The sequence below is a fragment of the Zafaria cholistanensis genome (assembly GCF_008580665.1).
Classification (GTDB): domain Bacteria; phylum Actinomycetota; class Actinomycetes; order Actinomycetales; family Micrococcaceae; genus Zafaria; species Zafaria cholistanensis.
Window position 1 is genome coordinate 108,316 of record NZ_BKDJ01000005.1, and the last position, 57,439, is coordinate 165,754.

Genomic DNA, 57,439 nt, shown 5'->3' on the forward strand with positions numbered 1-57,439 from the left:
GGGGGGTCCTTTCAACACACCCGGGGTTGGGGGGGGCCGGTCTAATGGCCGCCCCCCCCCTTCCGCGTGCTCTGCGGCTGATGCCGGCAGGTCCGGCCTCCTGCCCGCGCCGGCCTCCTGCCCGCCACCGGGTCTGCCCTCCTAGGCCCGCCCACCTCTGATGCCCGGGCGCGGGGCAAGTTCCTCCAGCGGAACATCCAGCATCCAGGCCAGGACGTGCCCGTCGGCTTCACCCCGGCCCACCGCCTCCAGCTGTGCCTCCAGCAGTTTTTGCGGGACCCGGATCCCGCGGTAGACGTTGGCGCGGGACTGCCCGGAGAAGCCTTCGATGTGGTTCGCGACGAGGGCCAGCGTGGTGTGCCAGCCAAGCGCAGCCTCTGCGCGGGACCCTGGAGCGACGGCGGCGATCCGCCGGCGCAGGACCTCCGCGGAGACGCCCGTGTCCCACAGGAGCGCGCCGAGTGCGGCCGTGTCCGCCTCGCCGATGGCCGGTCCGAGGAGGTCGTCCGGGACCAGGAAGTGGTCAGCGAAGTCGTCGGCCCATCCTCGGGTGGCGGAGGTGCGCGCGTCGATCGGCGGGAACTCCCCATGCAGGAGATGGCCGAGTTCGCGGGCCAAGGCGTAATTGGCGGCAAACCACATTCCCGTGCCGCGGACTGCCACGTAGGCCGAATGGTCCAGATGGACGGCACGGGCGTCGAATTCGGGGCCGCCCTGCAGGATGAAGATGTCCAGCCCGAACGCCGCGGCCAGGGCTGCCGGCAGGTCCTCGATGAAGCGTTCGCCCGCCGCCGCAACCGCCAGGGAACGGGCGCTGGCGGCGGCCTCGGCGGGGGCGCTGCGCATGGACGTACTCGTGTTCAGCGTCCACGGGGGAACCAGGCGCACCTGCCGGTACGCGGCTGCCGGATACGCCACGGTGGCTGTCACGGGATCGGGGATGGAGTCCCCGGGAGCCAACGCGGGCTGCGGGTCCCCGGTCACGAGCCAATGCAGCGACACGCCCAAGGTACGGGAAATCCGCCCGAGCTCCACCGGCGCAAAGGTCCGCTGGCCGTTGACGGAACGGTTGAACGCGTCCCGGCTCATGCCCACGCGCCGGGCCACCTCGGACTGCGTGACGGTCCCGAGAGTCTCGATGGCCATTTTGACGCGAGTCCCGATTCCAGTGTTCATTCCAAAATTCTAGCCAGTGTTGGCAATTTCCCAACCCGGCTGGGGGCAGCCATGGCTGCCCCCAGCCGGAGTTTTAGGGGTTTCCTCAGGGCCCCGGGTCCAGCAGTTGGGCCAGGTGCCGGCCCGGCCGTCCGGGATCCAGTTGGGCGGCCTGCCGCGAGCAGGAGAACCCGTCGGTGAGCACCGGCGTTCCCGTGCCGGTTTCCCGCAGGGCCGGGGCGAAAGACTGCTCGGCGACCTGCATGCTCAGCGCGAAGTGCTCGGATTCGAAACCGAAGTTCCCGGCGACGCCGCAGCAGCCGCTGGCCTCGCGCACCGAGACCCCCGCGGCCTCGAGGACCTTCCGCTGCACGCCGGCCCCGAACGTGGCGTATTCGTGGCAGTGGGTTTGCAGCACCACCTGCGCAGGCAGCGGCGCGGCGGGTTCGGGCAGCCGCCCCGCAGCCGCCAGATCCCCCGCGTGGGCCGCGAAGCTGCGCACCCGGGCGGCCACCCGCCTGGCCTGGTCGGTGGGCACCAGTTCCGGGAGGTCCTTGCGCAGCGCCGCGGCGCAGGAGGGCTCCACCACCACGATGGGCCGCTGCGTGCCGTCGTCCAGTGCCGCGGCGGCGCCGGCGAGTTTTCTCTTCGCGGTGCCCAGCTGCCCGGTGGTGATCCAGGTCAGTCCGCAGCAGGCGTCGGGGGCACATTCGACCGGGCCGCCGGCGGCGAGCACCCGTGCCGCGGCACCGGCCACTTCCGGCCGGAAACCGCGCGTGAAGGTGTCCACGAACAGCACGGCGCCGGTCCCCTCCGCTGCCCCTTCGGTGGCGTCCGGGGCAGCGGACCGGGCAGGCCGCGCCCCCGCGTCGTGCACCCCGGCGTCGTGCACCCCGGCGTCGTGCACCGCCGCGCGCCAGGCCGAGGCGGGCGCAAAATCCGGCAGCGGGCGGGCCGCCGTGACGCCGGCCAGCGGCGCCAGCCTGCGCAGCGGGGTCGCCAGTGCCGCATTGACCAGCGGGGCGATCGGCCCGGCGAGCCGGAGCCAGCGGGGCAGCCAGCCCAGCGAGTAGTGCGAGGCCGGACGCAGCCGGCCGCTGTAGTGGTGGGACAGGAACTCAGCCTTATAGGTGGCCATGTCCACGCCGACGGGGCAGTCGGTGGAGCAGGCCTTGCAGCTCAGGCACAGGTCCAGCGACTCCAGGACTTCCGGCGAGCGCCATCCCTCCGCCACGGTGCGGGCGCCACGGACCATCTCCTGCAGGACCCGGGCGCGGCCGCGGGTCGAGTCCTTCTCGTTCCGGGTGGCGCGGTAGCTGGGGCACATGAACCCGCCGGCGTCGGATCGGCACCGGCCCACGCCGATGCAGCCCTGCACCGCGTGCGTCCAGTCGTCGAGCCCGGCCGGGGCGCTGCCCGGGTCATGGCCCGTGGGAACCCGCTGGCCCGCGCCGCGCGGGTGCAGCTCGAAGTGCGTGCGCCATTCCCGGTCCGGGACGCCGGCCAGGGCCAGGTCCGCATCAATGGGTGGCGGGTCGGTCGGGGCGCCGGGGTTCAGCAGCCCCGTCGGGTCCCAGATGCGGCGGAAACGGGCGAACAGTTCCAGCATCCGCGGCGAGTACATCACCGGGAGGAATTCGGAGCGGGCCCGGCCGTCGCCGTGCTCGCCGGAGAGCGAGCCGCCGTGTGCCACGACCAGGTCGGCGGCGTCGCGGCTGAAGGCCCGGAACACCGCGCGGCCGGCCTCGCTGCGCAGGTCGTAGGTGATGCGGATGTGCATGCAGCCGGCGCCGAAATGCCCGTACATGACCCCCTGCAGCCCGTGCCGCTCCAGCAGGAGGCGGAAGTCGGACAGGTAGTCGGCCAGGTTTTGGGGGGCGACGGCTGAATCCTCCCAGCCCGGCCAGGACTCCCCGCCGGTGTGCAGGCGGGAGGAGAGCCCCGCGCCGTCCTCGCGCACCCGCCACAGCGAGGCGCGTTCGGCCGGGTCCGGCACGGCGCACCCGTCCACGAGCCGTCCGGCCGTGCGGAGCCGGCTCAGCAGCGCGGCGGCCTGGGCCCGCACCTGCTCCGGGTCCTCCCCGTCCAGGTCCACATACAGCCAGGCCTTGCCGTTGGGCAGTCCGGTTACGGAGTCGGCCCCGCGGCGGAAGCGCATGGTCTGCACGATCGCATCGTCGATCCCTTCCACCGCCGCCGGGTTGAAGGTAAGGATCTCGGGGACGTCGCGGGCCGCCTCCACCACGTCGGCGTAGCCCAGGCATACCAGCAGCGCGCTGGCCGGCTTCTCCACCAGCCGCATCCGCGCCCCGACCACCACGGCGCAGGTGCCCTCGGAACCGACCAGCGCGCGCGCCACGTCGAACCCGTGCTCGGGCAGCAGCGCCGCAAGGTGGTAGCCGGAGACCTGGCGCGGGATGCGTTCCAGTTCGGTGCGCAGCGGGGCGAGGTTCTCGCGGACCAGTGCCTGCAGCTCCCGGGCAAGCTGGTCCGCGCGGGCCGCGGCGGCGCCGTCGTCCGGGTCGGTGGCGCGCAGGAAGCCGCGCCCGGCGGTGAGCCGGAAACCGTCCGCGGTGACCAGGTCCAGTTCGGCGACGTGGTCTGAGGTGCGCCCGTGGCGGACCGAGTGGTTGCCGCAGGCGTCGTTGCCCAGCGCCCCGCCGACGGTGGCCCGGGTACGCGAGGACGGGTCCGGGGCGAAGGTGAGCCGGCCTCCCGTGGCCCGTTCGACGTGCCCGGTGAGCCGGGAGAGCACGGCGCCGGCGCCGGCCTGCACGGTGCCGGCCGCCTCGTCCACCGGGCCCAGCGCGTCCAGGTGCCGGGAGAAGTCCAGGACGACGCCGGTACCGATCGCGTTGCCGGCCATCCCCGTGCCGCCGCCGCGGGCGGTCAGGGGGGTGCCGGTGGCGCGGCAGGCTGCCAGGACCTCCAGGACGTCTCCGGCGCTGCGGGGAAAGACGACGGCGGACGGCGGCACGCGGTAGTTGGAGGCGTCGTATGAGTACTCGGCCAGCCGGCGGGCCGAGGTGTCGGCATCCAGGCCGGCGGCGGCCAGCAGGTCGGTGAATGAGGGCATGGTTCGGGTCTACCACACCTCCGCGGCGGGCCCGGTCAGGGAACCCTGACTGTGTGGGTCGTGCTGGTGGTTCCGGAGACTTTCCGCGCCGTGGTCCGGTAGAGGTCCCGGGGGGCTTTCAGGGTGTGCCTGAAGGTGGTGCCGACCTTGGCGTTGTAGAGGCTGAAGGACGCCGGGCCGTCTTCCAGGTGGAAGACGAAGTCGCGGTCCGCGTGGGCTTCGGACGCGCCGCTGGTGTCCGGGAAGTAGTATCCGTTCCCGGCCAGGGTGCCGTCGAACCCGCCGGTGCAGGTCCACGCAATTTCCCGGTGGTTGCCCTCGACGTAGTTTTCGACGCTGCCGTAGCGCAGGGTTCCCAGGCCGGCGACCCGGCACGTGGCGCCGATCCCGGTGCCGGCGGACGCGGCTGGCGCCGTGGAAGTGGCGGTGAACCGGTACTTGGCCGTGGTCTTCACCCTGTAGGTGCCCTTGGGCAGCGTTGCGGAGGCAACGCTGCGCTTGATCGTCTTGCCGTTGCGGGTGACCGTGATCCTTCGGGAGGTGACCTTGGCGCCCGGGGCGGCGGTTACCGCGGGCCGGACCGTATTGCCGGAGACCCTGGGTGCCGCGACCCGGAGGGCCGGGCGGACCGTAAGTTTCTGCGTCGAGGCGTAGGAGTAGGCCTTGCCGTCCAGGCGGCTGCGCACCTTGGCCGTGGTGGTGACCGAGTAGGTTCCCGCCCGCACCGCCACCGAGGCCCTGTCCGCGGCTCCGGGGAGGCCCTTGACCGTCACCCGCCGTGAAACCAGCTCGCCCGCGGCGGCATCGACGGTGACCGTCGCGGGCCGGACCGTGCCCGTGCCGCCCACCTTGACGAGCGGGTCGGGGATCTTGCCGAACTTCAGCCCGAGCTCGGCGGCGGCGGGCGCCGTCGCCGCGAGGCTGGCGGCCCCTGGAGCGCCGGCGGGGACGGCGGAGGCGAAGGCTGCCCGGGCCACGGGCGCCTGGGCTGGTGCGGCAGCGAATTCGGCAGCGGATTCGGCGGCGGCACGGGGCGCCGGGGTCCCGCAGGCGGCCGTGCCCAGAAGCAGCGCGACGCCGGCCAGGACGGCCGCTGCCGGACGGATAAAGGCGCAGCGCAATGTGGATCCCCCCATGTTCCCCCTGCGCGGCCCTATGGATCCCCTGGCCGCATCGCCCGGACGGTGCGATTATCCGGATCCTACTGCCGGGAACCTGGGGCTTGGCAAGGGGTTTTCGGAGAGACGGCAGGTTAGGGGCCCTGGGGGTCCGGCTTCCCGGCGTAGTAGGCCGACAGGGTCCGCTCCTTGAGTTCGAAGAAGGTGCCGTTCCCGATAGCCTCGCGCGCGTTGTCCACCATGCGCACGACGAAGCGCTCGTTGTGGATGGAGATCAGCGTGTGGGAGAGCATTTCCTTGGCCTTGTACAGGTGGTGGATGTACGCGCGGGTGTAGTTGGCGCAGGTGTAGCAGTCGCACCCTTCCTGCAGCGGCGTGAAGTCCCTCTTGTACCGTTGCCCGGCGAGGTTGAAGCGCCCGTGGGGAGTGTAGAAGGCGGAGTTGCGGGCCACCCGGGTGGGGGAGACGCAGTCGAAGGTGTCAGCGCCGTTCTCGATCGCGGTGAAGAGGTCGTCCGGCTCGGAAATGCCCAGCAGATGCCGCGGCTTGTCCTCCGGAAGGGCCGCGGAGCACCACCCCACGATGGTCCCAAGGTTCTCCTTCTCCAGCGCCCCGCCGATCCCGAACCCGTCGAAGGGCAGGGCGCCCAAGTCCAGGCAGGCCTTGCGGCGCAGGTCCCGGTACTGGGCTCCCTGGATGACCCCGAAGAGTGCCTGGTACGGCTTGTGCGCACGCTCGTCAGTCAGCCGGAAATGTTCGGCGATGCAGCGTTCGGCCCAACGCCGGGTGCGCTCCAACGACTCCACCTGGTAGCTGCGCGAGTTGTGCAGGGTAGTCAGCTCGTCAAACGCGAACATGATGTCAGCACCGATGCGGTGCTGCACCCCCATGGAGATCTCCGGGGAGAAACGGTGCATATCCCCGTTGAGGTGGGACTTGAACCAGACTCCGTCCTCGTCCACATTGGCCAGCCGCTCCTTGCCCGGAGCGACGGCATCGTCCGCGCCGGAGGTTTCCACGGCCGTCATGTCGATGACCTTTTTGAACCCGGAGCCCAGGCTCATCACCTGGAAGCCGCCTGAGTCGGTGAAAGTGGGCCCGTCCCAGTTCATGAAGGCGCCCAGGCCCCCGGCCTCGTCCAGCACGTCCGCACCCGGCTGCAGGTAGAGGTGGTAGGCATTGGCCAGCACTGCCTGGGCGCCGAGTTCCCTCACGGATTCGGGCAGCACGGTCTTGACGGTGGCCTTGGTGCCAACGGTGACGAACGCCGGGGTGCGGATCCTGCCGTGCGGGGTGGTGATGGTGCCGGTGCGGCCCAGGGCCGGGGAGCCGTCGGGACGGCACAGGCGCGTGCCCACCGTGAAACCGAACTCCCCCTGGCGCGGATGCGGCCGGACAGCAGGGTCCGCTGCGGCTCCCGGCGGCGCGTGTCCGGCCAGGGACGCGTCCAGGGGCGGCGCCTTCAGGGGTGGCACGTCCCGAGGCGCCGCGTGGGGCGAGGGAATACCTTGGGGCGGAGTGGCGAGGAAATCGGCGTGTGAAGGCATCCCCTTCATTTTGCCCCATGCCCCGGGGTGGATGGGGTGCGTCACAGCCGCCCGACGGCTTGGTCACAGCTCCCGGACAGATCCGTCACACCTGCCGGGTTCCGGCGGCGCCACGGACACGGCGGGACGTAGCGTTTGGTGGATGAACGTCCCCGAGTCCTTCCCTGCCCGCCCCGGCTTGAGGCACCGCCATTCCACCGGTAAGCAGGTTCCGGGCGGCAGGCCGGGACAGCCCGGCGGGGAGCGGGCCGGCGGGGAGCGGGCCGCGCCGTCCTTCGCCTGGCGGGCCATGTTCCGGCTGGCCCCCGCCGACGAGGACCACTTCATTGCCCTGCGCGTGGCACTGGGGGTGTTCCTGCCGCTGGCCTTCCTGGTGGTGACCGGCCGGATGGACCTGGCGGTGTTCGTGGTCTTTGGGGCCTTCACTGGCGTGTACGGGCGGGTCAAGGGGCACCGGGACCGGCTGAACGCCCAGCTGCGCGCCGGCGCCCTGTTCTGGGTGGTGGTCCTGGCGGCGTGGCTCAGCTCTGCCCTGCTGGTGGAACACGGCACCCCTTCCGGACCCTGGACGCTGGTGGGCCTGACCACGGTGGTGGCCGGAGCCTGCGCGCTGGCGGCGGCGCATCTGCGCATCCGTCCCGGCGGGTCCCTTTTCCACATCTTCGCCTTTGCGGCGATCGCCTCCCTGCCGGCCCTGCCTCCGTTGGGCGAATCCCTCGCGGCGGTGGCGCTGGCCGTGCTGCTCTCCGTCGCGATCGGCCTGGCGGGCTGGCTGCTGCCGGGGCGCCGTACCCCCTGGGTCCGGACACCGCAGGCCCCACTGACCCCATTGGTGCGCCGGGCCCTCCGGACCGAGTCGTTCGAACACCTGCTCGCCGCCGGCCTGGCCGGTTCCCTGGCCACCGCGCTGGCCCCGGTGCTCTCCACCAGCCACAACTACTGGGCGATGGTGGCCGCAGTGGTTCCCCTGGTCGGCCAGACCACCCGCCACCAGGTGGTTCGGGGGGTCCACCGGGTGCTGGGCACGCTCGCCGGCCTGCTGCTGATGGGCGCGGTTATCCTCGTGGACCCCGATCCGTGGGCGGCGGTGCTGCTCATGGGGCTGATGCAGTTCGCCACCGAGATGCTGATCACCCGCAACTACTTCTGGGCGCAGGTGTTCGTGACTCCGCTGGCCCTGGTGGGCACGTCCCTGGGGGCGGGGCTTTCCGTGGGCCTTCTCCACGACCGGATGCTGGAAACGGTGATTGGCGCCACCGTCGGCATCGGCGTGGTGCTGGCCGGCGCAGCCTATGCCCGCCGGGTACGGCGCCGGCTGGGCCTGGACAGCGCCTAGCCGGCGCCCGGGCAACGCCTGGCCGCGCCCGCCGGGCAGGGCCGTCGGATCAGGCGCGCAGCGCGTCCAGCTCGAGCTGGACCAGGCGGCCCAGCTCGTCCGCGTCCAGCGTCCGGGAACCGCCGTGGGCGCGCAGGAAGAGCAGCGTGCGCAGGCGCCGGTTGCGCCACACGTGCTCGGCGTCGGTGTTCCCGGCCGCGGCCGCGCGGCGGATCTCGCGGTCGAACAGGTCGGGATTGTCCAACCGGCGCTGGAGCACCTCGGCCTCCAGCCGGGCGCGGGCCGGGTCCTCCGCCGTGTCGGCCGCGCGCAGCAGGGACCCGAAGTGGGCCGCGGCGGCCGCATCCCCGTCCTGGTCGGAGAGGAACGCGGCCAGGGCGAGCGCCGACTGCACGTGCTTCCAGCGTCCCAGGTTCCCGTCGAATTCCAGCCCGGTCAGCAGGCCCAGGACGCACCAGGCGCTTTCCCGGTCGTCCAGTTCAACGAACAGCAGGTGGGCCAGTTCGGCCACATCGTGCAGGTGGGCGCCCGACTTCACGTTCAGGCCGCGGCTGAGCCGCGCCACCGCGGCCACCACGCGGGGATCCTCCGGGTGTTCGCGTGCGGCCGCCACCAGCACCGCCTCGGGGGAGCCGTCAGCCGCGTGCGCGGGCAGGTCCTCCAGGGTGGGCTCCGGGGCAGGTTCGTTGGTGTGCACGCGGATGGTCGAGCCGTACGCGATACGCACCGCCCGTCCGCCCTCCAGCCTGGCCTCCACCATGGCCGGGGTGCCGAAGCTGTCGTGGATCGTGCGGACGGACACCACCGGGGGGCTGGGCGTGCCGGTGCGGGTGATGAAACGGTTGCCCGCCACCACCTTCTCGGCACGGACGCCGCGGACAAAGGACTGCGCAGCCATGGGGAACCCCTAGTGGTACCAGCCCATGTGGGCCAGGGCCTGGCGGACCAGGTTACCGCGCCCGCCTGCGAATTCTTCCTGCACCGTCGGGCTCAGCGCCTCCTCCGGAGTCAGCCAGGTCAGTTCCAGGGCATCCTGGCGGGGGCTGCATTCGCCGCGCATCGGAATGATGTAGGCCAGCGACACGGCGTGCTGCCGGTCATCCGTCAGGCCCGTCTCCGAGGGCGAGGGGAAGTACTCGGCAACCGTGAACGGCACCGGGCTGGGCGGCAGCTGCGGCATGGCCATCGGCCCCAAGTCCTTCTCGATGTGCCGGACCAGGGCCGCGCGGATCGTCTCCCGGTAGTGCACCCGGCCGGAGACGAAGGTGCGCATCATCTGCCCGGAGTCGGTGGCCTGGTACAGCAGCCCGATCTCGGACACGTATCCGAGCGGGTCCAGCCGCACCGGCAACGCCTCCACGTAAACCATGGGCAAGCGGCGGCGGGCCTCGTAGAGGTCCTCGGAGGAAAGCCAGCCGGGATTGGGGTCCGGTGTGCGCACGTTCATACCCTATGTTTACCATCTGGGCCGGGCAGGGGCGGATACCATGTAAGGGACCCCCTCCCCCCACGGGCAGCCCGACCGGCCCGCCCGGAACAGGATGGCCCGTGCCCTCATCCCAGATCCCCGACCGCCTCTCCCCGCGGGAAGTCGCCACAATCGGGGTCCTGCTGTTGTCCTCGTTCGTGGTGATCCTCAATGAAACGATCATGAACGTGGCCCTGCCGCGCCTGATGGTGGAGTTCTCCGTCTCCGCGGAAGCCGTGCAGTGGCTGGCCACGGCATTCATGCTGACGATGGCCGTGGTCATCCCGGCCACCGGTTTCCTGCTGCGCCGGTTCTCCACGCGCAGTGCCTTCCTGCTGGCCATGGGGCTGTTCAGCGCCGGCACGCTGCTGGCCGCGCTGGCCCCCGGTTTCGCGGTCCTGTTGGCCGCGCGGGTAGTCCAGGCCAGCGGCACGGCGATCATGATGCCGCTGCTGATGACCACGATCCTGGATTTGGTCCCGGTGTCCCGGCGCGGCGTCGTCATGGGTAACGTAAGCATCGTGATTTCCGTCGCCCCGGCGATCGGCCCCACGCTGTCCGGCCTGGTGCTGCACTTCCTCACCTGGCGGTTCATGTTCCTGCTGGTGCTCCCGATCGCGCTGGCGGCGCTGTTCATCGGGGCCCCGCGCCTGCCCGGCACCAACGCGGAGCCGGCCGGCCGGTTGTCCATCGGCTCGGTGCTGCTGTCGGTGCCCGGCTTCGGCGGGCTGGTGTTCGGGCTGTCCAAGCTGGGCGGCGGGCACGGGTCCGGCACGGCGGCACCGGTCTCTCCGGACCCGGCTGCGCTGGTTGCCCTCGCCGCCTCCGTCGTGTCACTGGCGGGGTTCGTGGCCCTGCAGTTGCGCCTGCAGAGGCGCAACGCGGCGCTGCTGGACCTGCGCCCGTTCACCTACCGCCCGTTTACGCTGAGCCTGCTCCTGATGGTGCTGACGATGGTTTCCCTCTTCGGCGCCATCATCCTGATGCCGATGTACCTGCAGAACGTGCGCGGCCTGGACACCTTGGCCACGGGGCTGTTGCTGCTTCCGGGCGGGCTGCTCATGGGTGTCCTGGCCCCGTTCGTGGGCCGTCTCTACGACCGCTTCGGGCCGCGGCCGCTGGTGGTGCCCGGAGCGCTGGTGCTGGTGGTGGTGCTCACCCAGTACGCGCGCCTGGACGGTTCCACCCCGATCGGGTGGGTGCTGGCGCTCAACGTGCTGATGTCCGCCAGTTTCGCGTTCATTTTCACTCCGGCGTTCACCACCGGCCTGAACCCGCTGCCGCATCGGCTGCACTCGCACGGCAGCGCGCTGCTCAGCACGCTGCAGCAGCTGGGCGGGGCCGCCGGCACCGCGCTGCTGGTGGCCCTGATGGTGGCCGGTGCAGCCACGGCCGCCGCGGGGGGAGCGGAGGCCCCCGCCGCCCAGGTGGCGGGGCTGCAGCTCGGCTTCGCGGCCGCGGCGGTTGGGTCCGCGGGCGTTCTCCTGCTGGGCGTCTTCCTGAAGAAGTCCGCGGCGGAGCCGCAGCCCCACGTGGGGCAGGCGGCCCCGGCCGCCCACTGACTCCGGCCTCCGGCCGAGGCCGCGGCCACTACCAGGCCGCGCGCCAATACTGCGGCGCCCGGGGGACCAGGTCGCCGGCGACCCCCAGCTCGGCAGCGGCAACGGCGGCCCAGTTCGGCTGCACCAGCGCGGCGCGTCCGATGCTCACGCCGTCGGCCTGGCCGCTGACCAGCACGTGCTCGGCCTGGGCCGGGGCGGTGATCAGCCCCACCGCCGTCACGAACGAATCCGTTCCCGCCAGGGCGGACTTCACCGCGGCCGCCAGCGGAACCTGGAATCCGGGACCGGTGGGGCCGTGGAAGGGTCCAATGCCGGCACTGGAAAGGTCAAAGAGCGTCACCCCGAGTTCGCGCAGCTCGCGCGCCAGCAGCACCGTGTCGGAAACCCTCCAGCCTCCCTCCACCCAGTCGTCGCCGGAGAGGCGCACGGCCAGGGGCTTGTGCGCCGGCCATACGGCCCGCACGGCGGCCACGACCTCGCGCACGTAGCGGGTGCGGTTCGCGTAGCTGCCGCCGTACGCGTCGGTGCGGTGGTTGGTCAGCGGGGACAGGAACTGGTGGATCAGGTAGCCGTGGGCGGCGTGGATCTGCACGACGTCGAAGCCGGCCGCGTCCGCCCGCGCGGCCGCGGCGGCCCAAGCCTGCACGGAGGCCTCGATCTCCGCAACCGTCATTTCCCGGGGGGACGCCAGCCCGAAGATGTCCGTTTCGGAGGGACCCAGCGTCTGCCAGCCGCCCTCGTCGTAGGGCATGGTGCCGCGGGACCCGCTCGCCGCATGCGCCGGCAGCCAGGGGTAGGTGGAGGCCTTGCCCCCGGCATGCGCCAGCTGGATACCGGCAGCCGCCCCCTGGGAATGGATAAAGCCCACCACCGGGCCCCACGCCTGGCGCTGCAGGTCGTTCCAGATGCCGGTGTCCTGGTCGGAGATCCGCCCCTCCGGGACCACCGCGGTCGCCTCGGTGAACACCAGCCCAAACCCGCCGGCGGCGCGCGCGCCCAAATGCACCAGGTGCCAGTCGTGCGGCAGCCCGTCCCGGGCGGTGACCGAATACTGGCACATGGGGGCCAGCATGGCACGGTTGCGCAGGGTCAGGCCGTGACCGGCGGGTGCGGTAAGAGTGGCGGGTTCGAAGAGAAGACTCATGTCAGGTGCCAACCCGCCGTGGGTAGGGGCTATTCCCGGCAGCCACGTTCCCGGGCAGGACGGGCCTCGGGCGGGAAGGCCACGTCTCCGCCCAGGAACCCGGCGCCCTGCAGGCGAGCCGGCCGGGTGTGCACCACTTTCCAGGGCCCGCAGGGCGATGGCGGCAGGGCGCGGGCCGCACTAGACTGCCGCGTAACGCCTGCCGCGGCCAACCGGCCGACGGCCGGTGCCGACCCGCGGGGAGGGCGAGGATGCTGATCGATGGAGCCAGTGCGATCGTGACCGGAGCAGCCTCCGGCCTGGGGGCGGCCACCGCCCGAAGACTGCACGATGCCGGGGCCCACGTGGTGCTGGTCGACCTGCCTTCCGCCGCGGGAGCCAAGGCGGCGTACGCCCTGGGCCCCCGCGCGCGCTTCGTCCCCGCCGACGTGACGGACGAGGACCAAATACGGGCCGCCGTCGTGCTGGCCTCCTCGCTGGGACCCCTGCGCGTGGCCGTGAACTGCGCCGGCATTGCCACCCCCGGCAAGGTGCTGGGCCGGAACGGCCCGCTGCCGCTGGAGGACTTCGACCGCGTGGTGCGCATCAACCTGACCGGCACGTTCAACGTCCTGCGCCTGGCCGCGGAGGCAATGGCCGCCACCGACCCGTGGACGGACCCGGCGACCGGCACCGCCGAACGCGGGGTGGTGGTCAACACCGCCTCCGTGGCCGCGTTCGAAGGCCAGATCGGCCAGCCGGCCTATGCGGCGTCCAAGGGGGCGGTGGCGTCACTGACCCTGCCGGCCGCCCGCGAACTGGCACACCACCTGATCCGCGTGGTCGCGATCGCGCCGGGCCTGTTCAAGACCCCGATGCTGGCCGGGCTGCCGGCGGAGGTGACGGGCGCGCTGGCGGCGACGGTCCCCCACCCCTCCCGGCTGGGCCGGCCGGAGGAGTTTGCCGCGCTGGTGGCCCACATCGTGGAGAACCAGATGCTCAACGGGGAGACGATCCGGCTCGACGGCGCGATCCGGATGGCACCCCGGTAGGCGGAGGCGGGAAACGCGATGGGGGAGCGGTTGCCGGCGGCGGATTTCCTGGACGTCGAGTCCGGGCTGGTCCCGCACGAGCGGCGGAAGCTGGAACAGGTGCGGGCCTTCCTGGCCGAGCATGTGCTCCCCTACGCGCCGGGCTGGTGGGACCGCGAGGAGTTCCCGACCCACCTGTTGGGCCCATTTGGGGACCTGGCGGTCGGCACGCCGACGCGGCGGGGGTACTCCCACCTGTTCCACGGACTGGTGATTGCCGAGCTGGCCCGGGCCGACGCGTCGCTCGCGACGTTCTTCATGATCCACCACGACCTCTTCGTCGAGTCGCTGCACGCCTTCGGCACCGACGGGCAGCGCGAACGGTACCTGGCCGACGCGGCGGCGCTGCGCACCACCGGCGCGTTTGCGCTCACCGAGCCGGGCCACGGCTCCGACGTGGCCCGCGGGCTCGGAACCACGGCCCGCCGGGAGGGGGAGCACTGGATCCTCAACGGGAGCAAGCGCTGGATCGGGAACGGGACCTTCTGCAACCACATGCTGCTTTGGGCCGCCGACGAGCACACCCGGCAGGTACGCGGCTTCATCCTGGACACCACCCTGCCGGGATTCACCGCCACCCGCATTGAGCACAAGGCGGCGCTGCGGATCGTGCAGAACGCTGACATCGTGCTGGAGGACGTGCGGGTGGCCGAGGCGGACCGGTTCCCGGGCATCGACTCCTTCGCGGACACCAACGAGCTGCTGCGCTCCAGCCGGATCATGGTGGGATGGGAGGCCGTGGGGCAGCAGCTGGCCGCGTTCGAGGTCGCCCGCGCGTACGCGTTGGAGCGGACGCAGTTCGGCCGGCCCATCGCCGCCTTCCAGCTGGTCCAGCAACAGCTGGTGCAGATGCTCGGCAACGCGACCGCCTCGATGGCGATGATGGCCAGGATGGCACAGCTGCAGGAGCGGGGTGCGGCGGACATGGCGCAGGCGGCGCTGGCCAAGGCGTACTGCAGCGCGCGCATGCGCGAGTCCGTAGCCCTCGGGCGGGCGATGCTGGGCGGCAACGGGATCCTCACCGACCGCCGCATGGCCAAGGTCTTCGCCGATGCCGAAGCGATCTACACCTACGAGGGCACCTACGAGATCAACTCGCTGATCGTTGGCCGCGCGGTCACCGGCATCTCGGCGTTCTCCTGAACCGGACGCCTCCGGCGCCGGAGCCCGGCCCTCCGGAAACACCCGGGGGCCCTGGGGTCAGGGGAGCGGCTGCTGTGGGGATTTCTCTCCGGCAGTGACCGCGAAATCCAGCCGATTGCCCTCCGGCGGGGCCGGGCACACGGCATACCCGGTGAACGCGAACGGGTAGTCGAGCGCACGGTTGAAATCCAGGTCCACGCTCCACCCGCCCGCCGGGTCGGGCGCCGGCGGCTGCAGCGGCAGGAAGCGCCACGCCGGGGTGTCCACCCCGTTGGTGGTGTCATGGAAGGCCACCGTCAGCCCGCCGTTGGCCGCTTCCGCCGCCGCCAGCCGGTACTCCCGTCCTCCGGATTCGAACACCACCTCGCCGGCCAGCAGCACCGTGAGCCTGGTGTCCGCCCGGAACGAAGCCACGTCGACCTCGCGCTCCGTCGGGTAGGGCTCGAACCTCCCGCGCAGCACCCATTCCGGAGCGTAGGCGAACGTCGGGATCCCGCGGAACGCCGCCCGGGCCGCCGAATCGCGTTCGCGGGTGCGCACCATGTACCGCCCGCCGCGCAGCCCCAGCTCCACCAGCGTGGAGCCGTGGCGCACCCAGTGAACGGACTCGCCCTCCCCGACCGCCCGAACCAGCGTGCCCACCACCGGGGCTCCCGGACCGTCCCCGTCCACCAGCCCGTCCGCCGCGGCGGCGGTGAGCCTGGCGACGGGGATTCCGGCGTCGTACTTCCCGTCCCCCGGTCCGGCCGGTCCCGCGCTCCACAGTCCAGGCAGTCCCTCCAGCGGCCCCGGGGACTCCGGCAGCCATTGGTAGGAGGTCACCGTCAGCCAGCCGTGCTCAGCCGCGAGGCCCTCCTCGCGGAGCCGGCGCCAACGCTTCCAGGAATCCTCATCGCCCATGCCCTCCAGTGTGCCAGTAGGCTGGTCGGCATGCCCTCTTTCCGTGCCCAACTCAACATCGTCGGGCTGCGCCCCGGGCAGCGGCCCGAGGCCGTGATGGAGACCGCGGTCGCCGCGATCTCCGCGCGCCACCACGTGGAGGCGAACCAGGTGGACATCGTGGCCGGGATCCCCCGCATCACCCTGCGGTTCACCGTCGAGGAGCCGAAGCGGGATGCCGAGAACCGCACGGCCCGCGAATCGGCTGCCCTGATGCGGGCAGCCGTGGAGGCGGTCGCTGCCACGGAGCGGTTGGCCGTGCTGCGGCGGGTACGGGGCCGGTGGGTCCCGGTCTAGGGTCCGGCAGGAGCAGGAGCAGGAGCAGGAGCAGGGTCCGGAACGCAGGCTACGGCCACTGGCCCAGGGCAGCTGCCCGGCGGCGGGCAGCCACCCGTTCGGCATGGGCGATTTGGTAGCGGCGGCTCTCCGCGCTCAGCAGCACCACAAAGGCGCACATGCTGGCGGTGATCGCGACCACCGCGGATTGCTGCTCTCCGAGCAGGCGCTGGCCCATAATCCAAAACAGGCCCCACGCGAAACCGGCCGCGACCGCCATGCGGCTGCGCTCGCTCAGCGCGAAAGTCAGCGCCGCCCATGCCGAGGCCACCAGGGTCAGGGCCGCCCAACCCGAACCGCCCAGCACCGCCGGCAGTCCCAGGTGCGTGGCCCAAACCCCCAGTGTGGCCGGCAACACCGTGAGCATCCACCCCAAGTAGAGGGCAATGGGAGCGTCCAGGCACAGCCGTTCCCGGGGCGTGCGGGCGGTGCGGTCGTTGAGCCGGCGCAGGCAGTAGCCCAGCGCGCCGGTCGCCGCGGCCGCGGCCAGCAGGGCCAAAAACACGAAGCCGGCGCGGGCGGAAACCAGCCAGACGCCGCCCAGCAGGGCGGCCGCCGCGGCGGGGTACCCGACCGAGCGCTGGCGCACGGAGGAGCGCTGTCCGAGCTGCCACTGGAACCACGCCAGGACGCCCATTCCCAGGAACACCAGCGGCCAGATGAGCAGCGCCCCGCGGGCTGGGGAGAGCAGGGAAAAATCGGGGTCGAACGCACCCTCCGGGACGGTATGGGGACCGCCGCCGCCGAAGGCGCCCAGCCCAAGCAGCCCCAGCAGGAACGCCAGGGCCACTGAAAGGGCGACCACCTTGCGGCGGCGCCCGTCCGGCGGGATCTCCTCCGGGTCCGGTTCGTTCGAGGGAAGGTTGTAGGGCGGGATGTAGACCGGATTGGACTGTTCCTCCACCCACACGGGGCGGGGTTCCTCCGGCTGCGGCGCGGGAACGGGGGCCTGGTCCGCCTGCGCGGCCACGATCGCTTCCCGGGCCCGCTCGACCAGCACCCCCAGCGGCTCCGCATCCGCCGGTCCCGCGGCGCGGTCCGGGAGTCCGGCGCCGGCCTGCCGGGCATGTTCTGCCTGTCGGGCATGCTCTGTCTGCCGGGCGCGGACAGCGGCGAGCGCAGCCTTCTCGGCCGCGGCCAAGCGGGCCTCCTGCCGCCGGGCGGCCAAGGCCCTGGCCTGGGTTTGGGGCTGGAAGGGGGTGGCCCCCGCATTGCGGGCCGGGGCCCGCGACGGAGCGGACGGGCTTGGGGTGGAAGGGGCCGGACTGGAGGAGGCCGGACTGGAGGAGGCTGGACTGGCGGGGGCTGGGCTGGCGGGGGCTGGGCCGGAGGGGGCTGGGCTGGCGGGGGCTGGGCCGGAAGGGCGGGGGGCGGGCAGGGCCGAATGGTGATGCAGTACCCGGTCCTGCAGCACATGCTCCTGCAGGGCCCGCACCTGCAGGGCGCGGGTGGTGGCCCGGTCCCGGGCCTTCAGGTCGGCGGTGTCCTCCAGGTCCGCGGTTTCCTGGAGGGCGTCTTCCTGCAGGGCCGTTTCCTGGCCGGCCGCACCGTGGTGGTCCCGGGCGGCGGCACGCTCGGCCGCCTTCCGGCGTCGTTGCGCAGCCGCTGCGCCCACGCGCCGGCCCATCCGGCCGGGCAGGGCCAGCAGCCGGTCGCTGACCCTGTGCCAGTCCGGTTCGGGGAGGTGGTCCAGCCAGTCGCTGATGCGGCTGGCGTCCCGCTCGCCGGAGGGCTCATGCGGGCCGTGCCGCGCCGCCAGGTGCCGGAATCCCGCAGCCGATGCCCCGTCCGGCGTGGCCGGGCCCTGCCTCCGGGACTGGTGGAACCGCGGCATCCGCGTGGACGGCCGCTGCGGGTCGCGGGATGAATTTGGGGATGAGTCGCGGGAGGCTTCGGGGGCGGGGCGCCCGGCCCTCAGCCGCTCCAGCGCCGCGGCAGCGGCCGACGGTTCATCCGACGTGTCAGTCATGTGAAAGGACCCCTTTCCTGCGCACCCGGAGGGCCATGACCCCCGTGAGAACCAACCCGGCCAGCGTACCCAACCCCATTCCGGGCAGGGCCGGGACCCACGGGGGAAAGACCCGCAGTGTTACCAGTTACATACCCCAGGGCCGCCCTCCGTGTCGACCACAGGAGCGCACCGGCTCGGGGCAGGGTGCCTCCGGGCAAGTAGCCTCCAGGCAGGGCACCTCCGGACAGGGCGCCTCCGGATTCAACGGAGGGCCGTGGCAGCCGGTTCGTCGCGAGCTGGTTCGCTGACGGAGGGTCCGGCGCCGGGGCGTTCCCGGAGCTCGAGCCGGGACCGGAAGGTGCGCTCGGTTCCGGTGAGCGGGTCGGTGAAGGCGACAGAGCGGGCCAGCAGCTGCAGCGGCCGCGCATGGTCGTCCGGTGCCTTGTCCCAGAGCACCGGATAAAAGGGGTCGTTGAGGATGCCCAGTCCCAGCGCCGCCATATGCACGCGCAGCTGGTGGGTCTTCCCGGTGCGCGGGCGCAGCAGGAAATGACCCACGGCGGTGCCGGCATGGGTGCCTGCGCTCGTCCCGGTGCGGACCAGGTCAATGCCGCTTTCCGCGTTCGGCTCCCCGTCCTCGACGATCGCCAGCAGGTGGCCTTTGCGCTTGGTCATCCGGTTGCCGTAGGTGAGGGGGAACTCCAGGCCCTCCGGCACCACGCCGTGAGGGAGTGCGCTGACGCACTCGTATTCCTTGCGGATGGCGCGGCGCTCGAACAGCGTCTGGTACGCGCCGCGCGTTTGCGGGTTGGTGGAGAACAGGATCACCCCGGCGGTGGCGCGGTCCAGCCGGTGCATCGGGATCAGGTCCGGCAGCCCCAACCGGTTGCGGAGCCTGACCAGCGCCGATTCCTGCACAAAGCGCCCGCCCGGGGTGGTGGGCAGGAAGTGCGGCTTGTCCACCACCAGCAGGTCCCCGTCCTGGAAGAGGATGTCCTCGGTGAACGGGACCGGCTCCTCAACGGGCAGGTTGCGGTAATACCAAAGGAACTCGTGGCCGCCCAGCGGGGTGGCGGCATTCAGCGGCTCGCCGCCTAGGCCCACGACTTCGCCGGTCTCGAAGCGGCGCACGATTCCGTCCGGGTCCACGTGCCCGAAGCGGTGGAGCACATAGTCCATTACGGTTCCCCACGGGCCCTCTTGGGGAAGGCGCAGGCGGGTCGCGTTGACGCCGTCGCGCACGGGAAGGGGGGATTGCATGGCCATGGGTTCCAGTGTCCCACGGGCCGGGGCGCGCTTGCCCACCCGTGCTGTCACCGGCCCGTGCGGTCGGTGACCCGTACTGTTCCCCGGCCTTGCTGTTCCGGGCGCCCGCCGTGCCGGATCCGCGCTGTCCACGGTCCCGGCACGGCGCCGGCTACTCCTCCGTCTGGCAGCGCGGGCAGAAATAGATGTCCCGCTCGCCGGCGGCCGGGCCGAGCGCGGGGTCACCCAGCTTCTGCTTGGAGACCGGGGTCCCGCAGCGCTGGCAGGGCTCGCCCGCCCGCCCGTACACCCAATACGGGTCCCTGCTGGCCGAACCGGTGGTCACGCGCCGGGCGCGGTCCTTGTTGGCGTGCAGCAGCTTGTGCGCCAGCTCCACCATGTGGGGCAGGTCCTCCACCTCGCCCACCGGGGTCAACGGGTGGGTCCTGGTGAGGAACAGCAGTTCGCACCGGTAGATGTTGCCCAGCCCGGACATGAGCTTCTGGTCCAGCAGGGCCAGCCCAATCGGCCGCTGGGGGTCCGAACCCAGCCGCCGCTCGGCCTCGGCCGGGTCCCAGGAATGCCCCAGCGGGTCCGGCCCCAGGTGCCCGACCGCCTCGGGCTCATCCGCGGTGCGGATCACCCGCAAAAAGCCCAGCTCGAACCCGACCGCCTGGAAGTCGGCGTTCTTGAGGACGCAGCGGGCCTTCACCGAGGGGGCCCGCCAACGCTCGCCGGGTGCGTAGACGTCCCAGTGGCCCTCCATCATCAGGTGCGTGTGGATGCTCAGGTCCCCGGCCCGGATCAGCAGGTGCTTGCCGCGGGACACCACTGACTTCACCACGGCACCGGAGAGATCCAGTGTGGCGTATTGCGGTACGCGGAAGTCGCTGGACAGCAGGGGCCGGCCGCTGAGCGCGGCGTCGAGGCGGCGGGCCGCCCGGTAGACGGTATCTCCCTCAGGCATGGGTAATCACCTCGGTGACTTTGGACAACGTGTTCGGATCATGCACGGAATTTCACTCCGTTCGGTGACGAATAGAACCCCGCGTCCAGCAGGGCGGTGGCAACGCCTGAATCCAGAATGGACCCCCCGTTGACCTTCTCCACTGTCATCTTAGTCACATTCGCGGTGCGCAGGGCGGAAACCAGCGAAATCGCGGCGGCCGCGAGTTCGGCGGGTTCCTCGGTGAACGCCAAAAGCGTCTTGCCGCCGCGTTCCATGTACAGTGCCAGCGCGCCGTCCACGAGGACGACGACGGCCCCGGCCTTGCGTCCGGGCCGGTGCCCGGTGGGGGTCGCCCCGCCGGCGCCCGCCTCCGGTCCGGCTTCCGGGGAAGGCCAGGGCAGTGCCGCGCCGTACGGGTTGGCCGGATCGGTCGCAGCCAGTGCCAGCGCCTCGGGCCGGCGCGCCGCGGCATCCAGGTCCGCGTCCCGCACCTGCCCGCGGAGCCGGTCCACGGTGGCCGGCACCGAGAACTGGGCGGCGCCGAGGCGTTCGATGAAGTAGCCCCGGCGGGCCCGCCCGGCCTCCTCCAGCCGTGCCAGCACCTTGTACATCAGGGCAAAGCCGCCGGGCACGTTCTCCGCCACCACGGACCCACGGGTCAGGACACCGTACCGGTCCAGCAGGTACTCGGCAGCGGCGTGGGCGCGCACCGTGGGATCCGGCTCCGGCGCCGGCAGCAGGCTCCACCGGCCCGCCGCCCGCGCCGCCAGCGGCGCGCCGCCACCCAGCCGTCCGGCGTCGTTCCCCAAACCCGATCCCAGACCCAGCCCTGAGCCCGGACGCAGGCCCGCCCCGATGCCCGCCCCCGTGCCGGAGCCGCCCCGCAGGCCGCCGGAGAGCCCCCGCAGCCGTCCCGCCCGCGCCGGCCGGGCGCGCGGGGTGCCCGGGCGCTGCCGGTGGGCCGTATGCCCGCCGCCGAGCAGCCCGCGCACCGGGGCGAAGGTGTCGTTGCCGAGGCGCCCGGCCCAGGCCAGCTCCCACAGGGCATCGAGCAGGGCCTCCTCGGAGGGCAGCTCCGGCCCGGGACCGCCGTGGTCCCGGGCCCACGGCCCGCCCACCTGCTCCCGCAGCTGCCGGAAGAAGAACGCTCCGCCGCCGGCCAAAGCGTCCAGGATCCGCTGCTGCAGCGGGTTGGGCTCGAAGTCGGACTGCGGGGCCAGGGTCAGCGGGGCGGTCTCGGCCAGGTGCAGGGCGATCCACCCGTCGTTCCCGGAAAGCGCTCCCGTCCCGGACCAAAGGACCTCCCCGGTGGCCATCAATTCGTCCAGCATCGCCGGGCGGTAGTCGTGCACCCGCGCCGGCAGCACCCAGGACTCCCACGCGCTCGCCGGCACCGGCACCCCGGAGAGCTGGTCCACCACGGTGGCCACGCCGTCGAGCCCGCGCAGGTTCTCCCCGACGTACTGCCAGCCGGGCAGGAAACGCCCGTAGGTGGCCGCGTCCACCGGTTCCACTTCGGCGCGCAGCGCCGCCAGCGAGCGGCGGCGGATCCGGCGCAGCACCTCGGCGTCGCACCACTCCTCGCCGGCGGTGCCCCCGCCTTCGCCCGGCCGGAACTCTCCTTCCAGGACGCGTCCCTCGGTGGCGAGCCGGCGCAGCACGGCAAGCACGACGGCGGGTCCCAGCCCCAGCCGCGCCGCGGCCTCCGGCGCGGTGAACGGCCCGTGGGTCCGCGCATAGCGGCCCACCAGGTCCCCGAGCGGGTCCGCGACCGGTTCGACGAAGGCCAGCGGCACCCCCATCGGCAGCGGCACCCCCAGCGCGTCGCGCAGCCGGGAGGCGTCCTCGATCGCGGCATGGACTTCGCGGCCGGCAATGTGGACCTTCAGGGCGCGGTTGCTGCGCACGAGCTCGCCGGCATAGTGCCGCGCCGTGGCCTCGGCAGTTTCGGCGGCCCCGTCAACGCCGGCCACCCCGGACGCGTCCCCGGCGGTGGTGCCGGCCTCCGGGACCAGGCGCTGGGCGATTTCCCCGACGGTGAGCGGGCCCAGCAGGCGCAGCAGGTCCGCGGTCCCCTCCAGGCCCTTGAGCTGGCGGTCGGGGGTCAGGCGCTGGAGCTGGGCCTCGGTGTCCGCGATGACTTGGGGATCGAGCAGTTCGCGCAGCTCCGTGCGGCCCAACAGGTCACCCAGCAGTCCCGGGTCCAGGGACAGCGCGGCGGCGCGGCGCTCAGCCAGCGGGGAGTCGCCCTCGTAGAGGAACTGGGCCACGTAGCCGAACAGCAGCGACTGGGCGAACGGCGAGGGCTGGGCGGTGGTGGTCTCCACCATGCGCAGCTTCCGCGCCTCGATCTCCGCGGCGATCCCGCGCAGCGCAGGCAGGTCGTAGACATCCTGCAGGCACTCACGCACCGTCTCGAGAATGATCGGGAAGCTGGGATATTTGCGGGCTACGTCCAGCAGTTGGGCCGACCGCTGGCGCTGCTGCCACAGGGGACTGCGCTTGGCGGGGTTCTGCCGCGGCAGCAGCAGGGCCCGCGCCGCGCACTCGCGGAAGCGGGAGGCGAACAGGGCGGAGCCGCCCACCTCGTTGGTGACGATCGCATCCAGCTCGTCCGCGTCGAAGAGGAACATCTCCGCCCCGGGCGGCTCGTCCTCCATCATCGGCACGCGCAGCACGATTCCGTCGTCCGAGGCCATCGCGGACCCGTCCAGCCCGTAGCGCGCGTGCAGCCGGGCCCCGACGGCCAGTGCCCATGGTGCGTGCACCGGCATCCCGAAGGGCGAGTGCAGCACTACCCGCCAGTCGCCGAGTTCGTCCCGGAACCGCTCCACCACCAGGGTCCGGTCGCTGGGCACCACGGAGGTGGCCTCCTGCTGCTCGCGCAGGTAGGACAGCAGGTTGGCTGCCGCCCACGGGTCCAGGCCGGCGGCCTTCAACCGGGCGCCGGCGTCGTCCGCGGCGGCCAGCTCGCGCCGGAAGGCGCCCAGCGCACGGCCCAGCTCCACCGGGCGGCCCAGGCCGTCACCCTTCCAAAACGGCAGCTTGCCGGGCTGGCCGAAGGCGGGGGACACCAGCACCCGGTCGTGGGTGATGTCCTCGATCCTCCAGCTGGTGGCCCCGAGCGCGAAGACATCGCCCACCCGTGACTCGTAGACCATTTCCTCGTCGAGTTCGCCGACCCGGCGCCCGCCCTTGGCGGTGTCCTCGGAACCGACCAGGTAGACCCCGAAGAGGCCGCGGTCGGGGATGGTTCCGCCGCTGGTCACGGCCAGGCGCTGGGCCCCCGGGCGGCCGGTGATGGTTCCGGCCTCGCGGTCCCAGACGATGCGCGGGCGCAGTTCGGCAAACTCGTCGGAGGGGTACTTGCCGGCCAGCAGGTCCAGTGTGGCCTCGAACGCGGAGCGCGGCAGGGCGGCGAATGGCGCCGCGCGGCGCACGACGTCGAACCACTCTTCCGTATCCAGGTCGCCGAGCGCGCACGCGGCGACGGTCTGCTGCGCCAGGATGTCCAGCGGGTTGGCCGGGACCGAGAGCGGCTCGATCCGGCCGGCAAGCATGAGTTCCACCGCCACGGCGGTGTTGACCAGGTCCCCGCGGTGCTTGGGGAAAAAGACGCCGCGGCTGGTTTCGCCCACCTGGTGGCCGGCGCGGCCCACGCGCTGCAGGCCGGAGGCGACCGACTGCGGGGACTCAACCTGGATCACCAGGTCCACCAGGCCCATGTCGATGCCCAGTTCCAGGCTGCTGGTCGCCACGACACAGCGCAGCCGCCCGGATTTGAGGTCGTCCTCGATCCCGGCGCGCTGTTCCTTGGAGACGGATCCGTGGTGGGCCCGGGCCAGCAGGGGTTCGGCCCCGGAGCTCTGCCCGGCCTGGGCCATCATTTCGGCGGGGGGCATTTCGGCGGGGGAGCGGACGGGGGAGGCCTTCAGCAGGGGCTGTCCGGGGATCAGCGCCACCGCCGCGGAACCCAAACCCGGCGCGCCGGAGCCTGCCTCCCCGGCCGCGGATGCCTGCTCCCCGGAGGCGGCTGCCTGGGCCAGGAGGGAGCGCTCGGCGTGGATCTCGTTGAGCCGGCCGGTGAGCCGTTCGGCCAGGCGGCGCGAGTTGGCGAAGACGATCGTGGACCGGTTGGCCTCGATCAGGTCCACGATCCGTTCCTCGACGTGCGGCCAGATGCTCGCCTGCGGCTGGAGCCCGCTGGCCGGACCGAGGTCGTGCGCGGCGGCCGCGGCGGGCAGGTCGGTCATGTCTTCGACCGGGACCGTAACTGTCAGTTCCCAGGTCTTGGCCGCCGCCGGGGCGATGATGCGCACCGGGTGGGCGCCACCAAGGAAGCGGGCGACCTCCTCGCGCGGTTCGACCGTTGCGGAGAGGCCGATGCGCTGGGCGGGCCTGCGCAGCAGGGCGTCCAGCCGCTCCAGCGAGACGGACAGGTGGGCGCCGCGCTTGGTGCCGGCCACCGCGTGAACCTCGTCCAGGATCACGGTGTCCACGCCGGTGAGCGTTTCCCGCGCCCGGGAGGTCAGCATCAGGAAGAGCGACTCGGGGGTGGTGATGAGGATATCCGGCGGGTTGGTCAGCAGCTTCCTGCGGTCCGACGCCGGGGTGTCGCCCGAGCGGACGCCCACGGTGAGCTCCGGGGCGGGCAGCCCGATCCGCTTGGCGGTCTGCGTGATGCCGATCAGCGGGGCGCGCAGGTTCCGCTCCACGTCCACGCCCAGTGCCTTCAGTGGGGAGATATAGAGAATGCGGGTCTTGCGCTTGGGCGCCTTTGTCCGGGTGGTTCCGGTGCTGGAGTCCCCGGCCGCGGCCGGTGGAAACTGCGCGGGCAGGGGTGGGGCCGGCAGGGTTTGTGCCGGTGGGTGTGGGACCTGGTCGGGCGGCGCGCTGCGCAGGAACGAATCCAGCGCCCAGAGGAAGGCCGAAAGCGTCTTGCCGGAACCGGTGGGGGCGATGACCAGCGCGTTTGCTCCCGAGGAGACGGCGTCCCAGGCGCCCACTTGGGCCGCCGTCGGCGCGTCGAAAGCGCCCGTGAACCACTCGCGGGTTGCGGGCGTGAACCTCTCCAGGACCGCCTCGGCGGATATCTTCCCAGCCATTGCCCCCAGCCTACGCCCGGCCTCCGACACTGTGCCGCAGCAACCGGGAAGACCCCTGGGCGGGGGTTGAATCCGGGGCGCGGGGTCAGACGTGGTGGTAGGGGCGGCCGCCGGCGATTTCCTGCGCCCGGTAGAGCTGTTCAGCCAGGATCAGCCGCACCAGCTGGTGGGGAAACACCAGCTGGGACAGGCTCCACACGAAGTCCGCGCGCCGGTGCACGGAGGCGTCCACCCCGTAGGCGCCGCCGATCACCAGTGTGACGGGGCGCGAGGTATCCAGCGGCCGCTGCAGGGTGGCGGCCAGCGTGGGTGAGTCGATGTTCCGGCCGCGCTCGTCCAGCAGGACCAGGAAATCCTGCGGCGTGATCCTGGAAAGGATCCGCTCCGACTCCTCGGCGCGCGCCGCGTCCCCCTCGCGGGCCGAATGCGGGAGCAGGAGCCAGGAGACGTCGAAGGGCTTCTTCATGCGCTTGCCATAGCGTTCAATGCCCTCGGAGACCCAGGACTCGTGCTTCTTGCCGATGGCGAGGATACGCAGTGACATGGGCACTATTTTCGCAGGTGCCGGACGGGCCACTGCACTGGGCTGTCCTTTCCTGTCCTGTCCGTCACTCCACTGTCCCGCCAGGTCCGCCTAAAGTGGTGGGGTGCCCCTGATGAATCCGCTTCCTGCTCCGCTCCGGCGCCTCGTCGCGGCCCTGGCCCCGCGGATGGGTCCCTACGCCGCCATGTGGGCGACCCTGGCCGTGGGCGTCACCGCGGTGCTGGCCCTGACCGCCCTTGCTGCCGAGATCTACGAAGACGTCACCGAATCCGCCGGGGTTTCCGGCCTTGACCTGCCGATCCTCGGGCTGATGATGGCCGGGCGCACGCCGGAACTGGCAGCGGCCGGGACCGCGTTCACGAACCTCGGCGGCCGGGTGGGATCGACGCTGATCGCCCTTGCGGCCCTGGTGGTGCTTTCGCTGGTCTCGCGGTCCTGGCGCCCCACGATCCTTCTTGCCGCGGCCGCGGGCGGATCGCTGCTCATGACGGTGGTGGGCAAGGACGTGACCGGGCGGACCCGTCCGGACACCGCGATGGCGGTTCCGCCGTTCGAGACCTCCCCGTCCTTTCCCAGCGGCCACACGCTGAACACCACCGCCATCATGATGGTGGTGGCGTACCTGGCCTGCCTGCTGGTGCGCCGCGCCTGGGTCCGCACCGCGGTCATCCTCGCTTGTGGGGCATTCGTGCTGGGGATGGGCCTGAGCCGCGTGTTCCTTGGCCACCACTGGTTCACGGATGTGCTGGCCGCCTGGGCGCTGGGGCTGGCGTGGGCGGCAATGGTGATCCTGGCCCACCGGGTCTTCCACACCATGCGCCAGGTACGGGCGAAGGCCGGGATCGACGACGGCGGCGGCCGCTGACCGGCACCGTCCCGGCCGGGGCCGGTCCGGAACGGCGGAAGGGCCTGGAACGGCGGAAGGGCCCCACTCCCTTGGTTTTCCAAGGAGGCGGGGCCCTTCCGGCTGGCGGTGACGGAGGGATTTGAACCCTCGGTACGGGGTTACCGTACACAACATTTCGAGTGTTGCACCTTCGGCCGCTCGGACACGTCACCAGACCCGGCCACTCTACCGGAAGTTCCCGCCCGCCCCCAAAACGGAGTGGTTCAGGTGCAGAATGGGAGCATGGCTGTCGGGCGCAGCGGGGCCGGCGGCGAGGGTCCCGGAAGGACGCCGCGGGGTGACCAACGCCCGGTGGCCTTCGTCCTGGGCGGCGGCGGGATTCGCGGAGCCGTGCAGGTGGGCATGCTTGGGGCGCTCTTCGAGGCGGGGGTCGTCCCGGACCTGATTGTCGGCACGTCCATCGGGGCCATCAACGGCGCGATTGCCGCCAGCGACCCCTCTCCTGCGGTGATTGACAAGCTCGTGGGGGCGTGGACGTCGCCGGCCGCACGGGCCGTTTACGGCACCTCCTTCAGCCAGCGGCTGCGCACGTTCGCGAGCAGCCGCACCCACCTGAATTCCCCGGAACCGCTGCGCCGCCTCCTGGCGGATGCCCTTGGCGAGAATGCCACCTTCGAGGGCCTGGCGGTGCCGCTGATGGTGGGAGCCGCCAACATCGAACGGGCCTCGGAGCACTGGTTCCATTCGGGGCCGCTCATCGACGCCGTCATGGCATCCTCCTCCGTCCCGGGACTCCTGCCTCCAACGCGGGTGGAAGGGGAGCACTACATCGACGGGGGGATCGTGAACTCGATCCCGATCGAGCAGGCCGTGACGGCGGGGGCACGGACCATCTACGTGCTGCAGGTGGGCCGGGTGGAGCAGCCGCTGAGCGCTCCCCGGGGTGCCCTGGAGACTGCGAAGGTGGCCTTCGAGGTGGCCCGCAGGCACCGCTACGCCAGGGACATGAGGCTGTTGCCCGAAGGCGTGGACGTGCATGTCCTGCCCACCGGCGGCGCCATCGAGGGGGACGAGAAACTGGGGTCCTACCGCCGCATGGGCCCCACCCTGCTGCGCATCGAACAGGCCCGCGCCGCGTCCGGGCAGTACATCGCCTCGTTCCTCCCACGTCCGTGAAGTCCCCGCCGTGAAGCCTCCCCCGCGATGGGTCCGGCGCGTGCTGCTGGCCCCCGCCACCGTCGCGCTGGCCGCCGCGCTGGTGGCGAGGGCGCCCTGGTGGCTGCTGGCGGTGTTGGGACTGGCCTCCCTGGTCCCGCGGCACTTCCGCCTTCCCCGGGTCCTGTGGATGCTCACCTTTTACCTGCTGTGGGAAGCCGCGGCCCTGGTGGCCATGTTCGTCCTGTGGGTGGCCTCCGGCGCGGGCTGGCACCTGGATACGCCGGCGTTCCGGCGGGCCCACTACGCGCTCGCCGGAGTGCTCCTGAGGATCCTGTTCTGGCAGGCCCGGCGGGTCCTGCGGCTGCGCATCAGGGTCATGGGCGATGCCCCTGAGCGAGATGCCCCAAACCGTGATGCCCCGAACCGTGATGCCCCGGCCAGCCCCCTGGCGCCGGGCCGGCCGCTGATCGTGGCCAGCCGGCATGCAGGGCCGGGGGACTCGTTCATCCTGGTCCACCTGCTGATCAACCGCTTCCGGCGCGAGCCCCGGATTGTCCTGGTGGAGGCGCTGCAGTGGGACCCTGCGGTCGATGTCCTGCTCCACCGCCTCCCCAACCGGTTCATCGTGCCCACCCGGTGGTCCGCAGCCGGCCCGGGACGGGGGCCTGCCCCGGGGGAATCCCGCTGGACGGCCGCGCAGGAGGTGGGAGCCCTGGCCAGGGGGCTGGGGGGCAACGGCGCCATGCTCATCTTCCCCGAGGGCGGGAAATTCACGAAGGAACGCAAGTTCCGCCGCATCGAACGGCTCATGCGGTCCGGCTGGACCGGGCACGCCCGCCGGGCAGCGGCGCTCTCCCACGTCCTGGCCCCCCAGCCTGGAGGAATGCTCGCGGCCCTGGACGCGGCCCCGGACGCGGATGTGGTGTTCATCGGCCACACCGGGCTGGAGGGCATGGCGACCCTTTCCGGCGTCTGGCGCGACCTGCCCCTGGACAAGCGGATCGTGATCCAGGCCTGGCACGTGCCGCATGCGGACATTCCGCACGGCACAGAGGCGCGGAACGAATGGCTCTTCACCTGGTTCGAACGGATCGACGGGTGGATCGGCTCCAACCAGCCCCTGGCGTGATGGGGGACGCCGGGGGGCCTGTAAGCCTGCTGTCTGCCCTTAAGCCTGCTGTCTGCCCTTAAGCTTGGGGCCCCACGGGAGGGATGTTGTGGTTCAGCCGGAACACGTTCTCGGGATCGTATTCGCGTTTCAGCGCGGACAGCCTGGCCAGCTTCTCCGGCCCGTAGACGGCGAGCGCCTGCCGCCAGGGGTCGTGGCCGTGCTCGGCGCCGAGGAAGTTCACATAGGTGCCCCCGGAGGAGAACGGCTGCATCTCGTGGGCGAAGGTCTTCACGAACGCGGTGAGCCGTTCGTCGTTGGCCCGGTCCCGCCAGAACCCGTAGATGTTCAGCCAGTAGGCGGCCGATCGGTCCGGGAAGGCCGTGGCCTGCTCCGGGACCCGGGCCATGGCCCCGCCCATGACGTGGATGTCGAAGGCGGTGCCGAAGAGTTCGTGCTCCACCAGCCGCCTGGCCAGCACCTCGACCACCCCGTCGTCAAGGCGGTCAAGGGAGGTGTTCTTCCAGTACCCGCGTGCCCCGTGCGGGAAGTGCGGGTCGACCTGGGACTGCCATTCGGTCCACGGCACGGGCCCGACGATCCGTTCCTGCGTCGGCAGCTGCTTGAGCACGGAAGCGAACCACGCCGCGCCCGCCTCGGCGTTGGATCCGGCCCAGGCGGCGCCCAGGATCAGGACCGGATCGTGGCCCAGCCCCCAGCTTGGAGGCGGAACCACGCCGGTGAAAATCGGCGAGACCTCGTCCGGCAGGTCCGCGAACACGGTGTCCGCTGCGGCGAGCACCTTCTCCCACTCCGGTCTCCGGTAGACCAGGTTTCCGGCATAGACCCGGCTTGGCAGTGGGTGGGCGTCGAAGGTGAAGGACGTGACCACGCCGAAGTTTCCCCCGCCGCCCTTCAGGCCCCAGAGCAGCTCGGGGTTTTCCTCAGCGCTGGCGCGCACGTGCTCCCCGGAGGCCGTCACGACTTCCGCCGCCACCAGGTTGTCGATGGTCAGCCCGTGGGTGCGGGTCAGCCAGCCGAAGCCGCCGCCCAGGGTCAGGCCGCCCACGCCCGTGGAGGACACGACGCCGGCGGGGACCACCAGATCCTCCGCGATGGTGGCGGTGTCGACCGGTTTCAGGGTGGCTCCGCCACCGACGCGGACGCGCCGGGTGCCGGCATCGACGTGGACCGAGTCGAGGGCCTTCAGGCTCAGGACGATCCCGTCGTCCACCGTTCCGTTGCCGGCCACGTTGTGCCCGCCGCCGCGCACGGCCAGCCGCAGCCCGTGCTGCCGGGCGAATTCGATGGTCGGGGCGACGTCGTCCGCGCCCGCGGCCAGCACCATCAGCCGCGGGACCCGGTCGATCATGCCGTTCCAGACGCGGCGTGCCTCATCGAATCCCGGTTCCCCGCGGGCCAGGACCTGCCCGCGCAGGCGTTGGCTCAAGGAGGCCACCTCGCGGTCGCCCAATGGATTGTGACCAGTCATCGGAACCACCTAGGGAGCAGGGGTCGGGCCCCTACGGTCCGGCGCTGCACCCATTGTGTGAGCGGGGTTGGGGGGAGTCAACGGCCCCCGGGCACAGAAAACGCCGCCTTTGGTGGGTCCCGGCGCGGCGGTCCGGCGCGGCTGGCGCCTGGCGCGGAAGAAGTCCAGCAGCAGTTGCGCGCACTCCTGCTCCTGCACTCCGGGAAAGACCTCGACCCAGTGGTTCAGCCGCGGTTCACGCAGGATATCGAACACGGACCCGGAGGCCCCGGCCTTCTCGTCCCACGCCCCGAACACCACCCGGGGGATCCGCGAGAGCACGATCGCGCCGGCGCACATCGCGCAGGGTTCCAGCGTGACCACCAGGGTGCAGTCCTCCAGCCGCCATCCGTCGTCGTGCTCCGAGCCGCGCAGGGCCGCCGCGGCGGCACGGATGGCCACCAGCTCCGCATGCGCGGTGGGATCCCCGAGCGCCTCGCGCTCGTTGCGGCCCGTGGCCAGGACCTCTCCGGAGGGGCCCACCACCACCGCGCCGATCGGCACGTCCTCCGTTCGCAAAGCCAGCCTGGCCTCGGCCAGGGCCAGGCCCATCCACTCCACGTGTCCGGGCAGGGGGGCGCCGCGTCCGCGCACACGCCCGGGGCCGCCCTGCGGTGCGGGGGCAACGTGCGCTCCGGGATCCTGAGGGGGTCCGGGCTGCGGTGCGGGCTCGATCACGGGATCCAGCCTACGCGGGCCGGGGTGTCGCTCGCCTCAAAACCCCGCAGAGCCGGGGGCTGGGGATGGCCCGGCTGGTAGCTTTGACCCATGCGCGTTCAGGTAGTCGACCACCCGTTGGTGGCCCACAAGGTCTCCGTTCTCCGCGACAAGAACACCCCGTCGCCCGTCTTCCGCCAGCTCACCGACGAACTGGTGACCCTGCTGGCCTACGAGGCCACCCGGGAGGTCAAGACCGTGGAGGTGGAGGTCGAAACCCCGGTCGCCACCACCACCGGCATCGCCTTCGCCAAGCCCACCCCGCTGGTGGTGCCGATCCTGCGCGCCGGCCTGGGGATGCTCGAGGGCATGACCCGCCTGGTTCCGACGGCGGAGGTCGGGTTCCTGGGCATGGCCCGCAATGAGGAGACCCTGGACATCATCACCTACGCCGAACGCCTGCCGCAGGACCTTACCGGCCGCCAGGTGTTTGTGCTGGACCCGATGCTCGCCACCGGGGGCACGCTGGTGGAGGCCATCAAGTTCCTCTTCGACCGCGGCGCCGCCGACGTCACCTGCATCTGCCTGATCGCCGCCCCCGAAGGCATCGCCAAGCTCGAGGCGGCTCACGGCGGCAACGACAGCGTGCACCTGGTGCTGGCCTCCCTGGATGAGAAGCTCAACGAGAAGGCGTACATCGTTCCCGGCCTCGGCGACGCGGGCGACCGCCTCTACGGCGTCGCCCACTAGTCCGGGCCCGGCCCGCTCCGGGGCGGGGCGGCGGGCCGGGGCGGTGCGGGAGTGGCCAGCGGAAGGTGGACCTCGAAGGCGGTGCGCCCGGGCCGGCTGGCGACCCTGAGGGAGCCGTTGTGAGCCTCCACGATCGCCCTGGCGATCGGCAGCCCCAAACCGGTGGTCCCGTCGGAACCCGAGCGCGCCTTGTCGGCCCGGGCAAAGCGCTCAAAGACGCGGGGCAGGAATTCCGGGTCGATGCCCTCGCCGTTGTCAGCCACGGTCAGGACGGCTTCCCGTCCGTCGGCGGAACGGCGCAGCGCGGCCTCCACGGTGGTTCCGTCCCGGGTGTGCTTGCGGGCGTTGGAGAGCAGGTTGTCCAGCACCCGGGCCAGCTGGGGGCCGTCGCCGTGCACGGGTACCGGCGCGCCGGGCAGGTCCAGCCGCCACACGTGTCCGGGGGCGGAGACACTCAGGTCGCGCACGGCGTCTGCGACCAGGGGAACCAGGTCCACCTCCCCGAACGACGGCTTCTTTCCCTCGTCCAGCCGGGCCAGCAGCAGCAGGTTCTCCACCAGCGATCCCATCCGCCGGCTCTGCTCCACTACCCGGTCCAGCGAACGCCTGCCGTCGTCGCTGAGGTGCTCGGTGGCCGCCACCAGCTCCGAATAGCCGCGGATAGCGGCCAGCGGCGTGCGCAGCTCATGCGAGGCGTCGCCGACAAACCGGCGCATCTGCGCATCCGAACGCTGGCGCACCTCCAGCGCTGACTCCACGTTCTCCAGCAGCGCGTTCAGCGCATGCCCCACGTTGCCGGCCTCCGTCCCGGGATGCGAGTCCGCGGGACCCACGCGTTGGGCCAGGCGCACCTCGCCGGCGTCCAGCGGCAGCTCGGCCACCGCTCCCGCCACCGCGGACACCCGTTCCAACGGCCGCAGGGAGCGGCGGATGATCAGCGAACCAACCAGTCCCGTCGCGGCCAGCCCGGCCGCCGACACCAGCAGCATGGTCCACGTGAGCGATTCGAGGGTGCTCTTGGCCGGGGCCAGGGGCAGGCCGGTGATCACGGTTCCATCGGCGCTGTTCTGCACGGCGACCAAGCGGTAGGGACCGACCGAGAGCCGCGCCTCCACCGGCGCGGCGCCCGGCACCAGGGCGGCCAGCCGGGCGGCGTCGTCCTGCGAGATCCCGCGGCGCTCCCCGGTTTGCGGATCCAGCACCCCGCCTACCGCCAGTACGCCGCCGTTCAGGCGGGCGTTGACGGTTCCGGAGGCCTGGCCGGGCGCGTCGAGCGGGTCGCGGCCGTATCCTCCCGCCGCGCCGGAGCGCTGGAAGGCCACGGCGCGGGCCGAGGCGAAGGCGAGTTGCTGGTCCACCTGCGCATAGAGGGTGCGCTCCATGGCGGTGTGCGTGATCAGCCCGATCACCATGCAGATCAGCGCCAGCAGCGCCAGCAGGGCGGCGACCAGGCGGTGGCTCAGGGACATGGAGCGGCGCACGACGGCACTGTCCGGGCGGGCGCCGGATCCGGCTTCGGTCACGGGGCCGGCTTCAGGACATACCCCGCCCCGCGCACGGTGTGTATCAGGGGCGCCCTGCCGGCCTCCAGCTTCTTGCGCAGGTAGGAGACATAGAGTTCGACGATGTTTGCGTGGCCGCCGAAGTCGTAGTTCCAGACGCTGTCGAGGATCTGGGACTTGGAGACCACGCGGCGGGCGTTTTCCATGAGGTAGCGCAGCAGGTCGAATTCGGTGGCGGTCAGCTGGATCTCGTCTCCGGCCCGGAAGACTTCACGCGTGTCCGTGTTCAGGGACAGGTCCCCGACGACGATTTCCGCCGCGTCGGCACAGGCCGCTCCGGAGCGCTCGGCCAGCCGGTGCAGGCGCAGCAGCACCTCCTCCAGGCTGAACGGCTTGGTGACGTAGTCGTCGCCTCCCAAGGCGAGCCCTTCGATCCGATCCTCCACCGCGTCCTTGGCGGTCAGGAACAGGGCGGGCACCTTGGGGTGGAAGAGGCGCACCCTGCGCAGTACCTCGGAGCCCTCGAAGCCGGGCAGCATCCAGTCCAGCACCAGGACATCGGGGGAGAAGGACCGGGCTTCCTGGACCGCGGAAGGGCCATCGTGGGCAATGCGCACCTCCCAGCCGAGCATCCGCACGCCCATGCCCACCAATTCGGCCAGCGAGGGCTCGTCCTCGACGACCAAAGCACGCAGGGGCGTGCCGTCGGGGTGCTCAAGGCGGGGCAGCTGGCTGGGGGCGAAGCGCGAGTTCGTCATGGGTCCACTCTTTCAACAGTCTTTAGGCCGATTCTGGGAGCGGTCTGTGGCCCGGCTGTGAGACCTTCGGTTCCAGCGTATCGAGTGGCCGGGCCGGAGCGGGACCAGGCCCCCAACGCGGACCGGGCCGGACAGGAGCAGGACGGGCACGGGACAGGCCGGACGCGGTGCAGGGCTGCAGGACAGGGGCGGGGCAGGGGTGCGGAATCCGTCGCCCCGGAGGCCATTCCCCGGCCCGCAGCCCTCCGGGACGGGTGGCCGCCGCCGCGGAGTCGCCTGCGTCACGCAGGGTCCCTTTTGGTCAAATCGGATAGTGGAGAACTAGTTTACTGATCAGTACGTAAGGTGTTCGGCTCCCATCCCGGAGAACTGCACAGTGTGAATCCGGTCACAAAGCCCTGTTTTCGTCTCACTATGCGAGACGGGCGAATCTTTGTTACTTGCGGTATTCATTTGTTACGGGAACACTGGACATCGTGAACATCGACGCAACAGCACCTGCAGCCGCAGAGACCCAGTGGGGCCACGGAGTTGGCCAGGCCCGCAGCTGTTGTCGAATGCAGGCCTAGGACTCCATCCCCGGTCCTTCAGCCGCACACTCGCACCCTCCAGCCGGCCGCATCCGGGCCCTGCCGGAAAACCCCTGCATTCGCGCCGATCACAGGCACTTCACACAGTTACAGAGGATTCAAGATGTCCGTCACTTCAGGCTACGTCCACATCTCCATCCGGAATGCGCAAAACCGCGCCGCCGCCGCGCAGCGGCAGCCCGCGGGCCGCCCGGCCGTCCCGCCGCAGGGTTTCCGCCAGTTGCATGCGGTGCCGGCCGCCGAGGACCGCCAGCCCATGACGGCCCCCACCCCCGTTGTCGCGCCCAGCGGGACCCCGGGCCCGCAGGCCGTCAGCGGGGACACCGCAGCCCGCGGATTCGTGCTCTATGTCGGCCTGGACGAGGCCGCCGCCCAGGCGCAGGGGACCTCCCTCGGCAAGCTCGCCACGCAGGTCCGCGCCTTCCTGCAGACCCTGGCCCCGGACGCCCAGACGCACGCCGCCGTCGCGCTGGCCCCGGCCAATGCGACGGGCGAGAGTATCGACGTCGTCCGCCAGGCGCTCGGGGACCCCACGGCATCCCGGCGCCCGCGCACGGAGGCCACGCCCCGTCCGGCGCAGTCCGCCCCGCGCCCCTCCGGCGTGCTGATCGACCTGTCCCGCCGCGAGGTGCACCTGGACGGCGAGACCCTGAACCTGACCTTCAAGGAGTTTGAGCTCCTGAACTACCTCGTCGAGAACGGTACCCGTACCGTGGGCCGCGACGAGCTGCTGGGCAACCTGTGGCGCAACGCCGAGGAGATCCCGAACGAACGGACCATCGACGTGCACATCCGCCGCCTCCGTTCCAAGCTGGGCCGCCTCGCCAACACGGTCCGCACCGTCCGCGGCCAGGGCTACCGCTTCTACGAGCACCCCGAAGTCGTCGTCTGGGCGGCCCCCGAGTACAGCATCTAGTTCCCGCGAAGGAACGGCACGACGCCGGCCCCTGCGGTTCCGCCCCTGCGGAGCCGCAGGGGCCGGCGTCGTGCGCCGGGAAGGTATTTTTGAATCCATGAGCAACCACCACATCAAGCGCCTGATGCTGCTGCGCCACGCGAAGGCGGACTACCCGATGGGGGTCGGCGACCACGAGCGTCCGCTGGCCTCGCGCGGGGAGCGGGAGGCCCCTTTGGCCGGGCGCTGGATGGCCGAGAACGGCATCCTGCCCGACTACATCCTCTGCTCGGATGCCCTGCGCACCCGCTCGACGTGCGCCTGGGTGACCAGCGAGTTGGGCGACAAGGCGCCTACCCCCTATCTGGACAGCCGCCTCTACGGCGCCTCGTCCACGCAGCTGCTTTCGGTCATCAACGAGACCCCGGAGACCGTGGGCACGCTGCTGGTGATCGGGCACAACCCCACGGTTCAGGATTTGGCGATGCGGCTGGCCTCCGTAACCTCGGACGAGGACGCGGTGATGGACCTGGCCACGCACTATCCGACGCTGGGGCTGACCGTCATGGAGCTGGAGAAGCCCTGGGCCGAACTGGACGGCCGGGACGGGCGGGTCACCCACTTCGTGGTGCCGCGTCCGTAGCCTCCCGGGGGCGCCCTGGGGAACGCGTGGGCCGGGGAAAGCGTGGTCCCGGAGGGAAAGCCGGGGGAGCATGGCGGGAAGGGGCCGCGCGTCCGTTCCGGCAAAGGAAGGACCGCAACAGGGATGACCGCCGCAGGGAGCACAAAAGGAAGGCCCCCGCCAAAGCGGGGGCCTTCCTTGCGTCTTGGTGCGCCCAAAGGGATTCGAACCCCTGACCTTCTGTTCCGTAGACAGACGCTCTATCCAGCTGAGCTATGGGCGCATGTTCAGTTGTGCCGAACGCGGGCGTCCGGGGAAATCAAAAAGCCCCACGAAAGCGGAGGCCTTTTGTTCCGTGCGCCCAAAGGGATTCGAACCCCTGACCTTCTGTTCCGTAGACAGACGCTCTATCCAGCTGAGCTATGGGCGCTTGGTGTTTGGTCCGGCGCGGTGCGCTTGACCTCGAACAACTATACAGGCTGGTGCGGGGGCTGCAAAATCACCCCCTGGACCCCTTGTGTTTCCCCGGATTTCAGCAGGAGGCATTAGACCGGTCTATGTGACCTTGGTCACACTTGGCTGTGCCGGAATGGCGATAATCCGCGGATTTCCGGGGCTGGGAGCGCGCATGGAGCCAAAAAAGGAGAGGTGGGTCACAAATCACCCTCCCGCCTCCGGCCTAGCATTTATAACACCTAATGTCAGCCCAATGAGAGGGAACCGATTATGAGCGTGAGCTCGGATCAGCAGGTCCTCGTCGCCGCACAGGGGACCGCACCCACGACGCACACCCAGCTTGCTCTCTGGGTCCAGGAAGTCGCAGCGCTGACGCAGCCGGACAGTGTCTATTGGGTTGACGGCAGCCGGGAGGAGAATGACCGCCTGGCCGCTGAGCTGGTCGCGGGCGGAACGTTCACCCCGCTCAACCAGGAGCTCTTCCCGCACTCCTTCGCCGCGTTCTCCGACCCGAAGGACGTCGCCCGCGTCGAGGAGCGCACGTTCATCTGCTCCAAGGAGGAGAAGGACGCCGGCTTCACCAACAACTGGATGGACCCGGCCGAGATGAAGGCGATCCTCACCGACCGCTTCTCCGGCAGCATGCGCGGCCGCACCATGTACGTCATCCCGTTCGTCATGGGTCCGCTGGATGCCGAGGAGCCCCAGTACGGGGTGGAGATCACCGACTCCGCCTACGTCGTCGTCTCGATGCGCATCATGGCCCGCATCGGCACCGAGGTGCTGCGCAAGATGGAGGCGGAGCACGCCTTCTTCGTCCCCGCCCTCCACTCCGTGGGCGCCCCGCTGGAGCCGGGCCAGGCCGACGTCCCGTGGCCGTGCAACGACGAGAAGTGGATTGTCCACTTCCCGGAGGAGCGCTCCATCTGGTCCTACGGCTCCGGCTACGGCGGCAACGCCCTGCTGGGCAAGAAGTGCTACGCCCTGCGCATCGCCTCGGTCATTGCCCGCGACGAGGGCTGGCTGGCCGAGCACATGCTCCTCCTCAAGCTGACCAGCCCGGAGGGCAAGGCCTACAACGTGGCCGCAGCCTTCCCGTCCGCCTGCGGAAAGACCAACCTGGCCCTGCTCACCCCGACCATCGAAGGCTGGAAGGCCGAGACCCTGGGTGACGACATCAACTGGATGCGCATCGGCAAGGAAGGCGAACTGCGCGGGGTGAACCCGGAGTACGGCCTCTTTGGCGTCGCCCCGGGCACGGGCTGGAGCACCAACCCAAACGCCATGCGCGCCATCGCCAAGGGCAACTCCGTCTTCACCAACGTCGCCCTGACCGACGACGGCGGCGTGTGGTGGGAGGGCATGACCGACGAGGTTCCGGCGCACCTGACCGACTGGCAGGGCAATGACTGGACCCCGGAGTCCGGCCGCCCGGCCGCCCACCCGAACTCCCGCTTCTGCACCCCGATCTCCCAGGTCGACATGCTGGCGCCGGAGTACTACAGCCCGGACGGCGTCGAGATCCACGCGATCCTCTTTGGCGGCCGCCGCAAGACCACCATTCCGCTGGTGGCTGAGGCCCGTTCCTGGACCAACGGCATCTTCATGGGGGCGACGCTCTCCTCGGAGACCACCGCGGCCGCCGCCGGCGCCGTGGGCGTCGTGCGCCGCGACCCGATGGCCATGCTGCCGTTCATGGGCTACAACGCCGGCGACTACCTGAACCACTGGGACTCGATCGCCGCCAAGGCCAACCCGGAGCGCCTGCCGAAGATCTTCCTGGTGAACTGGTTCCGCCGCACTCCCGAGGGCGGCTTCGCCTGGCCGGGCTTCGGCGACAACTCGCGGGTGCTGAAGTGGGCCATCGAGCGCATCGAGGGTAAGGCCGACGCGGTGGAGACCCCGATCGGCTTCGTGCCGACCGGCGACTCGATCGACCTGACCGGCCTGGAGGACTTCACCCCCGCCGACGTCGAGGTAGCCGTGCGCGTGGACCGCGAGGAGTGGAAGGCCGAACTGGCCTCTATCGAGGAATGGTTCGCCAGCTTTGGCGAGGCCCTGCCGCAGTCCCTGAAGGACGAGCTGGCCGGGCTCGAGGAGCGCCTCGGCGCCTAGCCGGCCCCGTCCCGCGTACGGAAGGGCGCACCCGCACAGGGTGTGCCCTTCCGTGTTTTCGGTCCTCCCTGCGACTTCATCTGGCATAAGTGACAAATCGACTAGGAGATATGTCATGATGAGGGCATGATCCTCACCCGACTGATTCTGGGCCTGCTTAACCTGGCTCCCATGACCGGCTACGACCTGAAGAAACACTTCGACTCCAGCGTCAACCACTTCTGGCATGCCGACAAGGCGCAGATCTACCGCACGCTGGCCCAACTGGTCCGCGACGGGCTGGCCACCGTCCGCACCGTCCCCCAGGAGAACTACCCGGACCGGCAGGAACACCACATCACCGAGGCCGGGCGCCGCGAACTCGGGGCGTGGCTGGCCTCCCCGCTCGGCCCCGACCGGGCGCGCGAGCCCTTCCTGGCACGCGTGTTCTTCGCCGGGGACATGGAACGCGCTGAGGTGCTGGAACTGCTGGAACGGCGCCGCGCCCAGGCCCAGGCCCAGCTGGCCGAGTTCGAGGCGATGCACGCGGACCTCGGGGACGCCGCCGTCCGGGACCGCCGTGCCTATCTCATGGCCGCCACGCTCGACGGCGGCATCCGGCACGTGCGGGCCGAGATCGAATGGCTCGATTCCACCCGGGAGAACCTGCCGTGAAGCCGTTGAAGCCCGCGCGGCACGCGCCCCGCCAGGACCCGGCCGGATACCCGGAGGTCCACCCGCCCCGTGACGGGGGCAGCGCAGGAACCCTGGTGTTCCTCCACGCCGGCAACGTCGGCAACTGGATGTGGGATCCGCAGGTCCAGTCCTTCCCCGACCACCAGGTGCTGACCCCGCACCTGCCCGGCTTCGGCGCCCGGGTGGACGAGGACTGGGAGGGGCTGGACAGCGCCGCGGACGACGTCGCCGCCTTCATCGCCGACGAGTCCGTCCACGGAACCGTCCACCTGGTGGGACTCTCGCTCGGCGCCGTGGTGGCCCTGCGGGTGCTGGCCCGCCATCCCGAACTGGTGCAGTCCGCGCTGGTCAGCGGGGCGCCTGTGGTGGGCGTGGGCCCCGCGGTCCGGGCCGCGGCCGCGCTGCAGTTGCGCCTGTGGGGTTTTGAATGGTTTTGGCGCCTCCAGGCCGGTGCCTTCGGCATCCCGCAGGACAGCCGGAGGCTGTACGCCGACCACGGACTGAGCACCCGGCCTGACACCATGCGCGCCATGCTGGACGAGGTCTACGCCGGTGGCCTGCCCGAGGGTTTGTCCGGCTACGCGGGACCGCTGCTGGCGGTTGCCGGCCAGCGCGAACCCAAGCTGATGGCCCGCGGGTTCCCTGCCCTGCGGCGGGAACTGCCGCAGGCGCAGTTCCGGTTGGCACCGGGCATGCACCATGCGTGGAGTGCCGAGGATCCGCTGCTCTTCAGCTCCATGGTCCGCGCCTGGGCCGCCCACGGGACGGTGCACCCGCGCCTGCTCCCCGCCCCCTGACCGGGCTGCGGGGCAACCCGGGGCGGGCCGGCCCGGCGGGGTCAGGCCAGCCGGACCCGGACGGGCAGGGATTCCCAGGCCCGCAGGGTGTTGTTGTGGTGCCTGCGTGCCGGCCCGCAGATTTCAAGGGACGCGATTCGCCTGGACAGGACGTTGAGCAGGGTTGCCGCCTCCAGGCGTGCGATGTGTTGGCCCACGCATTGATGGATGCCGAAACCGAAGCCCACGTGGCCGGAAGGGTCGCGGCCGAGGTCGAAAGCGTCGGGGTTTTCCCAGCGGCGCGGGTCCCGGTTGGCTGATCCTAAAAACATGAGGATCTTTGTGTCCTCAGGGATGGGGGTTCCGCCGATTTCGATCTCCCGTGTGGTGGTCCGGAAAAAGGTCTGGACGGGGGATTCGAGCCTGACGGCTTCATCGAACGCGGTACGGGCCAGCGCCGGGTTGTGGCGCAACCGGTTCCACTGGCCGGGGTTTACGGCAAAGGCATGGAGGACGGCGGCCAGGCCGTTCACGGTCGTATCGACTCCTGCCGTGAGCAGGGAACGGACAACCAAAGGCGCTTGGGCCTGCGTAATGTCGCCCCTGTCTGCGGCGGCCCAGATTTGGGCCCCGAAGCCGTCTGCCGTGAGTACTTCCCGGGCGCATTGGGCCGCTATCGAGGCGGAAAGCTCGGCGACTCGCGGTGCGCCCCTGGCGACGAGCCCATTGGGGGGACCGAACGCGTTGAAGGCATGGTCACCGTAAGGCAGCAGGTTTTCCCGGCCCTGTTGGGGTATCCCCACCGCATCGGGGAAGACGCGCAGGGGATACACGGCGGCCAGGTCCGCGACAGCGTCGAATTTCGGGCCCCTTGCCAGCAGTTCATCGACCAGTTGCTCCGCGTCCGCAGCCCAGGAAGAAGCCAGGCTGCGGATTTCACGCGGGCCCAGGATCTTGGCCAGCACCGCCCGGGGGGCATCGTGATGCGGAGGGTCGGCCTCAAGCAGCAGGCTGGGAGGGCGCCATGATTTTTCGCGGCGGAAGTTGCTCAGCCCCACGCCTGCCGCCGACTGGAAGGTTTGCCAGTCCGTTAGGGCCGCGTGGACTTCGGCGTAGCGGCCCATGGCGTAGGTGTCGTATTTCTCCAGGTAAACAACGGGGCCGGCGTCCCGCAGTTCGGCTTGGAACGGGAGGGGGTCCTCGAGAATCTCGTAGCCGAAGGGGTCGGCGCCGCTGACGGGCGTGTCAAACGTGGAAACCGAAGCGGTCATGGCAGGTCCTTTCATCGGAAGGCCGGGTTAGAGGTCAAGCACAAGGCGGTCGCCGCGGGAGCGGGATACGCAGGGAAACATGCAGCGCCCGGCTGCCCGGTCGGCGTCGCCGAGGATGGAGTCGCGATGGTCGGGGTCTCCCTGGAGCACGGAAACCTCGCAGGTTCCGCAGGTGCCTTCCCTGCAGGAGTTCAGGACGTTGACCCCCGCGTTTTGGAGGGCGTCGAGGATGCTCTGGTCCGGGTGCACGGTGACGCGGAGTCCTGCCTGGGCGAGTTCCACTTCGAAGGGCGTGCTCCGGGCCGGGGCTCCCTGGTCCTTGGCGGCAAAGTGCTCCACCCGCAGGAGGCCCGCCGGCCAGTCCCGGCAGTGGCGTTCGACGGCGGCGAGCAGCCTTTGCGGGCCGCACGCGTAGACCTTGGTATCCGCTTGCGGGTCCCCGATGAGTTCACCCAACCGGCGGGGCCCCGACTCGTCCTTGGGCATGACGGCAACCCGGTCGCCGTAGGTGGCCAGTTCCCCGAGAAAGGCCATGGTGTTCCGGGAACGGCCCAGATAGAGCAGCTTCCACTCTGCTCCCAGCAGGTCGGCCTGCCGGATCATCGGCAGCAGGGGGGTGATGCCGATGCCTCCGGCGATGAACAGATACTTGTCGGAGGGTGCGAGGGGAAAATTGTTCCTCGGTCCTCCCAAGGCAACGATGCTTCCCTCGGTGAGCTCGTCGTGGACGTAGGCGGAACCTCCCCGCCCCCGGGGCTCGTGCAGCACGGCGATGCGGTAGCTGCAGGCGTCCCACCGGTCCCCGCAAAGTGAGTACTGGCGGGTGATGCCGGAGGGCAGAACCACATCTATATGCGCGCCGGGTGTCCAGTCCGGCAGCCTGCGTCCCTGGGGATGGGCCAGCGTTAACGCCACGACCCCGTCGGCGGCCCTGGTTTTGGCGGTGACGGCCAGCCTGACCCCTGAGGTGCCGGCGGTGGAATCCATGCCAGTGAACACGGTGGCTCCTTTGCTCGCGTTGTTCTAAGCCCTAGTCCAAGGCTGTCCCAACGTGGCGCCGCTCACTACAGGAATCTCAATGGTTGAGAATGGAAGGTTCCGTGGGGCGGGAAGGAGGCGGGGCCGGATACGCCATGGCCCGGGATACTGCGGCCGAGGCGCCCTGGAGGACGGGAATGCGGGATCGGGCAGCGCCGTCGTTGGGAACAATCACCGCCAGGGCGGCGATGACCTTTCCCGCCGGATCCCGTACCGGCACCGCGATGCCCGTGGCCGCGGAATGGATATGGCCGGCCAGGAAGGCATAACCCTGCCGGCGCACCTCCGCCAGGGCGGACCGCAACTGCGATGAACTGACAATGGTTTTCTCGGTGTACGCCTCCAGGGGACTGGCAATCATCCGCTCTTGGAGCGCGGGCGGCGCGTAGGCCAGCAGAAGCAGCCCCGAAGACGAGGCGTGCAACGGCTGCCGTCCGGCAATCCGGGTGAAGTTAATGACGGCTCCCGGCGCTGTCAGGCGCTCCACGAAGAGGACCTCATCGCCTTCCATCACGCCGAGCTGGGTGTGCTGCCCGACGATGGCATGCAGGTCCTCCATGACGGGCATCGCAGCTTCACGCAGGCTCAGCGTGGGAGAAGCGCGTGAGGCGACTTCCCACATCCGAACGCCAATCCGCACCTTTCGGTCCTCGTCCCGTTGAAGCCAGCCGAAACCGCACAGTTCCTCCACCAGCCGCGAGGCGGTGGCGATGTGGAGCCCTGAGCGCCTGGCGATCTCGGTAATGCTCAATGCGGTATCGCCGGGCCCGAAGGCCTCCACGATCCGGACGGCGCGGGAGAGCACCGACTCTCCCCCTTGGGTGCGGGGCATGTCCCATAGCTTCCCCGATCGCCGAAGGCGTGTCGAGCCCAATACCGGGGAGGGGAACCGGGGGGAGCATGGCGATCTGCCGGCGTCGGGCCGGGGACGGGCCGCCGTCAGGCGCCCGCGCCCCGGCAGCCCATCCGGGTCAGCAGCCTAACCGGTTCAGCCGGGCAGCCGCGGGAAGGGCAGCCTGGCCAGGGACGGATGGCCGGTGAGGGAATCGATGGTGATGCCATCCAGCGTTGCGTAGAACGCCTCGCGGGCCTGCTGCAGGGCCGTGCGGAGCTGGCAGCCGGCCAGCAACGGGCAGGTAGTGCCATCCACGGCGATGCACTCGACCGGGTCCTGGTGGCCATCCAGCGCACGCAGCAGCCCGCCCACGTTCAAGGCCAGCCCGGCCGCGGTGATGCGGGCCCCGCCGCTGCGTCCGCGCGCGACCTCCAAAGCGCCGCGCCGGCGCAGTTCCAGCACGGCCTTGCTCACGTGGTTGTAGGGCACCCCGATGCGTTCGGAGATTTCCCGGCTGGTGAGCTGTTCGCCGGCGCGCGCGCCCAGCAGCATCAGCGTGCGCAGGCAGACGTCGGCAAAGGCATTGATCCTCACCCCACCATTGTGGCAGGTCGGCCGAGGGCACCGGGGAGGGACGGGCCGACGCGGTCATCTGGGGCAGGAATTCCCGCCCGGATCAGCCCCAGATGTACAGTTCGCCCGGCTCAGCGGCCGGGGCGTCGAACGTCCATTCGCCGCCCTCCGCGGCCGGAGGCGTGTAGGCCTGCACGACGGCGACCGCCCCGCCCTTGGCGTGCTCCCCGTTGGCGTGGACCGCATCCCGGCCGTCGTCCAGCAGGGTGACGTCGGAAACCAGGGCGATCGCGGTGAAGCCCTCGCGCTGCTGGGTGAGGAGCTCCACGAGGTCGGCCATCATGGCTTCGGCGTCGATGTCCTCTTCCGGGTCCTGGGTCTCCGGGGGCTGGACAGCAACCAGGCGCAACTCGCCCTGCTCGCCCTCTGCGGCGGTCTCCAGCGCAATGCCGAACGGCAGGAACACCCCGTGGGCTTCCAGCTGCTCGCGGGCCACGCCGAGGGCGGTGCCCAGCACGCGGTTCAGCTCGAGGTGGTCCTCGGGGTCGAGGTCGAGGATGCGGTTCTCGGCCGGTTCGTTATTGGTCATGCGACGCTCCTGACGATCTTGAGGACCTGGTCGCGGACGCGGACCATGGTTTCGGGGTCCTTGGCCTCGCCGTTGTAGCGCAGGAAGGGCTCGGTGTTGGACGGGCGCAGGTTGAACCAGTAGGAGCCGTCGTTGGCGGCGACCGTGGTGCCGTCCATGGTTTCGATGCTCACGTCCTGGCCCAGGCACGCGTCCAGGACGTGCTCGATCGCCTTGTCCTTGTTCGCGACCTCGGAGTTGATCTCCCCGGAGGCGAAGTACGGCTCGTACTCCGCCGCCAGGGTGCCCAGCGGCAGGTCCTGCCCGCCCAGTGCGGCCAGCACGTGCATGGCCGCGAGCATGCCGGTGTCCGCGTTGAAGAAGTCGCGGAAGTAGTAGTGCGCCGAGTGCTCCCCGCCGAACACCGCGCCCTCGGCGGCCATGACGGCCTTGATGAAGGAGTGGCCCACGCGGGTGACCACCGCCCGGCCGCCCTCGCGCTGGACCAGTTCGGGAACCGAGCGGGAGGTGATGAGGTTGTGGATGACCACCGGCGTCTGCTCGCCCCCGGCCCGGGCGCGGGCGATCTCGCGGCGGGCCACCAGCGCGGTGATCGCCGAAGGGGACACCGGCGCGCCGGTTTCGTCGATCACGAAGCAGCGGTCCGCGTCGCCGTCGAACGCCAGGCCCAAATCCGCGCCGTGGGCCACGACGGCGGCCTGCAGGTCGCGCAGGTTCTCCGGCTCCAGCGGGTTGGCCGGGTGGTTCGGGAAGGTGCCGTCCAGCTCGAAGTACAGCGGCACGATCGACAGCGGCAGCCCCGGAAGCAGGGCATCGCCCAGCACCGCGGGGGTGGTCAGGCCGGCCATGCCGTTGCCCGCGTCCACCACGACCTTCAGCGGGCGGATCCCGGACAAATCCACCAGCGAACGCAGGTAGGCCGCATAGCCGGCGAGCACGTCGGTGTGCTCCACCGTGCCCTCGGCCCCTTCCCGGGAGACCGGCAGGCCCTCGTCCAGGTAGGTTTGGGCCAGGTCGCGGATCTGGAACAATCCGGTGTCCGAGGACACCGGGACCGCGCCGGCCCTGGCCATCTTCATGCCGTTGTACTGCCCCGGATTGTGGCTGGCGGTAAACACCACCCCGGCCGCGTCCAGGGTGCCGCAGGCATAGTACAGCTCGTCCGTGGAAATCAGCCCCAGCATGCGCACGTTGGCGCCGCGGTAGGCCGCGCCCCGGGCAAAGGCCCGGGCGAACTCCGGGGACGAGGGGCGCATGTCCCCGCCGACCAGCACCGTGTCCCCGGCCAGGCCGAGCACGTCCACGAAGGCGGCCCCCACGGCCTCGACCGTTTCGGCCGTGATCGTCTCGCCAACGATGCCGCGCACGTCGTAGGCCTTGAAGGAAAGGGAAAGGTCGATTTGGTCCGTCACGCCTATGAGCTTAGCCGGTGGCCGGCGGCCCGTGCGGGTTTTCCACGGTCGTGGCTGCGCGGGCCATCGCGTCGGTGGCGGCTGGAATACTGGGGCCATGGGTGAAACGGCAAGGGTTAGGCTGCGGGACGGACTGCGGGACGAGGCCACGGAGGTGCTGCGCCGGCTGGTGGGGCGCGGAGACGCGGTGTTCCACGAGGGCCAGTTCGAGGCGATCGAGGCACTGGTCGACGGCGGCCGCCGCGCCCTGGTGGTGCAGCGCACCGGCTGGGGCAAGTCGGCGGTCTACTTCGTGGCCAGCCTGCTGCTGCGTGCCCGCGGGGCGGGCCCCACGCTGATTGTCAGTCCGCTGTTGGCCCTGATGCGGGACCAGGTCGCGGCAGCGGCCCGCGCCGGGGTCCGCGCGGAAGCCATCAATTCCGCGAACGCCCTGGAGTGGGGCGAGGTGGCCGCGAAGCTGGACGCCGACCAGGTGGACGTGTTGCTGGTCTCTCCCGAACGGCTGAACAACCCGGTGTTCCGCGACCAGCAGCTGCCGGAGCTGGTCCGCCGGATGGGCCTGCTGGTGATCGACGAGGCACACTGCATCTCCGACTGGGGCCACGACTTCCGGCCGGACTACCGCCGCATCAAGGACCTGATCTCCGTGCTCCCGGCGAGCGTGCCCGTGCTGGCCACCACCGCGACGGCGAACGAGCGGGTGGTCCACGACGTCCAGGAGCAGCTCGCCGTGGGCGGGGCCGACGTCTTCACCCTGCGCGGGCCCCTGGCGCGCAAGTCGCTGCGCCTGGGGGTACTGCGCCTGCCGAGCCCGCGTTCCCAGCTGGCGTGGCTGCTCACCCACTTGGAGGACTTCCAGGGCAGCGGCATCATCTACACCCTGACGGTGTCCGCGGCCGAGGACGTCACGCGGCTGCTGCGCGAGGCCGGGCACAACGTGCTTGCCTACAGTGGCCGCACCGACACCGAGGAGCGTGCCCGCGCCGAGCAGGCGCTCAAGGACAACCAGGTCAAGGCGCTGGTGGCCACCAGCGCGCTGGGCATGGGGTTTGACAAGCCGGACCTGGGTTTTGTGGTGCACGTAGGGGCTCCCAGTTCCCCGGTGGCCTACTACCAGCAGGTTGGCCGCGCCGGCCGCGGCACCGAGAACGCCGACGTGCTCCTGCTGCCCGGGCCCGAGGACCGGGAAATCTGGCGCTACTTCGCCACTGCCTCCATGCCCGACGAACAACGCGCGCACGCGGTGCTGGCCGAGTTGGAAGCCGCCGGCGGGGCCCTTTCCGTGCCGGCGCTGGAGGCCCGGGTCAACCTGCGCCGCACCCCGTTGGAGCTTCTGCTGAAGGTCCTGGCCGTGGACGGCGCCGTGCAGCGGGTCCAAGGCGGCTGGGCACGCACCGGCCAGCCCTGGTTCTACGATGCCGAGCGGTACAGCCGGGTTGCGGCGGCCCGCCTCGCGGAGCAGAACTCGATGCTGGAGTACGAGTTCACCTCCGGTTGCCGGATGGAGTTCCTGGCCCGGGCACTGGACGACCCCGAGGCCGCCCCCTGCGGGCGGTGCGACAACTGCGCCGGGCCCTGGTTCGACGACGCGATCGACGGGCAGGCCCGGGACAGCGCCCAGGCCGCCCTTGGCCGGGTAGGCGTCGAACTTGAGCCGCGGCTGATGTGGCCCGGGGGCATGGACCGGCTGGGGGTTCCGGTGAAGGGCAAGCTCAAGCCGGGGGAGCAGGCGCTGCCCGGGCGCGCACTCGCCCGCCTCACGGACCTCGGATGGGGCGGGCGGTTGCGCACCCTGCTGTCCCCGCAGGGGGAGGGCGGCGAGGACCGGCCCATCGAGGATGCCATGCTGCAGGCCTGCGTGCAGGTGCTCGCCCAATGGGGTTGGGCCGAACGCCCGGTGGCTGTCGTCAGCCTGCCCTCCCGGCGGCATCCGGCCTTGGTGGCATCTTTTGCCCAGGGGATCGCCCGCGTCGGCAGGCTGCCCTACCTGGGCGAACTCGAATACAGGCAGGGCGGCCCGCGCGGCGATTCCGGGGGCAACAGCGCATTCCGCCTCGCGGCCGTGTGGGACCAGTTCGCGGTATCGCCGGCGATGGCCGAACAGCTCGCCGCGGCGCCCGGCCCCGTGCTGCTGTTGGACGACCTCGCGGACAGCCGGTGGACCATCACCGAGGCCGCCCGTGTCCTGCGCGCCGCCGGGGCTCCGGCGGTGCTGCCGTTCGTGCTGGCCGTGGCCGCATAGGGTGTCCCCGGCCGGAAGCCGGTCGAGGCGGCCTCACCGCGCCCGTGCCAGGCACGGGCGCGTCCCTGCCTCTATGCCGCCGTGACGGCCACGGTGCGGGTGGCCAGGACTGCGCCGGTGATCCAGTGCAGGAATTGCACCGATATGGTGTACTTCCCCGGGTTGGACGGGCGGAGGAGGAAGTCGAACTTTTCGGCCGCCCCGGACATGAGGGTGCTGGTCAGCAGCGGCTGGCCTGCGGCGCTCGGATGGACCGCGGGACCGTCGGGGTCCTCGGTGTGCCAGAAGGGCCGTCCGTCGTGCCCCAGGAGTTCGGCGATGGCGGCTGGCTGGCCGGCCTCATCCAGGATCCGCATGCGGGTGGGGAAGTAGTCCACGTTGACCATCCGTATCAGGGTGGGCGCCTTGGTCCCTCCGGCGACGTTGGCGCGCATGGTGCTGAGGGCCCAGACCCTGTCGCCCTTGGGCCGGGAGGCGATGGCGCCGCCCAGCAGATAGAAGTGCCTTGGATTGAACCGGTTCAGGCCCGCGTCCTCGCCCGAGAGTCCTGCCGCATGGTTCAGTTCATGCCATCGGGGATCGATGGAATAAGGGAGCAGCAGGGTCTCCGTGGCGATGTCGTATAACGGTCCCTGGATCGAGTAGCGGCGCATTCCCTTCGGTGGCGGCGACGCGGGATCTGTCCCGGGGTCCACGATGACCGGCCCGAACATGCCCATCTGGACGTGCAGCGGCGTGTTGACATGGCAGTGGTAGAAGTACGTCCCCGCGGAGCCGCGGTTGGGGTTGCCCGGTTCCGCGACATCCGGCCGCCACTGGTAGGTGTAGTGCCCCGTCACCTCGTAGGACGTGTGCCCGACGCCGTCGTTGCGCGGGTCCGGTTCGATGCCGTGCCAGTGGACGGTGTGGACCTTCTTGCTGGGCTTGATGGTGCCATGGAACAGCTGTCCCTCGGTCAGCCGAAGCAGCGGGCCGGGAAGTTGCCGGCCGGACTTGCCGTTCTCGAAGCTCCAGATCTCGTGCCTGGAACCGTCCGGAAACTTGAGTTCGCGGCCGAAGAAATCGAACTCCATCTTCACATCCGGCCGGAGCTTGAATTTGGTCTCCGGGCTGCCCTCGTGGGGCTGGTCCGAGGCAAAGTCCACTTGGCTGCGGAACGTGTGGTGGGCCTCGCTTTCCACGGTTCCCGGCAGGCCCGGTTCAGGCGTGGTGCCCGCTCCGAGCGTCCAGTCGCTCAGGAGCCCGCCCGGGTAGAGGCCTCCGGCGGCCGTCTGCGAGGGCTCGGCGTGGCAGTGCATCGGATATTTCCAGTCCCCCGTCCTTGCGTTCCACACCGCATCCACCACATCCGGAGGACGGCGTACGGGGAGGATGGACTCGGTCCGTTCCAACGGGCTCAGATGGATCGTGTCCTCCCAGTGCTGCAGCACCACCCGGCCGCCGGTGACCCGTCCATTGCTGCGCGGGAAGTCGACCCCGTTGGACCGGACGGTCCACACGTGGTTCCCGTGGTAGTGCAGTTGGTGGTCCACAATCCCCGCGTTGACCATCCTCATCAGGTGGCCCGTGCGGATCGCGCCGGCCGCGGGGGAAGCGCTGAAGTTCCTCACGTCCGTTTCCCGCGGCAGCCCCGAAGGCAGGGTGTCCTCCTCCCGGCGTTCGTTGAACTCCTCGTCGATCGTCAGTGCCAGGGCCTGGAATCCTGAGTACCCGTTGAGGGTAAAGTACCGCGGCTCCGCCGGAACCCTGGCCGGGTCCACGGCCTGCCCCTGGGAGGCCAGGCGCGCCCAGTGCGGGTCCACGTCGTGGCAGAGCCACAGCCACTGGCGTTCGAATTCGGGGCCTTCGGGCCCCAGCCGCCAGGCATCCTGCGGGTCGATGACCACCAACGCTCCGTACAGGCCCAAGGTCCGTTCCACCGGGGCGTTGCCCGGATCCGAGTAGAGGTACGTCCCCGGGTCCGGGGCGGGAAACTGCAGGAGCTTCGAGGCTCCCGGCGCTATGGGGCCGGTGCCGACGTGCGGCCTGGGGGTGCCGGGCGTGCCGGCGGCACCGGCATTGTGGAAACGGAGCTCGTGCGGATGTCGAAGGTTGTTGTGGACGCGCACGGCGATCGTGCTTCCGGACTCGGCGATCAGCGTCCGGTCCGGAAAGAAGCTCGCCCAGTGGGCCCGCCGTGCCAGGAACTGCCGGTCATTTTCGGGGTCCGGGCCCAGGGGAGCGGGCCGGCCGTGGGGTGGTTCGGCGGCTTCGGGCGGATAGGTCCTGGCCGCGACCAGGGCGCCCGAAGCCATGAAGGCATGGGGCCTGATGGCCAGCGCCGGCCGCGGATCCGCCCGCTCCGTCCGCCGCTCCCCGAACCCCCTGTGGTACACCAGGGAGCCGTCCACCATGGGCAGGAAACCCTCATTGATGTGGATATCCAGAACGCTCATGATGTTCCTCCGCTCCGCAGTGCCGGCAGGTCCAGCGCCAACAGCTCATCGTGTTGCGCGTCGGTGAACTCGAGGCTCAGCCCCGATCGCGCTCGCGGGACCAGATAGCTGACATGCAGGCTTTCGGCCGCCTTGCCCGGGATGCTTCCCGCGGTCCGGTCGGAGTCCTGCGGCGTGACCGTTGTCGCGGTCCCGGCCAGCCGCAGCCGCAACTGGCCGGGACTGAACAACACGGGGTCGGGCCCGTCATTCTGGATGCGGACTTCAAGCACCATCACATCCGGCCACGTCAGGTTGACCGGCTCGGACGCTCCGGGGGCCGCGGGCGCCGGAGCGCTCCCCCCGCCGTGACCGTGGCCGCCGGCGGCGGCGAGGGCCATCTTCACCGGCGGCGGCCCTCCGCCGTGTTCGATGATCGACGCGGCAGCGGCGAGCCCGTGGAACGCCGGCTTTCCCTGTGCGTTCAAACGGGCCAGCCGCCCCGCGCGCACCACGGACAGTGAACCGAAGGCGGTGGGAACACGCGCCGCCACGCCCGCCGGGGCCGTGGCAGATATCACGTACGCGCCTTGGGCGGCCACCAGCAGGGCCCCTCCGGCGAGTACCAGGCCAAACTGGCGCCGGCTCAAGCCTCCCGCCGGCACATCGTCACCCTGCGCATCGTCACCATGCACGTAGTCGCCACGCAAGCCCACGGGTCCTCCCCAAGAAGGTGGTTGTTGGACCACCCCAGTTTCGGGCACGCAGGTTGGGAAAAAGTTGAGGATGGTGCCGGCAGGCCCCCGCACCGGGACCTTCCGTGGGACGTCGGGGCGTACGGTCAGGAACCCTGCGCCACCACAGCGTGTTCCGGGCAGGCCAGCCCCTAAACTAGGCACCATGGAAATCCTGTTCTGGGTGCTGGTCCCGCTGCTTGTCCTGACCCTTGGCTGGTGGTGGCTGGCGCGAGTGCGGGCCAGGAACTCGGCGGAGGTCGCCGCAGCCGTGGGGCCGGAGGCTGCGGTTGCCGCCTCGGCGCTGCTGAACGCCGAAACCCATCGTGCCGTGTACCGGAACCTGGGGCAGGACAACTTCCTGGGCGCCGTCCAGGAGTTCCGCAATGCCACCGGGCTGGGCGTGAAACAGTGCATCGTCGCCGTGCGCAGCCTCCAGCAGTACCCTCAGGTCTTTCGCGACCGGGCGGCGCAGGAGCCGGCCGGACCGGAACCCGCCGGGCCGGCCGCAGACACCCCCTCCCGGGCATCCGCACCCGAGCCTCCGGTCCCGCCGGCCCCCGCCGTGCCGGCAGTTCCGGCGTCGGCCCCGCAAAACGGCGCCGCGCCCGAGCCGTCGGAGGAGGCACTGACCATCCCCGACGACTGGACCGAGCGTTTCGGCAGTGCCGCCGGACGCACCACCACCTCGTTCAAGATCACCGCCGAAACCGCCGGGGCCACCCAGGAATTCTCCAGCGACGACCTGCCCCCGGCGGAGCACGACCAGTTCCTTTCGCTGATGCGCGACCATGACCTTGGCGGCGCCGCGGCACTCTTCGCCAGGCACTCGGGCCTGGACGAGGAAGCCATCCGCCAGCTGCTCGAGTCGGCGCCCACCGGAAGCGCCGGGGGGGAAGGGGAAATCTCCGAGGTCACCTTCGAGGGGGAGGGACCAAACGGGCGGATCAGCTTCAGCGCCGGCGACCTGCCTGCTGCCGAACGCAGGCTCTTCCTGGAGCACCTGGGCTCGGGCCGCCTTGACGAAGCCGCCCGGATCATCAGCGCGCGCACCGGCCTGCCCCATGACGCCGTCCGCGGGATCCTCTCCGCCTTCGGCAAACAGGCCTAGGAACCCGCCGCGCCCGCCGCATCCCCGCAGAAACCCCAGCGCGGCGGGCACCCCAGCCTGACTGGCATTCGCGGCTGGCGAGCGCCCGAGCCTGCGACCCCTGGAACGCGGGGTTCGCAGAAACACAAAAACCCCCGGATTCCCGGGGGTTTTCTGCGCGGACACGGGGGGATTTGAACCCCCGGTCGAGTTTAACCCCGACCCTTCATTAGCAGTGAAGTCCATTCGGCCGCTCTGGCACGTGTCCTTGTTGCCGTTTCCAGCCCTCCCAGACTACCGAAAGCAGGCGCCGCTTTCAAAAACGGGGCCCTACCGGCGCGCCGCACCAACCTTCCGCCACAGGAACCCGTAGCTGGTGGCCAGCATCCGCGCGCTTTGCCGGTTGTCGGAGGCGCCGGCGTGGCCGCCGTCGAGCGCCTCGTGGTACCAGATGTCCGGGACGCCGGCGTCGGTCAGTTTCGCTGCCATTTTGCGGGCCTGCTCCGGCCCTACCCGGTCGTCGCTGGTGGCGGTCCAGATCAGCGTGGCCGGGTAGCCGGCCCCTTCGGCCAGCCGCTCATCATCGAAGCGGTGGTAGGGGGAGAAGGTGCGCAGGAACTCCCAGTCACCGGGCACTTCCGGGTCCCCGTACTCGGCGATCCACGAATGCCCGGCGCCCAGCCTGGTGTACCGGCGCATGTCCAGCAGCGGCACGCCGCAGGAGATCGCACCAAACAGCTCCGGATACCCGGTGAGCATGTTGCCCACCAGCAGCCCGCCGTTGCTGCGCCCCGTGGCGGCGAGCCGCTCCGGGGCCGTCACCCCCCGCGCCACGAGGTCCCGGGCAACCGCCGCGAAGTCCTCGTAGGCGCGGTGCCGCGCCTCGCGCAGCGCCGCCCGGTGCCAGTCCGGTCCGTATTCGCCGCCGCCACGGATGTTCGCCACCACGTACACGCCGCCGCGCCCGTCCGCGGTGCGGCGTTCCAGCCATGCGCGGCCCACCGTCCCCGAGTACGACGGCGTCAGGGAGGTCTGGAAGCCGCCGTATCCGTTCATCAGCACCGGGTTGCCTCCGTCCAGGGCCATGCCGCGGGGGGCGACCTGGAAGTAGGGGACGCGGGTGCCGTCCTCGCTGGTCGCGAAGTGTTGCTCGACGGCATACCCTTCGGCGGGGAAAAACCCGGTCGCGCGCTTGACCGGGTCCGGGGGGCCGGCGTCGACGGTTCCCCGCGCCAGCGTGGTGGGGGTGAGGAATCCCGTCATGGTCAGCCAGTAGTCGTTGGCCGTCTCCGGGTCCTCGTCATCGACGGCGGCCACCTGGAAGGTGTGAAGTTCCGCGCCCACCTCCAGCGGGCGCACGGCCCACCCGCGGCTCGGGTCCGCGACCAGCACCTGGGAGGTGACATCGCGCAGCACGTTCAGCAGCAGGTGGTCGCGGGTGAAATCGTAGGACTCCAGCGAGGAGGATCCGTCCGGGACAAACACCTCGGTCACGGTGCGGTCGCCGGCCAGGAACGCCTCCAGCGGGGCGACGGCCAGCGTGCCCGGGGCCAGCGTCCGGTCCCCGATCTCCCACGGGGTCTGCGGGCTCAGCAGAAGCCACTGGCGGTGCAGGCCCACCTGCACGTCGGTGGGCACCTCAATGGGACGCCACCGGTCCGCCCCCAGCACGCTGGTGCGCGAGTTGTGGAAGTCAATGACATCCACGGCGACGGTCCGCTCGAAGCCCGGCCGCGCATCGTGCGAAACCACCGCCAGCACGTGGGACTGGTCCACCGCGAACACCTCCGGGGCATGGGCCGGGTCCTGTCCCCGCTCCACGCGCCTGACCGTGCGGGCGTAGGAGGAGCGGGTCAGCGAGCCGGGCCCGAAGTCCGTCGCCACGTACAGCGCGTCCGGACCGTCCCAGGAAACCCGGGTTTTGGCGGAGGGCAGGCGGAATCCCCCGTCCTCGGGGGCCACCCAATCCCGCGAGGGGAGGTCGAACTCGCGCACCTCCACCGCGTCCCCGCCGTCCGGGGAGAGCATCACCAAGGCGCGGCGGTAGGGCCCGCCAGGCGGCGGCCGCAGCATCCGGGTGCCGGCGAACACCCATCCGACCCCTTCGGCGGCGGCGAGCGCGTCCACGTCCAGCAGCACTTCCCACACGGTGCGGTCGGTGCGGTACTGCTCCCAGGCAGTGCGCCGCCACAGTCCCTTGGGGTGCTCGGCGTCGCGCCAAAAGTTGTAGTAGTGGTCCCCGCGCTTGGTGACCGCCGGGATCCGATCCCCGGAATCGAGCACTTCCAGCAGCGAAGCCTCCAGGCTCCGGTGGGCATCGTCGAAGAGCATGTCCTCGGTTTGCGCATTGCGCGCCCTCACCCAGTCCAGGGCGCGCTCGCCGCGGATGTCCTCCAGCCACAGGTACGGGTCGTCGGCGGGGCCAACAGGGGTGGTGCTCATGCGGGTCTCCTGCGCAGCGTCCGTGCCTCCACGGTATGCCGTCCTGGAAGCGGGGGAAGGTGGGGTATGGGCCATGTGATGCATTAACGCATGCCGCGCGGCCGCCGTGCCGGAGGTGGGGCCGTGGCGCCCCGGGCCGGGTTCGGTGCTCCGGGCCGGGTTCGGCGCCCCCGGGCACCGAACCCTTGGCCGCGCCCCGGCCACTAGGCTGGGGGGATGGGAAATGGGCATTTCAGAATCGTGGTCATCGGTGCGGGACCGCGCGGCACGTCCCTGCTGGAGCGGCTGGCATCGCGGCTGGAGGAGGCCCGGGCGGGCGCCCGCCCCCGCCTTCTCCTGGACATCACCGTGGTGGACCCCCACGAGCCCGGTCCCGGCCACGTTTGGGCCACCGGCCAGCCCAGGCTGTTCCTGATGAACACCCCCGCCCTGTTCCCCACGGTGGCCCCGCCCCGCACTAACGGGGCCGGCCCGGGCCTGACCTTCGCGCAGTGGTGCGCCTCCGGGGGAGACGGGGCCACGCTGACCCCGCCCGAGGCCGCGGAACTGGCGGCCCTCGGCCCCGGTTCCTTCCCTTCCCGGGCCCTGTATGGACGCTACCTGCGCCATGTCCATGAACGGGCCGGGGCCCTGCTGGCCGTGCACCCCGCCGTGGCGCAGCTGCGGCACGTGCCTGCTTCGGCGCTGTCCGTGCGCCGTACCGGTTCCGGCTATGCGGTGGGGCTCGACGGCGGGCACGGCACCCTTGCGGCGGACGCCGTCGTGCTGGCCGTGGGTCACGTCCCCGCCCTGCCGACCCCGCGGCAGCAGGCCGCCGGCGAGCGGGCCGGCGTCGCCGGCCTGCACTACCAGCCGCCCAACGTGCCCGCCGACGTCGACTGGAGCGCGTACCCCGAGGGCGGCCCGGTGCTGGTGCGTGGGTTGGGACTGAACTTCTTCGACGCCATGGTGCAGTTGACCGTGGGCCGCAACGGCGAGTTCGTCGCGACCGGGCAGGGGCCCGGCCGGGCGCTGGAGTACCGCGCCTCCGGACGCGAACCGGTGCTGCACGCGGCCTCCCGCCGCGGCACGCCCTACCGGGCCAAGGCCGCGGTGGACGCCTTCATTCCGCCTTCGGTGTCCCTGCGCCACCTGAGCTTCGAGGCTGTCCACGCCCTGGCTGCCGAGGGCGCGCCGGGGGAGCCGCCGGGCAAGGTTGGATTCGAAGCGCACATCTGGCCCCTGCTGCACCGCGACGTGCTGCGCACCTACTACGCCACGCTGGCCCGGACCCGCCCGGAACTGTTCCCGTACGGGACGGCGGCATTCACCGCCCGCCTGGACACGGTGCTGGAAGCCCCGCACCCCGGACACGAGGTGTGGCGCACCGAGGCCCGGCGGCTGGTGGCCGACCTGGCCCCCGAGGCCGGATGGCTGGACGTGCCCGCCCTGGGGCACCCCTTCGCCGAGCGCGGCTTCAGCGGCCACGAGGAGTACCAGGCCGCGGTGCTGGAATACCTCGAGGAGGACGCGCGCGGCTCGGCGCGGGGGGAGGACGACGCGCTCAAGATGGCCATCGGCGCGCTCAACGCCGGACGCATGGTGGTCAAGCGGATGGTTGCCGAGGAACTGCTTGAGGACGCCAGCCGCCTGGAGGAACTCCAGCGCTGGTTCGAACCGCTGGTGGAGGGACTGGCCAGCGGCCCGCCGCTGCAGCGCATCGAGGAACTGGCCGCGCTGGCCCGGGCCGGGGTGGTGCAGTTCATCGGCCCGGACCCGGTGTTCGGACTCGACGAGGAGGCCGGGCACTTCACCGCGTCCTCGCCATGGGTCGACGCCGAGCCGGTGACTGCCCGGCACATGCTGGAGGCGATGATGCCGGCCAACCGCGTCGCCCAAACCGCCTCGCCGCTGCTGCGCCAGCTCCAGGAGGACGGAATGGCCCGTCCGCGCACGCTGCGCGACGGCGATGGCGAGGAGGTGCACGGCTCCGGCTTCGACGTGGTGGGAGAACCGTACCGGCTGGTGGACACGGCGGGGGTGCCCCACCGCGGGATCTTCGTGCTCGGACTGCAGCTCTCCAGCGTGCAGTGGGGTACCGCCATTGCCGCCGAAGCGGGGGCCTCCTTCGCCGACGGGGCGCGCACCTTGGGCGATGCCGATGCCACCGCCTCCGAGCTGCTTCGCCTGGCCGGCTAGCCCCGGCAAATTCCCTCCAGCGGCCCTGGGGGGGGCGTCGGCGGACCGCCGGCCCGGAGCAGGAATGTGGCAGGAATGCGGCAGGAACGCGGCATGCACAAAACGGGCTGGAAAAGGAGGGAAGAGGGCTTCGGCACGAGGTTCGCCCCCGGTTTTCGTGCTCGTCTTCGCCTCCGGCCCGCAAAGAGAGGACTTACGGTTCTACTTAAGCGTTCGTTACACCGGAGGGGCACGGTGGCGTACGCCGGAGGCAGACATCTCCCCCGAGGGTGGCGGCACTTGGCCACCTGATGACACGGACCGGACCAGCCCCTTCAGTGGGCCGGCGAGATGGACGGCAGGGGCACGAAAACGCCGGGGGTCCGCCACGCCGCCCAGGACACTGGAGGGACGCGCCGCACGCGTCCGGACCGCCGGACAACATGGGAGTGATGCCACACCATGAAAACGTCACCTGATTCCTCCCGCCGGCGCCTGCTGGCCAGCACGGGCG

43 protein-coding genes, 4 tRNA genes and 1 pseudogene (1 of these 48 cut by a window edge) are annotated in these 57,439 nt (G+C 71.0%); 18 read left to right on the forward strand and 30 right to left on the reverse strand.

The window, feature by feature from the left end; genetic code table 11:
• Positions 1–141 precede the first annotated feature (141 nt).
• From NCCP_RS06475 to tgt, 4 genes are all read right to left on the reverse strand, one after another.
• Complete coding sequence (locus tag NCCP_RS06475; RefSeq protein ID WP_149956428.1) at positions 142–1,176, reverse strand: helix-turn-helix domain-containing protein; 1,035 nt, start codon at positions 1,174–1,176, stop codon at positions 142–144.
• 85 nt (positions 1,177–1,261) lie between these two features.
• On the reverse strand, positions 1,262–4,231 hold the full coding sequence (locus tag NCCP_RS06480) for an FAD-binding and (Fe-S)-binding domain-containing protein (RefSeq protein WP_149956429.1): 2,970 nt from the start codon (positions 4,229–4,231) through the stop codon (positions 1,262–1,264).
• Between the two features lie 35 nt (positions 4,232–4,266).
• The gene (locus NCCP_RS06485; RefSeq protein ID WP_149956430.1) at positions 4,267–5,367 is read right to left on the reverse strand and encodes a hypothetical protein; all 1,101 of its coding nucleotides are present in this window, start codon (positions 5,365–5,367) and stop codon (positions 4,267–4,269) included.
• Positions 5,368–5,483: 116 nt separating this feature from the next.
• A complete protein-coding gene (tgt, locus tag NCCP_RS06490) occupies positions 5,484–6,788 on the reverse strand; it encodes a tRNA guanosine(34) transglycosylase Tgt (RefSeq protein WP_172627323.1) in 1,305 nt (434 codons plus the stop codon).
• A 250-nt stretch (positions 6,789–7,038) separates the two neighbouring features.
• On the opposite strand from tgt, the gene NCCP_RS06495 reads away from it, so the two are divergent.
• Positions 7,039–8,232, forward strand: coding sequence for an FUSC family protein (locus NCCP_RS06495; RefSeq protein ID WP_225873721.1), 1,194 nt, complete (start codon positions 7,039–7,041; stop codon positions 8,230–8,232).
• Between the two features lie 49 nt (positions 8,233–8,281).
• On the opposite strand, the gene NCCP_RS06500 is transcribed toward NCCP_RS06495, so the two are convergent.
• Positions 8,282–9,130, reverse strand: coding sequence for a DUF6707 family protein (locus tag NCCP_RS06500; RefSeq protein WP_149956432.1), 849 nt, complete (start codon positions 9,128–9,130; stop codon positions 8,282–8,284).
• A 9-nt stretch (positions 9,131–9,139) separates the two neighbouring features.
• Entirely contained in the window at positions 9,140–9,679 is a 540-nt protein-coding gene (locus NCCP_RS06505) for an NUDIX hydrolase family protein (protein WP_149956433.1), read from the reverse strand.
• A gap of 101 nt (positions 9,680–9,780) precedes the next feature.
• Here NCCP_RS06505 and NCCP_RS06510 point away from each other — a divergent pair, with 101 nt between their 5' ends.
• Complete coding sequence (locus NCCP_RS06510; protein WP_225873722.1) at positions 9,781–11,262, forward strand: DHA2 family efflux MFS transporter permease subunit; 1,482 nt, start codon at positions 9,781–9,783, stop codon at positions 11,260–11,262.
• 28 nt (positions 11,263–11,290) lie between these two features.
• Here NCCP_RS06510 and NCCP_RS06515 read toward each other — a convergent pair whose 3' ends face one another.
• On the reverse strand, positions 11,291–12,406 hold the full coding sequence (locus NCCP_RS06515) for an NADH:flavin oxidoreductase/NADH oxidase (RefSeq protein WP_149956435.1): 1,116 nt from the start codon (positions 12,404–12,406) through the stop codon (positions 11,291–11,293).
• A 251-nt stretch (positions 12,407–12,657) separates the two neighbouring features.
• On the opposite strand from NCCP_RS06515, the gene NCCP_RS06520 reads away from it, so the two are divergent.
• Both NCCP_RS06520 and NCCP_RS06525 read left to right on the forward strand, forming a co-directional pair.
• Entirely contained in the window at positions 12,658–13,437 is a 780-nt protein-coding gene (locus NCCP_RS06520) for an SDR family NAD(P)-dependent oxidoreductase (RefSeq protein ID WP_149956436.1), read from the forward strand.
• An 18-nt stretch (positions 13,438–13,455) separates the two neighbouring features.
• Positions 13,456–14,619 carry an acyl-CoA dehydrogenase family protein gene (locus tag NCCP_RS06525; RefSeq protein ID WP_149956437.1) on the forward strand — a complete coding sequence of 388 codons (1,164 nt, stop codon included), beginning with the start codon at positions 13,456–13,458 and terminating at the stop codon, positions 14,617–14,619.
• 57 nt (positions 14,620–14,676) lie between these two features.
• Here NCCP_RS06525 and NCCP_RS06530 read toward each other — a convergent pair whose 3' ends face one another.
• Positions 14,677–15,519: a DUF1684 domain-containing protein gene (locus NCCP_RS06530; RefSeq protein WP_149956438.1), complete on the reverse strand. Its 843-nt coding sequence runs from the start codon at positions 15,517–15,519 to the stop codon at positions 14,677–14,679.
• A 30-nt stretch (positions 15,520–15,549) separates the two neighbouring features.
• Here NCCP_RS06530 and NCCP_RS06535 point away from each other — a divergent pair, with 30 nt between their 5' ends.
• The gene (locus NCCP_RS06535; RefSeq protein WP_149956439.1) at positions 15,550–15,855 is read left to right on the forward strand and encodes a hypothetical protein; all 306 of its coding nucleotides are present in this window, start codon (positions 15,550–15,552) and stop codon (positions 15,853–15,855) included.
• A 49-nt stretch (positions 15,856–15,904) separates the two neighbouring features.
• On the opposite strand, the gene NCCP_RS06540 is transcribed toward NCCP_RS06535, so the two are convergent.
• From NCCP_RS06540 to NCCP_RS06560, 5 genes are all read right to left on the reverse strand, one after another.
• Complete coding sequence (locus NCCP_RS06540; RefSeq protein ID WP_149956440.1) at positions 15,905–17,863, reverse strand: hypothetical protein; 1,959 nt, start codon at positions 17,861–17,863, stop codon at positions 15,905–15,907.
• A gap of 243 nt (positions 17,864–18,106) precedes the next feature.
• Positions 18,107–19,105: a pseudouridine synthase gene (locus NCCP_RS06545; protein WP_149956504.1), complete on the reverse strand. Its 999-nt coding sequence runs from the start codon at positions 19,103–19,105 to the stop codon at positions 18,107–18,109.
• Positions 19,106–19,262: 157 nt separating this feature from the next.
• Positions 19,263–20,057 (reverse strand): Fpg/Nei family DNA glycosylase, encoded by a 795-nt coding sequence (locus NCCP_RS06550; RefSeq protein ID WP_149956441.1) that lies wholly within the window; start codon positions 20,055–20,057, stop codon positions 19,263–19,265.
• 38 nt (positions 20,058–20,095) lie between these two features.
• Positions 20,096–25,144, reverse strand: coding sequence for an Lhr family ATP-dependent helicase (locus NCCP_RS06555; protein ID WP_149956442.1), 5,049 nt, complete (start codon positions 25,142–25,144; stop codon positions 20,096–20,098).
• 85 nt (positions 25,145–25,229) lie between these two features.
• Positions 25,230–25,688 (reverse strand): 23S rRNA (pseudouridine(1915)-N(3))-methyltransferase RlmH, encoded by a 459-nt coding sequence (locus tag NCCP_RS06560; RefSeq protein ID WP_172627320.1) that lies wholly within the window; start codon positions 25,686–25,688, stop codon positions 25,230–25,232.
• Positions 25,689–25,800: 112 nt separating this feature from the next.
• Between NCCP_RS06560 and NCCP_RS06565 the strand changes: the two genes are divergently transcribed.
• On the forward strand, positions 25,801–26,553 hold the full coding sequence (locus NCCP_RS06565) for a phosphatase PAP2 family protein (protein WP_225873729.1): 753 nt from the start codon (positions 25,801–25,803) through the stop codon (positions 26,551–26,553).
• A 103-nt stretch (positions 26,554–26,656) separates the two neighbouring features.
• On the opposite strand, the gene NCCP_RS06570 is transcribed toward NCCP_RS06565, so the two are convergent.
• A tRNA-Ser gene (locus NCCP_RS06570) sits at positions 26,657–26,747 on the reverse strand.
• 70 nt (positions 26,748–26,817) lie between these two features.
• On the opposite strand from NCCP_RS06570, the gene NCCP_RS06575 reads away from it, so the two are divergent.
• Both NCCP_RS06575 and NCCP_RS06580 read left to right on the forward strand, forming a co-directional pair.
• Positions 26,818–27,711 carry a patatin-like phospholipase family protein gene (locus tag NCCP_RS06575; RefSeq protein WP_149956444.1) on the forward strand — a complete coding sequence of 298 codons (894 nt, stop codon included), beginning with the start codon at positions 26,818–26,820 and terminating at the stop codon, positions 27,709–27,711.
• 40 nt (positions 27,712–27,751) lie between these two features.
• On the forward strand, positions 27,752–28,822 hold the full coding sequence (locus NCCP_RS06580; protein WP_225873723.1) for a 1-acyl-sn-glycerol-3-phosphate acyltransferase: 1,071 nt from the start codon (positions 27,752–27,754) through the stop codon (positions 28,820–28,822).
• Positions 28,823–28,880: 58 nt separating this feature from the next.
• On the opposite strand, the gene NCCP_RS06585 is transcribed toward NCCP_RS06580, so the two are convergent.
• A complete protein-coding gene (locus tag NCCP_RS06585; RefSeq protein WP_172627321.1) occupies positions 28,881–30,293 on the reverse strand; it encodes an FAD-binding oxidoreductase in 1,413 nt (470 codons plus the stop codon).
• A 144-nt stretch (positions 30,294–30,437) separates the two neighbouring features.
• Positions 30,438–30,884, reverse strand: a pseudogene (locus NCCP_RS06590) (nucleoside deaminase); the annotation flags it as partial.
• 216 nt (positions 30,885–31,100) lie between these two features.
• Here NCCP_RS06590 and upp point away from each other — a divergent pair.
• Positions 31,101–31,739, forward strand: coding sequence for a uracil phosphoribosyltransferase (upp, locus tag NCCP_RS06595; RefSeq protein WP_149956446.1), 639 nt, complete (start codon positions 31,101–31,103; stop codon positions 31,737–31,739).
• Here the strand turns inward: upp and NCCP_RS06600 are convergent.
• The gene (locus NCCP_RS06600) at positions 31,736–33,262 is read right to left on the reverse strand and encodes a sensor histidine kinase (protein WP_149956447.1); all 1,527 of its coding nucleotides are present in this window, start codon (positions 33,260–33,262) and stop codon (positions 31,736–31,738) included. The two genes, upp and NCCP_RS06600, sit on opposite strands and share 4 nt — an antisense overlap.
• Complete coding sequence (locus NCCP_RS06605; RefSeq protein ID WP_149956448.1) at positions 33,259–33,999, reverse strand: response regulator transcription factor; 741 nt, start codon at positions 33,997–33,999, stop codon at positions 33,259–33,261. Before NCCP_RS06605 ends, NCCP_RS06600 begins: the two co-directional genes overlap by 4 nt.
• 693 nt (positions 34,000–34,692) lie before the next feature.
• Between NCCP_RS06605 and NCCP_RS06610 the strand changes: the two genes are divergently transcribed.
• Together NCCP_RS06610 and NCCP_RS06615 are read left to right on the forward strand one after the other, a co-directional pair.
• Positions 34,693–35,505 (forward strand): winged helix-turn-helix domain-containing protein, encoded by an 813-nt coding sequence (locus tag NCCP_RS06610; protein WP_149956449.1) that lies wholly within the window; start codon positions 34,693–34,695, stop codon positions 35,503–35,505.
• Positions 35,506–35,602: 97 nt separating this feature from the next.
• Positions 35,603–36,127, forward strand: a complete 525-nt coding sequence (locus tag NCCP_RS06615; RefSeq protein WP_149956450.1) for a SixA phosphatase family protein — start codon at positions 35,603–35,605, stop codon at positions 36,125–36,127.
• A 185-nt stretch (positions 36,128–36,312) separates the two neighbouring features.
• Here the strand turns inward: NCCP_RS06615 and NCCP_RS06620 are convergent.
• Positions 36,313–36,389: transfer RNA gene (locus tag NCCP_RS06620), tRNA-Arg, on the reverse strand.
• A gap of 73 nt (positions 36,390–36,462) precedes the next feature.
• Positions 36,463–36,536: transfer RNA gene (locus NCCP_RS06625), tRNA-Arg, on the reverse strand.
• A gap of 296 nt (positions 36,537–36,832) precedes the next feature.
• On the opposite strand from NCCP_RS06625, the gene NCCP_RS06630 reads away from it, so the two are divergent.
• From NCCP_RS06630 to NCCP_RS06640, 3 genes are all read left to right on the forward strand, one after another.
• Positions 36,833–38,677, forward strand: a complete 1,845-nt coding sequence (locus tag NCCP_RS06630) for a phosphoenolpyruvate carboxykinase (GTP) (RefSeq protein WP_149956451.1) — start codon at positions 36,833–36,835, stop codon at positions 38,675–38,677.
• A 126-nt stretch (positions 38,678–38,803) separates the two neighbouring features.
• A complete protein-coding gene (locus NCCP_RS06635) occupies positions 38,804–39,331 on the forward strand; it encodes a PadR family transcriptional regulator (RefSeq protein WP_149956452.1) in 528 nt (175 codons plus the stop codon).
• Positions 39,328–40,149, forward strand: coding sequence for an alpha/beta fold hydrolase (locus NCCP_RS06640; RefSeq protein WP_216364672.1), 822 nt, complete (start codon positions 39,328–39,330; stop codon positions 40,147–40,149). Before NCCP_RS06635 ends, NCCP_RS06640 begins: the two co-directional genes overlap by 4 nt.
• Before the next feature lie 41 nt (positions 40,150–40,190).
• Here NCCP_RS06640 and NCCP_RS06645 read toward each other — a convergent pair whose 3' ends face one another.
• The 6 genes from NCCP_RS06645 to NCCP_RS06670 all read right to left on the reverse strand — a co-directional run bounded on the left by NCCP_RS06645 (position 40,191) and on the right by NCCP_RS06670 (position 45,852).
• Positions 40,191–41,399 (reverse strand): cytochrome P450, encoded by a 1,209-nt coding sequence (locus tag NCCP_RS06645; RefSeq protein WP_149956454.1) that lies wholly within the window; start codon positions 41,397–41,399, stop codon positions 40,191–40,193.
• Between the two features lie 27 nt (positions 41,400–41,426).
• Positions 41,427–42,398, reverse strand: a complete 972-nt coding sequence (locus NCCP_RS06650; RefSeq protein ID WP_225873724.1) for a PDR/VanB family oxidoreductase — start codon at positions 42,396–42,398, stop codon at positions 41,427–41,429.
• 76 nt (positions 42,399–42,474) lie between these two features.
• Positions 42,475–43,269, reverse strand: a complete 795-nt coding sequence (locus NCCP_RS06655) for an IclR family transcriptional regulator (protein ID WP_149956455.1) — start codon at positions 43,267–43,269, stop codon at positions 42,475–42,477.
• Between the two features lie 156 nt (positions 43,270–43,425).
• The gene (locus tag NCCP_RS06660; protein ID WP_149956456.1) at positions 43,426–43,866 is read right to left on the reverse strand and encodes an RrF2 family transcriptional regulator; all 441 of its coding nucleotides are present in this window, start codon (positions 43,864–43,866) and stop codon (positions 43,426–43,428) included.
• A gap of 82 nt (positions 43,867–43,948) precedes the next feature.
• Positions 43,949–44,434, reverse strand: coding sequence for a hypothetical protein (locus NCCP_RS06665; protein ID WP_149956457.1), 486 nt, complete (start codon positions 44,432–44,434; stop codon positions 43,949–43,951).
• On the reverse strand, positions 44,431–45,852 hold the full coding sequence (locus NCCP_RS06670) for a phosphomannomutase/phosphoglucomutase (protein WP_225873730.1): 1,422 nt from the start codon (positions 45,850–45,852) through the stop codon (positions 44,431–44,433). The genes NCCP_RS06665 and NCCP_RS06670 overlap by 4 nt, the downstream gene beginning before the upstream one ends.
• 91 nt (positions 45,853–45,943) lie before the next feature.
• Here NCCP_RS06670 and NCCP_RS06675 point away from each other — a divergent pair, with 91 nt between their 5' ends.
• Positions 45,944–48,088, forward strand: coding sequence for a RecQ family ATP-dependent DNA helicase (locus NCCP_RS06675; protein ID WP_149956459.1), 2,145 nt, complete (start codon positions 45,944–45,946; stop codon positions 48,086–48,088).
• 71 nt (positions 48,089–48,159) lie between these two features.
• On the opposite strand, the gene NCCP_RS06680 is transcribed toward NCCP_RS06675, so the two are convergent.
• Together NCCP_RS06680 and NCCP_RS06685 are read right to left on the reverse strand one after the other, a co-directional pair.
• Positions 48,160–50,523: a multicopper oxidase domain-containing protein gene (locus tag NCCP_RS06680; RefSeq protein ID WP_149956460.1), complete on the reverse strand. Its 2,364-nt coding sequence runs from the start codon at positions 50,521–50,523 to the stop codon at positions 48,160–48,162.
• Positions 50,520–51,212, reverse strand: a complete 693-nt coding sequence (locus NCCP_RS06685; protein WP_149956461.1) for a hypothetical protein — start codon at positions 51,210–51,212, stop codon at positions 50,520–50,522. The genes NCCP_RS06680 and NCCP_RS06685 overlap by 4 nt, the downstream gene beginning before the upstream one ends.
• Before the next feature lie 190 nt (positions 51,213–51,402).
• Between NCCP_RS06685 and NCCP_RS06690 the strand changes: the two genes are divergently transcribed.
• Positions 51,403–52,347 carry a hypothetical protein gene (locus NCCP_RS06690; protein WP_149956462.1) on the forward strand — a complete coding sequence of 315 codons (945 nt, stop codon included), beginning with the start codon at positions 51,403–51,405 and terminating at the stop codon, positions 52,345–52,347.
• A gap of 158 nt (positions 52,348–52,505) precedes the next feature.
• Here the strand turns inward: NCCP_RS06690 and NCCP_RS06695 are convergent.
• Positions 52,506–52,594: transfer RNA gene (locus NCCP_RS06695), tRNA-Ser, on the reverse strand.
• A 62-nt stretch (positions 52,595–52,656) separates the two neighbouring features.
• Entirely contained in the window at positions 52,657–54,768 is a 2,112-nt protein-coding gene (locus NCCP_RS06700) for a prolyl oligopeptidase family serine peptidase (protein WP_149956463.1), read from the reverse strand.
• A gap of 216 nt (positions 54,769–54,984) precedes the next feature.
• Between NCCP_RS06700 and NCCP_RS06705 the strand changes: the two genes are divergently transcribed.
• A complete protein-coding gene (locus NCCP_RS06705; RefSeq protein WP_149956464.1) occupies positions 54,985–56,946 on the forward strand; it encodes an FAD/NAD(P)-binding protein in 1,962 nt (653 codons plus the stop codon).
• Positions 56,947–57,387: 441 nt separating this feature from the next.
• Positions 57,388–57,439, forward strand: partial view of a hypothetical protein gene (locus NCCP_RS06710; protein WP_149956465.1) — the 5' portion only. 455 nt of this gene lie beyond the right edge of the window; the window shows 52 of its 507 coding nt (coding positions 1–52); it begins with the start codon at positions 57,388–57,390; the stop codon falls past the right edge of the window.

Bases quoted from the DNA above. Each gene is read 5' to 3' on its own strand.
- NCCP_RS06475 (WP_149956428.1), bottom strand. From the start codon at position 1,176: ATGAACACTGGAATCGGGACTCGCGTCAAAATGGCCATCGAGACTCTC.
- NCCP_RS06480 (WP_149956429.1), bottom strand. From the start codon at position 4,231: ATGCCCTCATTCACCGACCTGCTGGCCGCCGCCGGCCTGGATGCCGAC.
- NCCP_RS06485 (WP_149956430.1), bottom strand. From the start codon at position 5,367: ATGGGGGGATCCACATTGCGCTGCGCCTTTATCCGTCCGGCAGCGGCC.
- NCCP_RS06495 (WP_225873721.1), top strand. From the start codon at position 7,039: ATGAACGTCCCCGAGTCCTTCCCTGCCCGCCCCGGCTTGAGGCACCGC.
- NCCP_RS06500 (WP_149956432.1), bottom strand. From the start codon at position 9,130: ATGGCTGCGCAGTCCTTTGTCCGCGGCGTCCGTGCCGAGAAGGTGGTG.
- NCCP_RS06505 (WP_149956433.1), bottom strand. From the start codon at position 9,679: ATGAACGTGCGCACACCGGACCCCAATCCCGGCTGGCTTTCCTCCGAG.
- NCCP_RS06515 (WP_149956435.1), bottom strand. From the start codon at position 12,406: ATGAGTCTTCTCTTCGAACCCGCCACTCTTACCGCACCCGCCGGTCAC.
- NCCP_RS06520 (WP_149956436.1), top strand. From the start codon at position 12,658: ATGCTGATCGATGGAGCCAGTGCGATCGTGACCGGAGCAGCCTCCGGC.
- NCCP_RS06525 (WP_149956437.1), top strand. From the start codon at position 13,456: ATGGGGGAGCGGTTGCCGGCGGCGGATTTCCTGGACGTCGAGTCCGGG.
- NCCP_RS06530 (WP_149956438.1), bottom strand. From the start codon at position 15,519: ATGGGCGATGAGGATTCCTGGAAGCGTTGGCGCCGGCTCCGCGAGGAG.
- NCCP_RS06535 (WP_149956439.1), top strand. From the start codon at position 15,550: ATGCCCTCTTTCCGTGCCCAACTCAACATCGTCGGGCTGCGCCCCGGG.
- NCCP_RS06540 (WP_149956440.1), bottom strand. From the start codon at position 17,863: ATGACTGACACGTCGGATGAACCGTCGGCCGCTGCCGCGGCGCTGGAG.
- NCCP_RS06545 (WP_149956504.1), bottom strand. From the start codon at position 19,105: ATGCAATCCCCCCTTCCCGTGCGCGACGGCGTCAACGCGACCCGCCTG.
- NCCP_RS06550 (WP_149956441.1), bottom strand. From the start codon at position 20,057: ATGCCTGAGGGAGATACCGTCTACCGGGCGGCCCGCCGCCTCGACGCC.
- NCCP_RS06555 (WP_149956442.1), bottom strand. From the start codon at position 25,144: ATGGCTGGGAAGATATCCGCCGAGGCGGTCCTGGAGAGGTTCACGCCC.
- NCCP_RS06560 (WP_172627320.1), bottom strand. From the start codon at position 25,688: ATGTCACTGCGTATCCTCGCCATCGGCAAGAAGCACGAGTCCTGGGTC.
- NCCP_RS06565 (WP_225873729.1), top strand. From the start codon at position 25,801: ATGAATCCGCTTCCTGCTCCGCTCCGGCGCCTCGTCGCGGCCCTGGCC.
- NCCP_RS06575 (WP_149956444.1), top strand. From the start codon at position 26,818: ATGGCTGTCGGGCGCAGCGGGGCCGGCGGCGAGGGTCCCGGAAGGACG.
- NCCP_RS06585 (WP_172627321.1), bottom strand. From the start codon at position 30,293: ATGACTGGTCACAATCCATTGGGCGACCGCGAGGTGGCCTCCTTGAGC.
- upp (WP_149956446.1), top strand. From the start codon at position 31,101: ATGCGCGTTCAGGTAGTCGACCACCCGTTGGTGGCCCACAAGGTCTCC.
- NCCP_RS06605 (WP_149956448.1), bottom strand. From the start codon at position 33,999: ATGACGAACTCGCGCTTCGCCCCCAGCCAGCTGCCCCGCCTTGAGCAC.
- NCCP_RS06610 (WP_149956449.1), top strand. From the start codon at position 34,693: ATGTCCGTCACTTCAGGCTACGTCCACATCTCCATCCGGAATGCGCAA.
- NCCP_RS06615 (WP_149956450.1), top strand. From the start codon at position 35,603: ATGAGCAACCACCACATCAAGCGCCTGATGCTGCTGCGCCACGCGAAG.
- NCCP_RS06630 (WP_149956451.1), top strand. From the start codon at position 36,833: ATGAGCGTGAGCTCGGATCAGCAGGTCCTCGTCGCCGCACAGGGGACC.
- NCCP_RS06635 (WP_149956452.1), top strand. From the start codon at position 38,804: ATGATCCTCACCCGACTGATTCTGGGCCTGCTTAACCTGGCTCCCATG.
- NCCP_RS06645 (WP_149956454.1), bottom strand. From the start codon at position 41,399: ATGACCGCTTCGGTTTCCACGTTTGACACGCCCGTCAGCGGCGCCGAC.
- NCCP_RS06655 (WP_149956455.1), bottom strand. From the start codon at position 43,269: ATGCCCCGCACCCAAGGGGGAGAGTCGGTGCTCTCCCGCGCCGTCCGG.
- NCCP_RS06665 (WP_149956457.1), bottom strand. From the start codon at position 44,434: ATGACCAATAACGAACCGGCCGAGAACCGCATCCTCGACCTCGACCCC.
- NCCP_RS06675 (WP_149956459.1), top strand. From the start codon at position 45,944: ATGGGTGAAACGGCAAGGGTTAGGCTGCGGGACGGACTGCGGGACGAG.
- NCCP_RS06680 (WP_149956460.1), bottom strand. From the start codon at position 50,523: ATGAGCGTTCTGGATATCCACATCAATGAGGGTTTCCTGCCCATGGTG.
- NCCP_RS06690 (WP_149956462.1), top strand. From the start codon at position 51,403: ATGGAAATCCTGTTCTGGGTGCTGGTCCCGCTGCTTGTCCTGACCCTT.
- NCCP_RS06700 (WP_149956463.1), bottom strand. From the start codon at position 54,768: ATGAGCACCACCCCTGTTGGCCCCGCCGACGACCCGTACCTGTGGCTG.
- NCCP_RS06705 (WP_149956464.1), top strand. From the start codon at position 54,985: ATGGGAAATGGGCATTTCAGAATCGTGGTCATCGGTGCGGGACCGCGC.